Below are 56413 nucleotides of genomic sequence, written 5' to 3' on the forward strand. Positions count from 1 at the left end.
GTTCTGGGTCGCGTTGGAGGTGTCGCCGTAGTTCCAGCCGGAGTCCACGTTGAGCGCACCGTTGATGGTGACGTCGTCGGGGTTCTGGCCGAGACCGGCCACCGAGGTGTAGAAGCCGAGGTTGGCCCAGACCCGGTCGTAGGTGCCCGGCTTGAACAGGAAGGCGTAGCGCTGGTCGCCGAACTGGGCCGTGGGGCTGACGTTCTGGGCGTCGAAGGCCGCGTCGAAATCCTTCTGGATGGTGTCGGCCGACGTGGACGAGTCGTAGATCTTGACGTTCTCGCCGAAGTCCGGGGTGTCGGAGGTCGGGAGCGTGGCCTCGTCGGCCGCCGGCTCGGCGGCCGTCGCGGGCCCCATCGGGCCGAACGCGAAAAGTCCCGCGATCAGGGCCAGGACCGAACCGATCAGGATCGCCAGGATCTTACGGCCACGCGGACGCGAAACGGGGGGTGGCATTGCTGACTCCTCGGTGAGCTTGACGGGAGGCGGACGCACTGCGCCACCTGGTCATTCAGGGATTGCTCACCCCGGAGAATTGTCCCCTTCGCGACCGGCGGTCAAGGCGATCGGGGCCACTTGAGGTAACCATGACGGTCCGGCGAGACCGCCATGATGTAGCTAGGACTTAAGGCCCAGCCGGGCGACCCGCCGCGTTCCGGCGGTCAGGCGGTAGGACTCCTGGAGGAGTTCCGCCACTTCCTCCCAGTCACTGGCGGCCTCCAGGTCCAGGCCGATGTAGCCCGAAGGCCCCCGATAGGCGGGCACGAAGCACCGCGGGTCCTGCTCCAGCGCCGTCCGGGAGTCGGGGTCGGCCGGCACGAGCACCGCGTGGTCGTGCGGAACCCACTCCCCCGCCTCCCGCACCGATCCGCCGTAGTAGGCGAAGACCTTGGTCGTGCAGAAGGCGGGGCGCCCGTGCGAGATCTTCTCCGCCGCGTCCGGCAGCCCCAGCGCCAGCTCCCGCACCCGGGCCAGGAGCGGGTCACAGTCCTCGAACATCGTCGGATGCGCCACGCTCACCAGCATAGGAACGCCCACCCTCCGGCGGGAGCGGCAACCACCTTCCTGTGCGTGGCCACCGCTCCCGCCGACGGGTCACGGCCGGAAGCCCGCGATCTCGGTCAGCGCACCCGCGGCCCGCTGCACCGACTCCCCGAACAGCTGCGCCCCGGCCACGGCACTGGACCCCGTCGGGTCACCGATCACCCCCGAGCCGAAGTCGTCGCTCGTCCAGCCGAAACTCACCGGGTAACCGTTGAATCCGATGTACTTCAGGTCGGCCATCGACTCCGGCACGTTGCGCTCGGCCAGAGTCAGGTCGACCAGGTCCGGGCGCAGGTGCATCACCAGGGAGGTCTCCCCGAACCCGGCGTGGATACCCATGCCCAGTTCGTCGGGCTCCCCCTCGGTGCCCCGCCCGGCCCGCTGCACCCCGGCCGGCAGGCTGAACGTGGCCAGGCCGAACTGGCGGCGCAGCTCCCGCAGCGCCACCCCGAGCAGGGCGGTGTTCCCGCCGTGCCCGTTGACGAAAACGACCGTGCGCGCGGGTGTCGTGGCGATCGACCGGCCCAGGTCGATCAGCGTCGACCACAACGACTCCGCCGACAGCCACATCGTGCCGGGGGCCCAGGCGTGCTCGTCCGACTTGGTGTAGGTCAGGGTGGGCAGCAGCCACAGGTCCAGGCCCTGCGAGCGCCCTTCCACCACGGCCGCCTCCGCCACGCTCTCGGCGATCAGCGCGTCGGTCATCAGGGGCAGGTGCGCGCCGTGGTGCTCGATGGCGCCGGTCGGGAGCACCATGATGGACGAGGTGGTCAGCTCGGTCGCGACCGCGGGCCCGGAGAGCTCGGCGAGTTTGTAGCGGCCGCTCATGCCTGCCGCCCGGTGCGAACCGTGAGCTCCTGCTGGAGTTTCCCGGGATTGAGCAGGCCCCGCGGGTCGGTGGTGCGGGCCAGCTCAGCCGTGCGCTCGGGCTGGTAGTCCACGTACCACTGGTGGCAGTTGTGGAAGCCGACGCCGAGTTCGGTCAGCCGGTCGAACCCGGCGTAGACCTCGTCGGCGCTGGAGTAGATCCCGGCCAGCATGCCGATGGGGCGGCCCTTCTGGGCCTCGATGTGCAGCATCCCGCCGGCGTAGACCTGCTCCACCTCGGCGATCCGGTCGATCAGCGCGTCGCCGGCCACCTCGAGGTGGAAGTATTTGCCCGGGAAAGACTTCTGCAGCCACTCGATCGGGTGGTTGTAGGAGATCCGGCTCATCCTCAGCATCGCCTGGGTGCCCTCACGGATCAGCTCGACGCGTCCGCCGGCCTGTTCGACCAGGGCGGTGGCGGCCTCCAGCGAGGCCTGGTCGAGGATCGCGCGCAGGCTGGCCCGCCCGGCCGGGATCCCCTCGTCGGCCGGCAGGGCCTCGGCGAGCGTCACCGGGTCGGCCGAGACCAGCCGCGGGGTGGGCTCCAGGTCCGCGAACGACCGGATCACGCTCAGGGCCTGCTCGAAGGTGCCGAAGCTGGCGAACAGGCCCTTCCACGGCTGCAGCGGTTCCAGCGCGATCTTCGCCCGGGCGATGATCCCGGCCGTGCCGTAGTTGTGGATGTACGGCTCGGCCTCGGCCCCCTCGACGTGCACCAGCCCGGCGTCCTCCCGCGCGTGCACCACGTCGAGCGCGAGCGCGAAGTCCTGGTGCAGCATGCCGTGCCGGATCGAGCCGGTGCCGCCGGAGCCACCCGACAGGAAGCCCCCGATGCTGGAGTTCGCGGTCGAGGGGTACATGAGCACCTGCTGGCCGCGGGCGTTGGCCTCGTGCTCGATCTGGGCCATCGGCACGCCGGCCTCGACCACCACGTACCCGTCGCCGAACTCGACGACGGCTCGGGCCCGGGTGGTGTCCAGGACCAGACCTCCGGACATCGGGATGGCCTGGCCGTAGTTGCCGGTGCCCTTGCCACGCGGGGTGATCGGGACCTGATGACGTACGGCGGCCGCGACCGTCGCGGCGATCAGGTCGGCGCTGGTGGGCCAGGCGACGAGCTCCGCCCGGCCCAGGGGCAGTTGACCGGCGATGATCGGCGACAACCGCGCGCCGTCCACCGACGCGCGATCCAGGGCAGCGGCGTCCTCACTGACGTTCTCCTCGCCCAGCAGGACGCGCAGTTCGGCTGCGAGAGCAGCGACACCCATTACTTCAGCCCGATCGAGGAGTCGAGGAACTCGTTGGTGAACAGGTCGGCGGCCTTCAGGCCCTTCTTCGGGGCGGTGTTGCTCGCGGTGAAGATCGGGGTGTCGATGTCGATGATCTTCTGGATCCGCCCGGCGTCGAAGTCGCCGACGTAGTCGTTGTCACCATTGCTGACGATGCCGTCGGCCAGCAGCGTCCTGACCGAGTAGTCGGCCACGCCCTGGCTGTACACCCAGCCGTTGCTGAACTGCGTGACCAGGTCGAGCACGAGCTCGTTGGTGGTCGCGGGGTCGGCGAAGTAGTCCACCTCGGCCTGCTGCAGCACCGGCACCAGCTTCTTCAGGCAGGGGCTGTCCTTCTCCAGGTCGCCGGTGCGCACCGTCATCGCCGAGGAGTAGAACGGGTAGCCGGCGTCGTGCACCAGCTGGTACTTCACCGCCTTGCCCCAGGCCTTCACCTCGGTCTGGTAGATGTACGGCTCGGCGCTGGCGAAGCCCTGCTGGGCGTCCTTGCCCTGGGCCGCGGCGAACTTGGCCGGGGTGCCGTCGTAGGTGCCGTCGGTGACGCTCTTGTCGAGCTGGCCCGAGCTGATCAGGTACTCCATGTAGGCCGCGCCGCCGAAGTAGCGCGTCACCCCGCCGCTGCTCTTGAGGGCCTGGCCCAGCGAGGCGATGTCGGTGACGCCGGGATAGGTCGACGGGTCCCACATGATCATCTGCGGGCTCTTCTCCAGCGGCGCGAACACCGCGGTGATCGGGTTGTCCTTCGACATCCGCACCGCCTCGTCGGTGTTCACGTAGCCCAGCATGATGTCCTTGTCCTGGTACATCTGGCTGGTCACCGTGGAGTACCCGATCGCCGGACCGCCGGAGCGGATCTCGACGTTCACCCCGGTCGACTTCCCCTGGGACATCAGCGGTCCCGACACCGACTTCTTGTCCGCGTCCACCGTGTAGTCCTGCCCCAGCAGCTGGTACAGGTGGCCGTGCTCGGCCTCGGGGTTCCAGTCGGTCTGGAGCACGACGGTGGCCGGGCAGTCCGCCGACAGGTCCACCGCCCCCGCGGCGGCCGGGGCGGCGCTCGCGGTCGAGGACGACGAGCCGCCACAGGCGGCCAGGGCGAGAACGGCGGCGACGGACAGACCCGTGGCCAGAGGACGACGCACCATGTTTGTTTCCTTCGAAAGTTCGGGGGTTGGGGAGTTTTCAGGACTGGTCGGCCCATTTGCCGGTCACCAGCCGGCCCAGCAGACCGAAGAGCAGGAAGACGACGACGCCCAGCAGCGACGCGGTGATGATGGCCGCGAACGTGCCCGGGCCGTTGAGGCGCGAGTTGGACACCTGGATCAGCACACCCAGGCCGGGGGTGCCGCGCTGGAAGAACTGGTCACCGACGATGGCGCCGATCACCGCCAGCCCGGCCGCGGTGCGCAGCCCGACGAAGATCGCCGGCAGCGCCGCCGGCAACTGGAGCTTGAGCAGGGTGGTGAACCGGCCGGCGCCGTTGAGCCGGAACAGTTCCCACTGCGCGCGGTCCACCGAGGCCAGGCCGAACAGGGTGTTGGAGACCATCGGGAACAGCGAGATCATCACCGTCACGATCACCCGGGAGGTGAACTCGTAGCCGAAGATGGTGCCGATCAGGGGGACGATCGCCAGGATCGGGATGGTCTGCAGGATCACCGCGTACGGGTACAGCGAGTGCTCCAGCCAGCGGGCCTGCGACATCAGCACGGCCCAGCTCATCCCGATGACCGTGGCGATGAGCAGGCCGGTCGCGGTGATGACGACGGTCTGAAGAAGGTTCTCGAGCAGCTGCTGCCGGAACTGGCCGTCGGTCAGCGCCTCCTGGAGCACCAGGTGCGGGTAGGGCACGACGAACGCCAGTTCCTTGCTCTTGTCGTACCAGGCGGCGATCGCGTACCAGAGGGCGACGACCAGGCCGAACACGATGGTCGGCTGCCACCAGGGAATGCGCTTCATCGGTGTCCTTCCCGCAGGGCGTGGGAGATCTGGCCCACCAGGGCGGCGAACTCGGGGGTGAACCGGATGTCGGGGTCGCGGGGCATGTCGAACGGGACGTCGAAGCCGGCGACGATCGTGCCCGGGCGCCCCGACATCACCAGCACCCGGGTGGACAGGTACACGGCCTCGGCCACCGAGTGGGTGATGAACAGCCCGGCGAAGTTCTGCTGCACGAAAAGCTTGAGCAGCTCGTCGTTCAGGCGCTCGCGGGTGATCTCGTCCAGGGCCCCGAACGGCTCGTCGAACAGGAACAGCTCCGGGTCGAGGGTGAGCGAGCGGGCCAGGGAGGTGCGCATCCGCATACCGCCGGACAGCTGCCGGGGCAGGTGCTTCTCGAACCCGGTCAGGCCCACCAGGTCGATCGCGGCCGCGGCCCGGGCCGCGCGCTCGGCCCTGGGCACATGGTGCAGCTCGGCCAGTAGCTCCACGTTGCGCCGCACCGAGCGCCAGGCCAGCAGGGTGGCGTCCTGGAAGACGTACCCGATGCGCTGCGACGCCGTCGAGGCGGTGCCGCCCGAGACCTGTTCCAGGCCCGAGGCGATGCGCAGGAGTGTCGACTTGCCGCAGCCCGAGGGCCCCACCACCGAGACGAACTCGCCGCGGGAGACGGTCAGGTCGACGCCGGTGAGCGCTTCGGTGTCACCGAATCGCATGGACACGTCACGGAAGTCGAGGAGTACGGAGGTGTCCGCGGTCATGGTCATCCTTCGTTCGCGGATCAGAAGGCGCAATGGTGGACGACGGAGGAGCTCGCCACGAGGGCGCCCCGGTGAATCACCCGGCGCTGGGCGGGAGCCGCGGCGACCACCTCCCCGAGGCCGCCGCCCCGCACCGCCAGGAAGTCGGCGACCAGGCCGGGCCGCGCGCCGGCCGGGGGCAGGCCCAGCACCGCGCGGGCTCCGGCGGACACCGCGTGGTAGGCCTCGTCGAGATTCAGGTGCCCGGCGGTGACCAGTAGCGACGCGGTCTCCAGGGCGTCCCCGCGACCGACCGGGTTGAACGGGTCGCGCAGGTTGTCGGCGCCACCCGCGACCGGGACGCCGGCGTCCAGGAATGCCCGCAGGGCGGTCAGGCCGCGCGGGGTACCGGCCGGGTGCTCCCAGCCCTGGAGGTAGAGGTTGGTGATCGGCAGGCTGATCACGCCGATCCCGGACGCGAGCACGGCCTCGATCACCGGGACCAGGTCGGCCGCGCTCTGGGTGCCCTGGCGCACGCAGTGCCCGGCGGAGCGGACGCGGCCGGCGGGCCAGTCCCGCACGCTGTTCGCGTAGTGCAGGAGAGTCGGCTCCCGGTGCAGGTTCTCGTCGGTGTGCAGGTCGGCGCCGACACCCCGCTCGACGGCGATCGCCAGCAGCCGGTCCAGGTCGCGCAGCGGGTCGGGGGCCAGGTGGGGTGCTCCCCCGATCAGGTCGGCGCCCAGGTCCAGGGCCGCGTGTACGGTCGCGTCCGGGGTGGACGGGCCGGCCATCGCCACGATCTGGAGATCGACCAGGTGCCGCACCTGTTCGCGCAGGCCGGTCAGGGCCTCCACGCCCCGCAGCGGTTCCGGCCCGGGCAGCAGGTCGACGTGGGAGCGCACCGCCGTGGTGCCGGCCTGGAGCATCATCCGCAGCGCCGCGGTGGCCCGGGCGGCGATGCCCTGGGTGGTCATCGTGCTGCTGTGGGCCCGCCAGGAGTCGATGGCCAGACCGAGATCGCCCATCGGCGGTGAGATCTCGTCCCAGGACAGGGCCTTGTCGAGGTGGGCGTGCGGCTCGGCCGGGGCGGTCAGCAGTAGGTAGCCGGTCAGGTCGAGTTCCCCCGCCCCGGCCGCCGCCCCGGTGGACGGGGAGACCGCGGTGACCACGTCGTCCTCCATGTCGATGTCCACCACCCGCCCGTCGGGCAGGGTGGCGCCGATCAGGCGGCTGAGGTTCTGCTGAATCGCCGGCACGATGCTCCTGTCGTTCTCACGGCCGCTCAGGCCGTACGGCCCTTGCGTAGGATGACCGCGAAATGTTCCTGTGAGGAACATCGGCGAATCTAGGCACCTGTCGTTTCCGTCGTGTCACGCGCGACGTCGACGCTGTAAAGCTTCAGGGAGGCGATCACCGTCAGTGATTCAGCGGACACCAGCGATCCGGCCGCGGCCCTGGGGGCCCGGATCCGCCAGATCCGGCGCGCCCGCGGCCTGACCCTGATCCAGCTGGCCGACACGGCCGGGCTGACCCACGGATTCCTGAGCAAACTCGAGCGGGGATTGGCCAGCCCGAGCATGGCCTCGCTCGACCGGATCACCGTGGCGCTGGGTACCAGCCAGGTGGAACTCCTGGCCGGGCAGGGGAACGTGCAGGTCAGTGCCGTGCACCGGGCCGGCGAGGGCACCGCCGGCTCCTACGGGCTGGGCCGGGCGCGCCTGCTGACCACCGGGAACCGGCGCCTGCAGCCGATGCTGTACGCGGGCGACAACACCGACCCGGGCGAGTTCTACCAGCACGCCGAAGACGAGTTCATCCACGTCACGGACGGGAAGGTCCTCGTCGACCTGGGCCCCGACGGGATCGAGCCGCTGGGCCCCGGTGACTCGCTGTACCTGAGCGGCGGAACACCGCACCGCTGGAGCACGGGCGGCCCGGAGGTCTACCGGCTGTTCATCGTGAAGGAGAACCCGGACGCCCGCTGACTGCACCCCCGCGCCCTGGCCGCCGGCACGACCGTGTACCTGGAGGGTGGTCAGGAGAGCGCCTGACCCAGCCGCGCGACCAGCTCGCTCTCATCGGTACCGACGAGCCGGTAGTCCCGCACCACCACGCGTCCACCGACCACCACGTGCCGCGGGCGTCGTCCCGGACTGGCCCACAACAGCCCGGCCACCGGGTCGGCCACCGCGGCGTCCGCCACCCCGGACACGTCCCAGACGCACAGGTCCGCCGCCGCACCGGGCCGCAGGTGCCCCAGTTCCGGCCGGGCCAGCCCCGCCGCCGACCCCTGCGTGGTGGAGGCCAGCACCTCGCGGGCGCTCAGCGGACGTCCCACCAGAGCCGAGACCTGCATCGCCAGGCGGGCATCCGCGAGCAGGTGACCCGCGTCGTTGCTGCCCCCACCGCTCGTTCCCAGGCCCACCGGGATCCCGGCCTCCAGCAGCGCCGCGACCGGGGCGATCCCCCACCCCATCGGCACGTCACAGCCGGGGGCGTGCGTGGCGCTGACCCCGGCTGCCGCCAGACGCGCGATCTCGGCCGGGGTGACGTCACAGAGGTGGGCCACGGTCACGTCCGGCGCCAGCCACCCCCACTCCGCCAGCAGCTCCAGCGGACGGCGCCCGTACCGCTGCGCCGCGATCTCGACGTCCACCTGCTCGTTGGCCTGGGTGCGTCGGCGCAGCCCGAACCGGGCCGCCACCTCGGCGAGCGCCTCGAAGGTCTCCCGCCGGTCGCTGTGCACCCCGGCCGGCCCGACCGCCAGCTGGAGCATCCCGTCGTCGCCGATCCCGGTGCCGGTCCCGGGCAGCAGGGCCTCGACGATACGGGTGGCGGAGTCGGCGGCCTGCTGCGGATCGTCGCCGGCGCTGCCCCGCACGAACACCAGCCGCGCACCCAGGGCCCGGGCGGAAGCGGCCGTGGCCTGCGCCATCCCGACGTCGTCACACCCGTCCGGCCAGGTCAGATGGTGGTCGGCCACCGTGGTCACCCCGCTCAGCAGCGCCTCGGCCACCCCGACGGACGCGGCGGCCCCGGTCAGTTCCGGGGTGATACCGGCCGCACGGTACCCGGCCGCCATCACGCCGAGCCATTCGCGCATAGGGACCCCGCGGGTGCCCGGCAGCGTGCGGAACGCCGTCTGCAGCAGATGGTGATGAGCGTTGATCAGGCCGGGCGTGACCACCGCCCCCTGGGCATCCAGGGTCTCGCCACCGGTGACGGCCAGATCGGTGATCCACCCGTCCACGGCGGACAGATCCCCGGCGCTCTCGGTGGCCGGGTCGATGAGGATGCGGGTGGCGCCGGTGATCGTGAGCACGGCGGAGTTCTACCAGACGCTCCTACCCGCTCAGGTTTCGCGGTCCGGCGAGCGGTAGCCCGATCAGCCTCCGGCGATCTCCGGGGTACCGGTCAGGTGCACCCCGGCCGCGAACTCGATGATCGTCGCCGTGTCCCAGTCGAAGTTGTCCGGGAACTGGAAGATCAGCGTGTACTTGCCGGACGGAACCCACAGACGAGGATCACCGTCGAGGTACGTGTCCAAGGTCCCCGTCACATCACCGACCTTCACCGGCTTCCCCGCGTCCGACTTCGTCGAGAGCTCCGCCTCGTTCGCCACCATCACCAGGATCTTGCCGCCGAACTCGTTCGGGTCCCGGTTGCTGGCCCCCTCGTCGGCCAGCACGAGGCGACCGGCATCGGCAGCCAGCACGTCCCAGCCGACCGGGACCTTGTCGAGCGAGAAGCCCTTCGGCTGTTTCCCCTGGTAGGTGGTGAGGGCGACCGAGATGGTGGACGAGTGCGGCGCCGGGTTCCCAGTTCCGTCACCGATGCCGGCCACGGAGAAGGCGAGCACGGCAGCCACCCCGGCGGCCAGGCCGGCCGGGACCAGCGTGCGCCGGCGGGCCAGGCGGGCCCGGGCGCGGCGGCCGCGGCGGACATCAGCTTCGACCGCCAGGTCCGAAGGGCTCGCGACACCCGCAACCGCTTCTTTCATCAGATCGCGCAGATCATGCATCGTGAGCTCCGTGGGGTCCATGTACGGCGAATTGAGGAGACATCCGTTCGCGTAGCTTGTCGATTGCCCGTTTTGATTGACTTTTCACTGTTCCGGTCGAGCAGTTCATCGCTTCCGCGGTCTCTTCCACGCTCAGTTCCTGGAAGTAGCGCAGCACCAGAACGGCCCGCATCCGCACCGGAAGATCCCGAAGACCCGCGTAGAGAGCCTCGGTCCGCTCGTTCGACTCGCTCTGGTCGATCGGCATCAGGGTGCTGAGGACCAGGTTCTCGGGGATCTCGTCGGTGACCCGCTCCCGGCGCTGCCAGGGACGCCGCTTCTCGTCGATGAAGGCGTTCACGAGACAGCGCCGGGCGTAGGAGTTCTTGTGCTGGGCCAGGCGGAAGGCCGGCCATTTCACGTACAACGCGGTCAACGCGGTCTGGGTCAGGTCCTCGGCCAGGTGGTGGTCGCCGGCCGTCAGGAGGGTCGCCGTGCCCAGGAGACTGGCGCGCCGTTCCCGGACGAACGCCCGGAATTCGTCGTCATAGCCCGTCTTCATCGCGGCTCCAAATTACTCATACGTCTTTGACGGAACTCGTCGGATCGCCGGTTGCATTCACCGGCAACGAGTTTCCCTCGGCTGACCCGATCCTGCGGTCCGGTCACGCCGGTCTGTCACCCAAGCGCCCGATATTTCGGCCCCCGGGCCGGAGCCCGGAGGGCCGGTGTGACGGTCCACGTCACACCGGCCCACCGGCGGCCCACCGGGGAGAAGGCCGATCAGCCGGCGGCGATCTCCGGGGTGCCGGTCAGGTGCACACCGGCCGCGAACTCGACGATCGTCGCCGTGTCCCAGTCGAGGTTGTCCGGGAGCTGGAAGATCAGGGTGTACTTGCCGGACGGAACCCACAGACGGGGATCACCGTCGCTGAAGGTGTCCAGGCTCCCGGTCACGTCCCCGACCTTCACCGACTTCGCCGTCTTCGACTTCGTCGACAGTTCCGCCTCGTTCGCGACGGTCACCAGGATCTTGCCGGGGAACTCGTTCGGGTCCTGGTTGCTGGCCTTCTTGTCGGCCAGGACGAGCTTGCCCTGGTCGGCGGCCAGCGTGTCCCAGCCGACCGGGACCTTGTCGATGCTGAAGCCGTCGACGGCCTTGCCCTCGTACGAGGTGAGGGCGGCGGAGATGGTGGTGGTGGAGCGAGAGGGCGAGGCCACCACCGGCGAGCTGGAGCCCATCAGGGTGAAGGCGAGTGCGCCGGCGGCTACAGCGGCGGCGATCCCCGCGGGAACGAGGACGTTGCGGCGGGCAATGGTGTTGGTCATGCCCATTAGAACGGAATCCGCCTGGCGCCGGGTTGCATTCGGAACGAGCTTCCTCGGCCGAGGACATGTTGTCTGGAGATTCGCGTCCTCGGCCGAGGACCTCGTCCTCAGTGCGTCAGCCGGCTAGCCGACGCGGGCGAGCGCCACCGAGTAGGTGTGCGCCCCCTGCTTCACGGTGATCTTCTTCGGGGTCTCGCCCGCGGCCAGACCGGCGGGCAGGCTGAGCTTGTACGACAGGCCGTCCCAGGCCGGAGCGGCCAGGGACTTCTTCACGCCGTACTTGCGCACCGTGCCGTCGGCCCCGGTGACCGAGACCAGCGCGGTGCCCTTCTTGAGCAGGGTCACCGCGCGCAGTTCGGCCTGGGCCGTCTTCACCATCGCCTTGGCGTAGGGGAAGCGCTTGGCCTTGTCGGCGGACGAGCCCTTCACCCCCAGAAGCACACCGTAGATCGTGTACTTCTTACCGCCGACGGTGTCGGTGGCCGCGAAGAGCAGACAGGCACCGGCCGGTGAGGTGGTGCCGGTCTTGATCCCGATCACGTTGTCCGCACCGAGCAGCTTGTTGGTGTTGGTCAGCGAGTGCAGCGGGATCTTCACCGCCCGGGTGCTCACGATCTTGCGGAACGCCGCGCTCCTCATGGCCGCGGGGGCCAGGTCGAGCAGGTCCTCGGTACTGCTGGACGACTTCTTGTTCACCCCGTGCACATCCACGAAGGTGGTGTTGGTCATCCCCAGGGCCTTGGCGTTCTTGTTCATCCGGGCGACGAACTTGGCCTCGGTACCGGCGTCCCAGCGGGCCAGGGTGACGGCCAGGTTGGAACCCGATTCCAGGAGCAGGCCCTGCAGCAACTGCAGCTGGGTGAGGTTGACACCGGCCTTGACCTTGAGCACCGACGCACCGTCGGCCTTGAGCTGGTTGTAGGTGGTCACATCCTTCTTGGTGATCTTGATCGTTGGCCCCTTGGCCCCTGCGGCCAACGGGTGATCTTTCAGAATGGTGTATGCCGTCATCACTTTCGTGACACTGGCGATCGGCACCTGAGTAGCGCTGCTGTACTTCTGACCGATCGTGCCCAGGCCGGCCACCTCGAGGCGAGCTCGCCCCGCGCCCGGCCAATCGATCTCAGGAGCGCCTCCGGCCACCTTCTGGGTGGCCGACACCAGCAGCTTGGCCTTCGTGGCCTTCGACGCCATCGGCACGGCCGAGGCAATCTGTGGAGCCACCGGGGCAACCACGGTCACGGAGGCCACCAGGGCCGCGGCCCCGGTGATGTAGCGCTTCCGGATGGTGCTGCGACGAAAGTTCACCAGCGAAGAATACTGAAAGACGGGCTAAATGTTTCCAAACGCCAGATAAAGCGACTTGTTCCACCCAGCTGCTCGCTCCCTCTCCGGAAGGCGGTCAGCTTCTCCACCGAGGTCTCAGCATCGACCCGGACGCGGCCCGGCGGGCGGTGGGCCAGGCCGTCGAGCACCGGCACCCGGTCCACCAGCAGCTAGGGCGCCTCGCGCGAGGCCACGGCCGACCAGCTCCCGAGCAGGTGCAGAGCATCCTGCGAGGGCTGGTCGACGGCCGCGTAGGCGATCAGGATGAGGCCGCGATCGTTGGTGAGTTCCATTCCCTCACAGACAAGTTCGAGGTCGCCGACGACCGGGTGGTGAAAGCGGTTCACGCTGGCCCGGTGCTCACGGACGTTGTGCGCGGCCCACAGCTGCCGGAACTTCTCGCTACGGGTGGAGAGCTCCCCGACGAGGCCAGACAGGCGCCGGTCGTGCGGGACCCTTCCGGCTTCGGCGCGCAACAGGGAGACCGTCTGTGTCGCCGCCTCGTCCCAGTTGCGGTAAAACGCCTGCGCCCGGGGATCGAGGAAGACGAACCGGCCGAAGTTCACCGGTCGCTGCGGCTGCTCGAACAGGGGTGCGTACACCGCGGCGGCGAGATCGTTGGTGGCCACCACGTCGAGCCGGCCGTTCTGCACGAGCGCCGGGACATCGCGCATCCGGTCAAGAATGTGCTGCACGACCGGCCGGACCGGCCCGGGGTGCCCGGACTCACGTCGGCTCCGGGGGTGGGCGCCGCGATTCGCGAACCGGACCAGGTCGTGGAGGTGGTCGCGCTCGGCCTCGTCCAGCTGCAGCGCCCGGACGATCCCCTCCAGGATCGACTCGGACACCCCGCTCGCGTTGCCCCGCTCCAGGCGCACGTAGTACTCCACGCTCATCCCGGCCAGCAGCGCGACCTCCTCCCGGCGCAGGCCGGCCACGCGCCGGCGCCCACCGAAGTCCGGCAGCCCGGCCTGCTGCGGCGTGAGCCGGTTACGGCGCGAGATCAGGAACTCGCGGATCTCGTTCGGACCGTCCATACCGGCCAATCTACGGGCGCCCCGGCGATCGAGGGGGTCACCAGCATTAACCCTGTAGCCGGGGACTGCCTCGGTCTGCGGTGATCGCGAAGAGTGAACGGCGACAGCATTCCGCCCGTAGAACTCCGGGAGCACCCACACCGTGCACGTACACATCGTCAACGCCCACCTGACCTACCCGAACTGGTCGGAGGGCGCCCTCACCCGAACCATGGTCGAGGCCGCGCGAACGCACCTCCTCGACCTCGGGCACGAGATCACCCAGACCCGGATCGAGGACTCCTACGATCCCCAGATCGAGGTGCAGCGGCACCTGGACGCCCGGCTGGTGATCCTCCAGACCCCCGTCAACTGGTTCGGCGCCCCGTGGATCTACAAGCGCTACGTCGACGAGGTCTTCAACGCCGGTCTCCACAGCACCAGGTTTCTCGAGACCGACGGGCGCACCCGCTCCGACCCGTCCCGTCAGTACGGAACGGGAGGCCACCTGCACGGCCGGGGATTCCTGATCTCCTCCACCTGGAACGCTCCGAGGGACACGTTCAGCAATCCCGGCAGCGTGCTGTTCGGGGGCAAGAGCGTGGACGACCTGCTGCTCGGCCTCAGCACCAGCTACAAGTTCGTCGGCTACACCGTTCTCGAGAGCTACGGCCTGTACGACATCTTCCGCAACCCCTCCGACGTCGAGGTGGGCATCAAGGCCTACGGCGCCCACCTCGACCGGCAACTGGCGGCTCTCGACGCGCCGCCGTCGGCTACACCCGATCTGCCTTCGTGAAGGCGACCGCCCCCTTCGCCGCAACCGTGACACGCGCCTGACCCCGTGCGTCCACTGTTACCGTCGGGCCCGAACAGCGACCCTGGGTGACCGACCCACGGGTGACGTCGCAGTAGGTGCCCGCCGCCAGGCCGGTGCCGAACGTCTCGGTGTGGGGCACCTTGTCGTTGTTGAGCGCCACCCAGCCGGCCTTCCCGCGGCTGAAGGCGATCAGGTTGCCGCCGTTGTCCCACCAGTGGGTCACGGGCGCGCGGCCGACGTGGTTGTGGAAGGAGACCAGCCCGGTCACAGCCTTCTCGGCGTGCACGCAGACCCACGCCGGCGAGGCGCAGTCGGTGTCGGTGATGATGCCGTCGGCGGACGAGGGCGGCGAGGCGTCCGTGGCCTCCCAGGCGAAACTGCTGTAGACCTGCGGGGTTCCGTACCCGTAGGCGAGCAGGAACTGCTGGGCCAGCAGGTTCGTCGCGCCGTCCTTGTAGTTCAGGGAGTCACCGTTGCGCTCGGTGTCGTGGTTCTGCACGAACGTCAGGGTCCTGCCCGAGGCCGGCAGCCCCGCACCGAAGTCCCGCAACGTGGCCAGGCTGCCCGTGGCATCGGCCGGGTAACTCTTGAAGGCGTTCTTCAGCTGGATGTCCGCGTCCAGCCCGAGTACCGCGCCGGCCCCGGTGAAGGCCTCCGGCGACAGGGTTCCCGGTCCCCCGCCGAAGACCTCCAGCGCCACGTAGGGCTTGTCGCCGTCCAGCGTGCGGTTCAGCTTCTTCTGCAACGCGATCAGGTCGTCCTGGCCGACGTGCTTGGCCGCGTCCACCCGGAACCCCGAGACCCCGTAGCCGATCAGCCGGTTCAGGTAGGCCGCGAGCTCGTTGCGAACCTTCGGCTTGTCCGTGCGCAGGTCGGCCAGGCCCACCAGTTCGCACTTGCGCACCTGCTGGAGGTTGTTGAAGTCCTCGATCCCCCCGGTGGACGAGGGACAGTCGGTGCCCTTCTGGTGGAAGTCCGAGGCGTCGTACAGCCCGGCGTAGGCGAAGTGGCTGTACTTCGTACCGCCGTACGACACCGAGCCCTGCCCGGTCATGTGGTTGACCACCGCGTCGACGTAGACCTTCACCCCGGCCTTGCGGCAGGTCTTCACCATCGCCCGGAACTGCGCCTCGCTGCCCATCCGGCTGGTCAGCTCGTACGAGACCGGCTGGTAGATCTCCCACCACGGGTGCAGCACGGTGTCGCTGCCGTTGCCCAGCTCGGTGCGCCTGAGCGAGTCGGCCGGCTGCGAGACCTGCACCCCGGCGTACCCGGCCGGGCCCAGCACGTCGGTGCACTCCGAGGCCACCGAGGCCCAGTTCCACTCGAAGAGGTTCGCCATCACGTCGGTGCGGCCGGGACCGGCCTGCCCGGGTGCGGTGTCGGAGTGCTGCAGGGCCGCGATCCCGCCCAGGGGCAGTCCGATCGCCGCGAACACGGCGATGGCGGCCAGGGACGACGAGCGTGCGGACATACGGGTTCCCCCATCGGTCGACATTGACCTGACGTCATGACACGTTGCGACGCCAAGGTAACGGTGCGCGCACCGTCCCGGCCAGGCTTAGACCACACCTGATTGAGGACGCCGTGGTCGCCCCGGTTTCGCCCGTCCCGACAGCCGGTGGTCGGGATCCTGGGCGCGATGCCGCATCGTCGGCTGCCGGAACCTCCGCTCAGAGCCTGTTATCGCCAATCATGGGCGTCGGCTTCCCCGCCCGGGACCTGTGGACAACGGTTCGGAGCACGCCCGCGGGCCGGTGAGCGCGAGATACCCGCGTGCGGAGACCACGGACGTCCGCCGATGCCCCTTCGAGCCCCGAACCCGGCGGTTCGTGATCAGGCAATCCCCCGCCTTCGGCCGGGCGGTGCCCCCGCTTCCCCGAGGAAGCGGGACGCCTGATCGCGAACTCGAAGGTGACCAGCCTTCCTATTCCGCCAGGATGGATCGGGCCCGAACCACCTCGTCGCGCCCCTCCAGCACCAGACGGCGCAGCCAGGCGGGAGGCTGGGCCTGCGCCAGGTACTGTTCGGTCAGCGCGGGCAGGTCGGCCTGCGAGCGGGCCGGCGGGTAGGCGCCCCGGGCGAAGGTCTGCACGCGCTCGCTCGGCCAGACGTCGGCCACCTGTGTGAGCACGTCGAAGTAGGCCTGGGCCCACCCCTCGACCAGCTGCGTGTGCTCGGCCGCGAAGAACCCGTCCAGCGCCCACCGGAGCGTGTTCAGCGGCTGCTCACCAGCCACGAACTCCTGCCAGGCAGCTGTTTTCGCCTCCACCGAGGGAATGGCCGCCCAGCACGCCGCGGCCTGCTGACGGCCCTTGTCGGTCGGGTCGGCCGCCAGCTCGGCGTCGATGCGCTCCGGCCCCGCTCGGCCGGTCACGGCCAGGCGCAGCAGCAGGCTCCAGCGCAGGTCCGCGTCCACGACCACCCCGGACAGCAGACCCGTCCCCTCGTCCGACAGCAGTTCCTCGATCACCGACAGCTGCTCGTCCGACGACGCGGCCGTCACGAACGCCCGCACCAGGGCCAGCTGCTCGTGCGAACCGGGCTCGGCCGCCACGGCGTGCCCGAGCAGACCGTCGGCCAGCTCCTTCAGCGCCGCCGGGCGCTCGTCGGCGGGCACGTAGGCCTTCACCGCGAACACGGCCTGCGCCAGCAGCGTGCGCCGCACCGAGGCGTTGCTCACCGCGCCCACCCCGGCCATGACCACCTCGGCGTAGCGGGCGGGCGAGAGTTCGGCGTCGCGCACCAGGTCCCAGATGACGGTCCAGCTCACGGCCTGGGCCAGCGGGTCGCTGATGCGCCCGATCGAGCCGAGCACGGTGTCCAGCGACGCCTCGTCCAGCCGCACCTTGGCGTAGGTCAGGTCGTCGTCGTTGACCAGCACCAGATCGCCGCGGGCCTGGCCCAGCAGCGCCGGAACCTCGGTGCGCGGGCCCGCCACGTCGAGCTCCACCCGCCGGCGGCGCACGATCTCCCCGGCCCGGTCGTCGTACAGGCCGATCGCGATCCGGTGCGAGCGCAGCGTCGGGTGCCCCTCGGGTGCGCTCTGCACGATCGCGAAGCTGGAGAAGGCGCCGGACTCGTCGAGCCTGAAGTCGGCTCGCAGGGTGTTGGGGCCCGTGGTCTCCAGCCACTGCGCCGACCAGCCGCTCATGTCGCGGCCGGTCTCCTCGGTGAGGGCGGTCAGCAGGTCGCCGAGGGTGGCGGTGCCCCAGGCGTGACGGGCGAAGTAGCGGCGCAGCGCGGCCAGGAACGTCTCCTGCCCGATGGTCGCCACCAGCTGCTTCAGTACCGACGCGCCCTTCTGGTAGGTGATCGCGTCGAAGTTCACCTCCATCGAGCGGATGTCGGGGATGTCCGCGGCGATGGGGTGCGTGGTGGAGAGCTGGTCCTGGCGGTAGGCGCGGGCCTTCGCGCTGTCGGCGAAGGTGCCCCAGGCGTCGGTCCAGCGGGTGGCGCCGGTCTGCGAGAGGGCCGCCGCGTAGGTGGCGAACGACTCGTTGAGCCACAGGTCGTCCCACCACCGCATGGTGACCAGGTCGCCGAACCACATGTGCGCCATCTCGTGCAGGATCGTCGAGGCACGCCGCTCGTACTCGGCGTCGGTCACCCGCGAGCGGAACACATAGGTCTCGGTGAAGGTCACGCAGCCGGGGTTCTCCATCGCGCCGAGGTTGAACTCGGGCACGAAGGCCTGGTCGTACTTGCCGAACGGGTAGGCCATGCCGAACGCGGTCTGGTAGAAGTCGAAGCCGCGGCGGGTGACGTCGAGAATCTCGTCGGCGTCGAAGTGCGGCGCCAGCGACTGGCGGCACAGGGCGCGCAGCGGGATGACGATCTCGCCCGTGCCCAGGGGGTCGTTGCGGTACTCGCCGGTGGCCACGTGATACGGCCCGGCGACGATGACGGCCAGGTAGGTGGAGAGCACGTCGGTCGGCGCGAAGGTCCAGCGGCGGCCACCCTCCACCTCCTCGACCGAGGTGTGGGCCGAGTTGGAGACGACCTCCCAGTCGGCCGGGGCGGTGACGGTGAACTCGTACCGCGCCTTCAGGTCGGGCTGGTCGAAGCAGGCGAACATGCGCTGGGCGTCGGCCGTGGCGAACTGGCTGTGCAGGTACACGCGCCCGTCCACCGGGTCGGTGAAGCGGTGCAGGCCCTGCCCGGTGTGGGAGTAGTCGACGTCGGCGACGACCCGCAGCGTGTTCTCCCCCGCCAGGTCCGGCAGCGTGATGCGGCCGTCCTCCCCGGCGGGCAGGGCCACGCCGTTCAGCCCGGCCTCCAGCACGTTCGCGCCGAACAGCTCGGCGAACGTGGAGGCGCCCGGCCGGGAGGCGTCGAAGCGCACGACCGTGGCCGACCGGAACGTGTCCGGGCCGGTGGTGAGGTCGAGTTCGACGGCATATGTGTGCACGGTGAGCAGACGGCTACGCTCGGCAGCCTCATCTCGGGTCAGGTTCCCAGCCATGGGGCGAAGCCTATGCTTTCCCCTCGTGCCGGACTCCACCGCTCTTATCGCCGCCGCCCAGGCCGCCCCGGGCTTCATGCCCTCCCACGAGGGCCTGGCCCTCTACCGCGCGGCGCTGGCCGCGCCGCCGGTCGGCCCGCTGCTGGAGGTCGGGAGCTGGATGGGCAAGTCCGCCCTCTACCTGGCCGCGGCCGCTGCGGAATCAGGGACGCGGGTGGTCACCGTCGATCACCACCGCGGTTCGGAGGAGCACCAGCCCGGCTGGGAGTACCACGACCCCACCCTGATCGACCCCGCCACCGGGCTCGTCGACACCCTGCCCGCCTTCCGCCGCACGATCGCCCAGGCCGGCGCCGAGGACCTCGTGGTGGCCGTGATCGCCCGCGGCGAGACCCTGGCCCAGCTCTGGAACACCCCCCTGGCGTTCCTGTTCATCGACGGCAGCCACACCGACGACTCGGCCCAGCGCGACCTGCGCTCCTGGGCCCCCCACCTGGCTCCCGGCGGAACCCTGGCCATCCACGACGTCTTCCCCGACCCGGCCGACGGCGGCCAGGCCCCCTACCGGATGTACCGCACGGCCCTGGACAGCGGCGACTACGAGGAGCTGGACGGCACCGACTCCCTGAAACTCCTGCGCCGCCGCGACTGAGAGCGTTCACCGCCCCATTTGTACCCATTCGCGGGAAACTGGCAGCACACGAGGATCGCAGGAGTGGACGGCGCGGAGGGGACAGCGCCATCGCAGGGGTATTCGGCCTGGCCGCACCCAGTTCGGCCATCGCGGCGACCGGGCCGGAAGGTTTTCCCGTCGTGGCGGGTGCCTACATCGCCGACCACGTCGAGGGGGCCAAGAAGATCAAGGCGCCGTTGAGCCTTGCGTACGTCTGGCTGGACCGGGCACCGAAGTGGCGCGAAGGTCCCCTATGGACCTTCGGGAACGTCGACCTGGTGCTGCAACCCGACAGCAACCTGGCGATGTACCCCAAGGGTGACTACGCCGACGGGAATTACTCCCGGCACATCTGGGCCAGTAACACCACCGGGTCCGGTGCCACCCGGCTGCTCCTCCAGAGGGACGGGAACCTGGTGCTCTACACGGCGAACTATGCCCAGCACGTGTGGGCCAGCAACACCCAAAGCGCTTGTGTCGGAACGGGCCTCAATTATCCGGCCCTGTCCACCCAGGCCGACTCCAACCTGGTGATCTACTGTGCCGAGCCGTCGGTCTACTCCGACTGGAGCAAGCCCTGGGTCGCCAGCGCGCAATGGGCCACCAATACCGCGGGTTCCTGATCACAGCGGTACTGGACCGGTGCTGGGAGCCCGCAGGCTCCCAGCACCGGTTCAGCCGTCGACGGCCGGCTTGAGAACGTCGGCGCACCACTGCGCGAACGTGGTCGGGGTGCTGTTCCCGGCGGTGCGGGCGACGTTCAGGTCCAGGCCCTCGTTCTTGGCCAGAGCCATGTCCAACAGCCCCTGGGCGATGGCCTCGGAGTTGCCGAACTTCATCATGGTGGCCTTGAAATCCTCGCCCGGGATCTGCTGATACTCCACCGGGCGCCCCAGGACGTCGGAGGCGATCTGGGCCATCCCGGCGAAGGTCAGGTTCTCCGGGCCCAGGACCGGGCGCTCCTCGAAACCGGTCCAGGAGGAGTCCCGGAGCAGGTCCACGGCGACGGCGGCGATGTCCTGGGTGGCGACCGACGGCATCGCCAGGTCCGGAACGTAGGGGCCGAAATACGTTCCGGTGGACTTGATCGAGCCGGTGGCCCACAGCCAGTTGTCCATGAAGGACGGGTTGGTCAGGGCCCGGTAGGGCACCCCGGTGGCCGCGATCAGATCGTCCATCGCGAGCGTGGCGGTCACGTGCCCGGCCCGCCCGGCCACGGGCGTCCCGCGCCCGAGCGCCGAGATCCCGACCACCCGCGGGACCGGCCGGGTCGTGAGGGACTCGATGCCCGCCCGGGCGAAACCCGAGTAGGCCTCGTCCATCGACGTGGCGGCGTCATCGGCCGGGACGAGCCAGAACACGGCGTCCGCTCCCTCGAAGGCCCGGTCGACCACGTCCGCGTCGGCGTGGGAGCCGACCACGACGTCCACCCGCCCGGCGACCTGCGGGTCGAGCCGGGCCGGGTCACGGACGACGACGCGCACCTGCTCATCGTTCTCCAGCAACCCCCGCACCACGCCGGCGCCGATGTTCCCGGTCGGTGCAGTCACAACAATCATGGTTCGTCCCATCCGGAGAAGACTTTGCCCTCTCAGTGAAGGCCCAGGGGCGACCCGGAGGGAAAGACCTCTTACCTCTAGGCATATACCGTGCAGGTATGAACGACCTGGAGACCCGGCAGCTGAAGTACTTCGTGGCCGTCGCCGAGGAGAAGAACTTCAGCCGGGCCGCCGTCCGGCTGGGGATCGCGCAACCTCCTCTCTCCCGGGCCATCCGGGATCTCGAGCGTCAGCTCGGATCCCAGTTGCTGGTGCGGACCACCCGCCAGGTCACCCTCACTCCCGCCGGCGAGATGCTCCTGACCGAAGGCCGGCGGCTGATCGGGGAGGTCGAGGCGCTCGCCCGCCGCGTCCACGACGCCGGGAGGCTCGCGCGGCCCCTGCGACTGGCCCTCAAGGCCGACTACGACGGCGGGCTACTGCCGAGGATCGTCGACGCCTTCCACACCGTCCCCCTGGAACTCCTGCTCGGGGGCCGCGGCGAGCAGGTCACGGCCCTGAACAGCCATCAGGCCGACGTGGCGCTCCTGCCCACGCCGTACGACGAGACCGGCCTCGAACGCGAGGACCTGCTCACCGGGGCCCGCCTGATCGGCCTGTCCGCCGCCGACCCGCTCGCGGCCCGCACCAGCCTGCGCCTGTCCGACCTGGCCGGGCGCACCCTGCCCGACGGCACCGCCGCCGAGCTCGGCGGCCTCGAGATGCCGCCCGGCTACCGGCAGACCCGTGACCTGGCCCAGATCTTCAGCCTGGTCGAGGTCGGCCGCATCGTGTGGTTCGTGCCGGAATGGATCGCCGCCCGATTCCCCCGTCCGCACATCGCCTATCGGCCGGTCGAAGACCTGGAACCCGTGACCCTGACCGTCGCCTGGCGGGCCGGGTCACGCTCACCCGAGGTGGCCGCCTTCGTCCGTACTGTTCAGGAGGTGGCCGAGACGGCACTCCTCGATGGCCTACCCGGCGCTCGCCCGCCTGCGGCGACCGCCCTGGAAGATCTCCCGGAGCGAGCGGAACAGCTTCCGTAACAAGCCTATTGCTCCTCCGGCGGAACCCAGCCGGCCACCTGCGCGCTGACCTTCGCCAGGAGCCCGGCCAGGAGCGCGTCGTCGCCGTCCCCCAGGCCCGCCCGCAGGTGGTCGTCCAGGTGACGGAAACAACCACCAGCCGCGACGGCGACCTGGGCCAGGCCCGGTCCGAGATCGTCACCCTGGAGCAGGCCGGCGGTACGGTCTTCGCCCGGTACCCGGTCGCCACCGCGGAACAGGTGGACGAAGGCGTCGCCCGCAACGCCACCGGTCCCTGGTGGGAGCTCGGTGTCGCCGGACGCGCACGGCGCCTGCGCGCCTGGCGGCTGGAGATCGCCCGCGGGGGTGGGGAACTGGCCCGGAAGATCACCGCCGCCGCCCGGCGCGTCCACACCGGCAGTTCCGAGACCGACCAGATCGGCCCGATCCCGCTGCCCACCCAGCTCCGTTGATCCGTCAGCACATTGAGGACGCCCTGGCTCTCGGAGCGAGGGCCACGGTCAGTGGTCCCGTCCCCGGCGACAACCGCTACCTGCAACCGACGATCCTGGTCGACGTACCCAAGGACGCCCTGGTCGCCACCCAGGAGACCTTTGGTCCCGTCCTGGCCCTGGTCCGGGTCAAGGACACGGAAGAAGCCGTCGCACTGGTGAACTCGGCCCCGTACGGGCTGGGCAGCTCGGTGTTCAGCCGCGAGCGGGGACCGGCCATCGCCTCGAGACTGCGCGTCGGCATGACCAGCGTCAACGACGCCATCGCCACCTCCCGGGTGGCCGGGCTGCCCTTCGGCGGCCGTGGGCACAGTGGTTTCGGCCGCAAGCACGGGGACGAGGGCCTGCTCGAGTTCGCCTGCCCCCAGGCCATCACGGTCCGCACAGCCCCGGGCACGACCGGCTCATCCTTCGAGCGACCGGCCGGAGCCGTCGCCGCGACCCTGGCCGCGACCGTGGACCGTCTGTCCCAGAAAGGCTGACGAATTTTCTCCAGCGGCCGGCATCTGGCCTACCGGTCAGGTGCCGGCCGGGCTGTTCGGCGCCCGACCTGATTCGGCACTGGCACTCAGCGCCCAGAAGCCCGGCTCAGGACACCAGATCGTCCAGATCATCGAGGTTGTCGAGATCGTCCAGGTCGTCTGGGTTCGGCTCCCGGAGGTCCAGGTCCATCGTGCCGAACACCTGGGTCGTGGCTTTGCCGCCGTTGATCAGGTCGACCGCCAGCACCATGGCCGCTCCGGTCCAGGTGCTGTGCTCGACCGGCCAGTTCTTGCCGTCGGTGAGGACGAGGCCGGTCCAGTAGGAGCCGTCCGCCTCTCTCAGGTGCTGCATGGCCGCCACCTGCTCGGCCGCCCGCCGGGTATCGCCCATCACCGCCAGGGCCAGGGCCAGTTCGCAGGTTTCGGCTCCCGTCACCCAGGGGCGATCGGCCACGCAGCGGATGCCCTGGCCCGGCACCACGAACGTGTCCCAGCCGGCCGAGATCCGGTCCTGGGCCTGGTCACCACGCAGGGCGCCGCCCAGCACCGGGTAGTACCAGTCCATCGAGAACCGGGATTTCTCCACGAAGGCTCCCGGCCGGTGAACGATCGCCTCGCGCAGTCGGTGCGCCGACGCGTCCCACATTTTCGCGAGGTCGCCGGCCCTCAGCGTCTGGGCCAGCGTGACCCCGCACCGCAGCGCGTGATGGATGCTGGAGCAGCCGGTCAGCAGGGCCGCGGGGTCGGGGGATCCCTGCGGGGAGCGGGCCCAGCCCACGGTGCCGTCGGGGTTCTGCATCTGGAGCACGAAGGTCAGGGCATTACGCACCATCGGCCAGGCGCGCGCGACGAACTCGTCGTCACCGGTGCTCAGCCAGTGGTGCAGCACACCGACGGCCACGTAGGCGGCGTGGTTGGTCTCGGCCGTGGCCTCGACCACGATCTCCCCGCGGACCCGGCCGGGCCAGCTGCCGTCCGGGAGTTGCGTGCGCCGCAGCCAGTCGTACCCGGAGCGGGCCGCCTCGTGCAGGCCGGCGACGTCGAGGGCCATCAGGCATTCGACGTGGTCCCACGGGTCGGTCTCACCGCCCAGGAACCACGGCACCGCACCGGAGGTCTCCTGAGCTGCGGCGATACTCAGCGCGGTCGCGTGCACCTCGGCCGCGGTGGGGAACGTCAACCTGACCGCCGCTTGGGCCGGAGGCACGGGGTGACGTGCGGCTGGGGTCGAGCGGCAGCGGTGTCCATAAGCTGATGACAATATCCGGTTCGGCCCGAATCCCGGGCGCGCGGTTGGTGCGTGACGGCGTCGCGATGGATGGCGTCCGGGTCCACCCAGAGGTCCCCGTGACGAGTGCGGCCGGTCGCGCCGGAGACCTCTGCGTTGTGTACACCTGGTACATCCGGTACCGGATGTACCAGGTGTACACAACGCGACCGTGGCGGTCGCAGCACGAGCGGCGCCTCCGGGCTGGTGCGCCGGCCGACCGTGTTCGCCGGGACGAGCCGAAGGGTCGTGAGCGATCGCTGTGTGCATTCCGTGCGCCCTGACCGCGACGAACGCACACGGTCAGGGGAATCCGGGCGGAGACCGGTCAGGGTCAGGGTGCGCGGCCCGCCGCGCTAGGCGCTCTTGCGCAGGTACAGCACCACGCTCTTGCCGATGAGCGGGTTCAGGGCCCGCTCCAGCAGTTTCGTCGTGCGGGGCTTCTTCATGATGTCCCAGACCAGCAGGCGGTGGTAGGCGCGCACGATCGGGGTGTCTTCCATCCCGAAGAAGCACTTCAGCCACCAGTACACGCTGTGCAGGGCGTGGGCGTGGCCGGTACCGGTGTGCTCCAGCCCGGCGTCGTGGCAGAGCGCGGCCAGGTCGGAGGCCTTGTAGATGCGCACGTGCCCGCCCTCGTTGGCGTGGTACTCGTCCGACAGGGCCCAGCAGATCCGTTCGGGCAGCCAGCGCGGCACCGTGATCGCGGCCAGGCCACCGGGTTTGAGGACGCGGGCGATCTCGGCGATCGCGATGGCGTCGTCCTGGACGTGCTCGAGCACCTCCGAGGCGATCACCCGGTCGAACGACTCGTCGGGCAGGGGCAGCGAGCGCAGGTCACCGACCACCGGGGCGGTCCGGGCGCCGGTCGGGGTCTCCCCCGCCAGGTCCATGGCGCCGGTCCAGGTGCGGGTGGTGGCCAGGTCTTTCGCGCTCAGGTCGAGCGAGATGACGTCGGCCCCGCGCCGGTAGGCCTCGAAGGTGTGCCGGCCCTCCCCGCATCCCAGGTCGAGCAGAGTCGTTCCGGCCCGTACGTCGAGGCGGTCGTAGTCGAGCGTCAGCAAGTGCCCTCACTTTTCAGGTCGTCGATGGCGTCGCCGTACCACTGGGCCGTGCGGCTGGCCGTGAGCTGCCAGGTGAAGTGCTCGACCACCCGGGCGCGCCCGGCCGCGCCGAGGCGGGCGCGCAGGGGGGCGTCGTCCAGGAGGCGGCCGATCGAGTGGGCCAGGGCCTCGCTGTCACCGGCGGGTACGTGCAGGGCGGTGAGCCCGTCGGGGCCGGCGACCTCGGGCAGGGCCCCGGCGGTGGTGACGACCAGGGGCACGCCGCAGGCCATCGCCTCGACGGCGGGCAGGGAGAAGCCCTCGTAGCGGGAGGGCACCACGGCGACCTGGGCGCTGCGGAAGAGGTCGGCCAGGGCCTCGTCGCTGATGCCCTGCACGAACCGCACGATGCCGGTGAGACCAAGCCGGTGGATGGCCTGGTCGGCCGGGCCGCCGGGGCGGGCGGCGCCGACGACCACGAGCTCGACGGGCCGCTCGACGGCGACCTTGGCGACCGCCTCGATCAGGTCACCCAGCCCCTTGAGGGGAACGTCCGCACTGGCGACGGCGACCACGCGACCGGGCACCGCGGGCGTCCTCAATTCTGGGGTGAACGTTTCTTCGTCGACCCCTACCCCGATGACCCGCAAGCGTTCGGAGCGCACCCGGAAGGCCCGCACGATCTCGTCGCGCGAGGCCACCGAGACGGTGGTCAGCCACGGCAGCTGCCGGGCGACGCGTCCCTGCATGCGGCAGAACGCGTACCAGCGGCGCAGGGAGTAGCGGCGCTGGCGGTCGGTGGCGGCAGCCAGTTCCAGGTCGCGGTCGACCGTGATCGGGTGGTGGATGGTCGCGACCAGCGGGACGCCCCGGCGGCGCAGCTGCGCGCGCAGCCCGAGCAGCCCGTACCCCAGCGACTGGTTGTCGTGCACCACGTCGAACTCGCTCAGCCGGGAGCTGAGGTGGTGCCAGGCGCGCAGGGAGAAGGTGAGCGGCTCGGGGAACGCCGCCGTGCACATCAGGCCCCACTCCAGCACGTCGACCGGGGAGGTGAACTCGCGCAGCGCCGGGGTGCGGAACGGGTCGGGCTCGCGGTACAGATCGAGGTTGCGGATGTGGGTGAGCCGCACGCCCGGGTCGAGCTCGGGCAGCGGTGGGCTCGAGAACACCTCGACGTGGTGCCCGAGCGCCACCAGCTCCCGGGACAGGTGCCGCACGTAGATGCCCTGGCCACCGCTGTGCGGTTTGCTGCGGTACGACAACAGCGCGATGCGCAGTGCCCGGGGTGACCTGTCGATGTTCATGAACTGGTCACGATATCCGGTTCGGCGCAAATCCCAGATCTCAGGACCGGGCCGCCTGGACCTTCTGGTACGTCTGGAAAGCCTTCTGCCACAGCGGTGACAGGGTGAATTCCCACTCGCCCACGGTCTCCACGACGTGACCACCGGCACCCAGCTTGAACCGCAGCAGGCCGGCCAGCCGCTCGTTCTCGTCGAGGGTGTCGGCGATGCCCCGGAAGTCGTAGACCCAGTTGCCGCGGCCCAGGGCCGCCCGCATCGACGTCCACTGCATGGCCGTGGGAGCCTGGACCTCACGGTGGCGCGAGGTGGAGGCGCCGTAGGTGTACCAGCAGGTGCGGTCCACGTCGACGGTCAGGGCCGCTGCCAGCGGCTCCCCCTCGTACTCGCTGATCCACAGCCGCAGCACCGTCTCCGGGCCGGCGTTCAGGGCCCTCCACATCGTGGTGAAGTACCCGGCCGGGCGCGGGGTGAAGCCGTCACGCTCGCCGGTCTCGACGTAGAGGCGGTGGAAGATCGGCAGGTCGGCCAGGTCGCCCTGGCGCACGATGACGCCGGCCGCGGCCGACTTCTTCACGTTGCGGCGCCACTGCTGGTTCATGTTCTTCAGGAGCTGCTCGGGGGTGCGGTCGCGCATGTCCACGCGCACGCCCAGGCGCGGCTGCCCGGCGGTGAACTGCCCGGACTCGTCCTCCAGCGACACCCAGCCCAGGGCCTTGAGGGCCTGCTGGAGCGCGGCGCCGTCGGGGTAGGTCTCGTCCGGTGCGAGCTCCGAGAAGCGGGTGACGCCCTCGGCCGACAGGCCGCGCTTGGCCGTGGCGGTGCTCCAGTACCGGGTGGGCTGGGTCGGGCCCATCCGCACGGCGAACGCGTGCTGGCCACGCAGGTGGTCCAGGAACGGGCTGAGCCACCACGACGGTGCTTTGAGGACGCGGTCCCAGGGCAGGGTGGGCCCCTCGGGGATGTAGGCGAGACTGCGGCCGGTCCCGGGCACCGGCCGGTAGAGCACCAGGGCGGTGCCGATCACCTCGCCGTTCTCGATCCAGCCGAGGCTCTCGTTGCGCCAGGCCTTCTTCACCCCGCCCCAGGCCGGGGTCTGGGTGATGCTCGCCGAGTTCTTCACGGCGAAGCGCTCGTGATCGGCGGCCGAGATCGGCAGCACCGTCAGACCGGCATGCTGGGCCGGCCAGAGCGCCGTACCGGAGCGTGCGTCAGTTCCAGGCATGAGAAGGGAAGCCTCCGGGGCGGTCGCGCCAGGTCGGGCCGCAGGGGAGGCCTGCGACATTTATCGGGTGATTGTGACATCATCCCGCACCGGAGACCCACAGGTAACAAGCACCCGGGTGGATCAGGGTTGGGCCGGGCCGTCCCCGGTGAAGAGGCCGACCAGACCGTGAGGGGTATCGGCCCCGAAGATCAGGTCGAGGGTCTCGTGCGCGGCGACGGCCTCCTGTTCGGCGCGGGGGAACATGACCTCCTCGTAGGCGGCGAGGGCGGTCTCGAGGTCGCCCGGGTGCGCCGCGATCGCCTTCCCGAGCTCGGCCCCGTCGAGCATCGCGAGGTTGGCTCCCTCGCCCCCAGGCACGGTGACGTGCGCGGCGTCACCCAGGAGGGTCACCCCCGGGCGGCGTGACCACCGGTGGCGGTCGGGCAGCCGGTGGATGCTGCGCAGGACCGGAGCCACGTCGGCGTCGGCGATGAGGGAGACCAGTTCCGGCGCCCAGCCGTCGAACTCGGCCGCGATCGCGGCCTTCGCGGCGCGGGCGTCGGTGAAGTCGATGGCCTCGAACCACGCCGGTGGGCGTTCCAGGACCACATAGGTGTGGATGCGGTTGCCCGCCTCGCGGTGGGCCAGGAACCCGGTGCCGGGGGTCAGCACGTACAGGGCGCCGGCGCCGACCGCCTCGGCGGTGGCCGCGTGGCGTTCGTCCACGTCGTGCAGGAAGGTGTCGACGTAGCTCAGGCCGGCGTAGGTCGGCTCCTGCGGCGAGAGCAGCGCCCGGACCTTCGACCAGGTGCCGTCGGCACCCACGAGAACGTTCGTGGTGACGGTGCTTCCGTCCGCGAAGGTCAGCTCGTACCGGCCCGGGCCGGCCGGGGTCGCCTGGCGGAGCTTCTTGCCCCACCGCACGGTCCCGGCCGGCAGGGAGTCCAGCAGGATCCGGCGGATGTCGCCGCGCAGCGCCTCGGGGCGGGTCAGGGAACCGTCGTCGGGCAGTTCGGCCAGGACCGTGCCGTGCGGGTCCACGACGCGCTGGGCGCCACCGCCCCGGTGAATGATCGCCCGGTACTCCGGCGTCAGCCCGGCGATCTCGAGCGCGAGCTGACCGTTGTGCTCGTGCAGATCCAGCTGCCCGCCCTGGGTCCGGGCCTGCGCGCAGGCATCGGCGTCGTACACGGTGACCGGGACGCCGTGGCGATGCAGGACGCGGGCCAGGGTGAGCCCGCCGAGTCCGGCACCCACGACGACAACGGGACGAGCGGCAGCAGTGATGTCCATGGTGATCCCTCTTCGTCACATTGGACCACCGGTCCAATGGAGTGAGTGTTGGACCAGCGGTCCATCTCTGTCAAGCTGGTTCCCGTGACCAGCCCGGACCAGCGCAGCCCGCGCCGCAGCGACGCCCTCTCACGGGACCGGATCGTCGAGGCCAGCATCGAGATCCTCGACACCGCGGGCGAGAGCGGCCTGACCGTGCGGGCTGTCACCACCCACCTGGCGACCGGGCGGGGTGCGATCTACCACCACGTGACCGGCAAGGACGAGCTCCTGGCCGCCGCCGCCGCCGGCATCATCGACCACGTCGTGACCGGCACCGGCCCCGGCGACGAGCCCCGGAAGGCCCTGCGGGCCCTGGCCCTGAGGATCTTCGAGGCGATCGACGCGCACCCGTGGGTGGGCACGCAGCTGTCCCGCGACCCGTTCCAGCCCGCCGTCCTGCGGATCTGGTCGGGCGTCGGAGCCCACCTGCAGCGCCTGGGTGTGGACGGGCCGGCCCGCTCCGATGCCGGCGCCGCCCTGGTCAACTACGTGCTCGGGGCCGCCGCCCAGCACGCGGCGGGCGCCCGGCACGCCACCGACGACGCCGCCCGCCAGGCATTCCTGGACACCCTGGCCACCCGGTGGGCCCAGTTCGACGGCGAGGCGTCCGGATCGGCCTCACACCTGCGCGAACACGATGACCGGCAGCAGTTCCTGGCCGGGGTCGACATCTTCCTGGCCGGCCTCAGCCGTCCGGACTCCGACGCATCAGGGGACATCTGATCTTGCGGATCCGCCAGGAGGCGGTGGACTGATTGTCGCAAGGAGGTTTCGCCCGGGTTTCGAACGGATGACCCGAAACCGCGCCACCCACCTGCCGCTTGGAGGCATACATCGTGAGCACGTCCAGCAACTGGGACCCGTGGAACTACCGCGCCGAGGCCGGGGTCGGCACCGGACGCGACCTGACCGGCCTGTCCGTGCAGGCCACGGACGGCCACATCGGCAAGGTCGACGAGGCCACCTACGACACCGACAGCAGCTACATCGTGGTCGACACCGGCCCGTGGATCTTCGGTAAGAAGGTGCTGCTCCCGGCCGCCGTGATCCGCTCGGTGGACGTGGAGAAGAAGGACCTGTACGTCGACCTGACGAAGGACCAGATCAAGGAATCGCCGAAGTTCGAGGAGGGCTCCACCTCTTCGGACACGGCGCACCGCGACGACGTCGGCACGTACTACGGCAAGTACCACAACGGTCTGTAGCCCGGCGGTTCCATGACAGTTCCGCGGTAACGGCGGAACCGGTGAACGGCCCCCTGTTAGCCTGAACACGGCTATCCCCCAGGGCCGTCATTGGTTCCGCCGCATCCACGTCCCCAGGAGCAGCCGGTGTCCTACAGATTCGCCGACCGCATGGAGCGGGTCCACCCCTCGGCCATCCGCGAGCTGCTGAAGTTCGGGGACGACCCGGGCATCACCTCGTTCGGCGGCGGCTACCCCGACCCGGCCCTGTTCCCCCTCGACGAGCTGCGGTCCGTGTTCGACGAGGTGCTCCAGGAGGGCAACCGGTCGGCACTGCAGTACACCACCTCGATCGGCCTGCCCGGCCTGCGTTCCCTCATCGCCGAGCGGATGACGGCCGACGGCTCGGCCTGCGGCCCCGATGACGTCCTGGTGCTCCAGGGGGCCCAGCAGGGGCTGGATCTGGTCGCCAGGCTGCTGATCAACACCGGCGATGTGATCGTCACCGAGAACCCCACCTTCCTCGGGGCACTCATCGCCTTCAACCCGTGCCGGCCCCGCTACGCGACGGTCGACGTCGACGAGGCCGGGATGAAGACCGAGGAGCTGGAAGCGGTTCTGCGCTCCACCCCCGAGGCCCGGTTCATCTACGTCATCCCCGACTTCCAGAATCCCTCGGGTGCGACGCTCAGCCTGCAGCGGCGGGTGCGCCTGCTCGAACTGGCCTCCCGGTACGACGTTCTCGTCCTGGAAGACACGCCCTACCGCGAACTGCGCTACGCCGGAGAGCAACTGCCCACCCTGCGGTCGCTGGACACCGAGAACCGGGTGATCCACCTCGGCAGCTTCTCCAAGACACTGGCCCCGGGACTACGCATGGGGTGGGCGGTGGCCGCCCCCGGGATCCTGGAGAAGCTCGGCCTGCTGAAGCTGGCCGCCGACACCCAGAGCAGCACCCTGAACATGGCGGTCACGGCCCGGTTCCTGCAGAGGTTCGACCTGGACCAGCACATCCGTGGCGCCCGGGAGGTCTACCGGGCCAAGCGCGACCTGATGCTCGCCACCCTGGACGAGCACTTCCCCGCGCGGGTGAGCTTCACCCGCCCCGACGGCGGCCTTTTCACCTGGGTCGAGTTCCCCGGGGAGTTCGACAGCGCCCGCTTCATGAGCGAGCAGGCGCTCCCCCACGCCAAGGTCGCCTACGTCCCCGGCGCCACCTTCTTCCCCCTCGTCGAGCGCCCGAACTTCGCCCGGTTCAGCTACTCCGGGCAGTCCGACCAGGCCATGGTCGACGGGCTCGTGCGGCTCGGCCATCTTCTGCACGAGACGCTCTGACCGCCGGCCACGGCCATCGGTCACCGCACCACGGGTGAATCCAGGGGGCCGGGCCGACCGGCGTACGGGGCGGGAACGATCCCCGCAGCTATCCCCCGGTTGATGGCGTCGATCCGGGAGACCGCCCCCAGCTTGCCGAAGACGTTCCGGAGATGGCGTTTCACCGTCCCTTCGGTCGTGCCCAGCCGGCCGGCGATCTGCACGTTGCTGAGAGCCTGGGCCGCCAGGCCCAGCACCTCGGCCTCCCGTTGCGAGAGTCGCTGCACCCGAATAACTTCCCCCGGCGGCGCGAAGAGACGGTCGGCGCCGTCGGCTGAGATGGATACCGTGACGTGCCCGGGACGGGAAGCGGCCCGCACCACGGCCACGAGCTCATGGCGGCTGGTGCTCTTGTGCAGGAATCCCCGCACGTGGCGGCGCGCCAGGGCCCGGACGAAGTCTGGGTCGTCCGACATGGACAGCACCACAACGCCAATGCCGGGAGCAATGTCGGCTATCTGACCGACCAGCTCGGGCACGTCGGCACCGGGCACCCCGACATCGAGGAGCACGACGTCCGGGCGGGTCAGCCGGACCAGATCGGGAACGGCAACGACCTCGTCGGCCTCACCGACCACCTGCATATCGGTCTGGGCCTCAAGAATCTTCCGAAGACCCTCACGAAAGAGCGGATGATCATCCGCCAGGACGATCCGAATGGCAGCCGGTTCCCCCTCCCGGACTCCCTTCACCGGACTCTGACCACGACATCTAACCGAAGACCCAGCAAGGGACTGCTCCGATCCGGAATCAGGGATTCAGCACCGGCACCCCCATTGGCACCAAGGAGCCACAGAATACATATCGCCCGGACCCTGTGCTCGCTCCTCGCCACCGGGCAACAGCACGGTGTGATCACCGACCGCCGCGCACCCGTCGGCCCCCACCCGGCCCGGACCCCTAGGTCCCGGCACCGAGATGGCCGACGACATGCGGCGTTGCCGAACCGGCAGCCGCCCCGGCCAAGCGCTACGGTCACCGTTCGGCAGGTACTCACCACGCCCGCCCCGGCATCGTCAAGAGCAGTCCGCCCGGGAGCCCATGAAGAATGTCACAGAACGTACCGGTATGTCCGTTCGTTGGTCATGCCCTCGATCGTCCGCTCCGGCTCCTCGGCGACACCCCGGATCCGCGGCCTCCCACCAGCGTCTCCTGTCCAGGAGGAGAACCCGGCGGACCGCAGGGAGTAGGGACGTATGTTCCCCCGGGCGGACCCGGCGTACCTCTTCCGGGGTGACACGGCGACCTTTCCGTCGTTCGAAGGATCCGCCCCCAGCGACCTTCCGATGCCCGGAACGCCCGCAGCATGGGGAGCGAGCGGTCAGCGACGACCGGGTCCGTGCATCGACCTCGAGAGGGAACGTCGTGACCTTGACCGAGACGACAGCTCGCCCTGGCGACCAGAGCCCCCAGATCGTCGGATTCTTCCCCGGGCTGGGCAGCCGAAGCCACCACCGCGATCTCGACCGCGACCACCTGGACGCGAACGACGCCGTCACGAACGACATCTACCGTTCCGCCGCAACAGTTCTCGGCTTCCCGGCGACACCCGAGCGGCTCCTGCTGCGCGCCGGGGACCTCCCACCGACCCGGCTGGCCCAGCAGAGCCTCATCGGGGCGGGCGTGCTCGTGCACGGCCTGGTGCTGCGAGCGCGGCTGATCGGCCAGGCCCGCCACCAGGGTCTGCCCGCCCAGTTCGTCGCCTACACCGGGGAGAGCTTCGGCATGCTCACCGCGGCGGTCGCGGCCGGGGCGCTGAGCGTCACCGACGGGGTCCGCACGGCCGCCGCGTTCACGCCACTGCTGCTGATGGCGGCCGAAGGTGCCCAGCCCGAGGACGATTTCACCGAGCGCCTCGCCCGCTACCGGCCCGGGCCGGCCGGGTCGGGCCTGGTGGCCGAACCGCATCACGTGATCGGGCTCCGGGGCGCCCCGGAGGTCCTGGAGCACGTCCTGGAGCAGGCCCGGGCCGAGTTCGGTCCCGACGTCGAACTGCACAAGGCCTACTCGTGGCGGCAGGTCAACGTCTACGTGCCGGTCCCGGCCCGCGACGCCTTCGACCGGTTCACCGGACGTTTCCCGGAGCTACAGGTCACCGATCTGAAGCCGCCCACCCGGTTCCTGGCCCACTCAGCGCGAATGCGCCCGGCGCGAGCGGCGTTCGAGCGATTCCTGAATGAAGAGGGCATCACGCTCTCGGCCCCCTCGGTGCCGCTCGTCCCCAACCACGGCACCGGCCTGATCCGGACCGCGGACGAGGTCAGGGAGGCGCTGGGGGCCATGGTCGACCAGGTGATGGACTCCCGCTCGACCGTGGAGATGCTCCAGCAGATCGGCCCGGACCTGGTCGTGGAGTTCGGCCCCGGCGCGCGTTCGCTGCACCTGCTGGCCGACAACCACGTACCGTTCCCGTCGACGGCCTACACCGGGGCCGCCGAGGAGACAGCGGAACTGCTCGAGGGGCTGGAACTCTCGGCGATCCTGCGGCGGGAGCTGAGGCACCGCGCCGGGCCCGGGCCGCTGGATCCGGTCCGGCGGCTCTTCCGGGCCACCGCACGATCTGCGTTCCTCGATGGCTGGGTGCGCCACACGGTGAACCAGGTCGTCGCGGACGAGCTGCTCACCGATGCGCACGCCCCGCTGCCCGGCACGGTGGATCACCGGCTGCTGGCCGTCCTCCAGCACACGCTGGCCTACCGGGACGTGGTCGATCTGCGCCGGGGCGAGATCGTTCTGCAGGCCCGGCTGAAGCGGGACGTCTTCGGCCAGATCCACGGCGTCGGCCGCCCGTACTCGGAATTGCAGGTGAGCCTGCCCGACGGTGAGACCGAGTTGCGGACGACCTCGCGTGTGCTTCATCCCGAGGTGGTCGTCCATCTCCTGGACGCGCCGGGGCACCGCGCCGGCGACGGTCACCTCCTCGGCTCCGTGCTCCGGCAGGAACCCCCCGCCCGTGAGCAGGTCCACGCCGTGCTCGCCGCCGCCGGCCTGAACGACGACGTGCTGCACGCGGGCGGGGCGAGGGCCGGGGCCGCGCGGCGCCTGCTGCTGCCCCTGGCCCTGTTCAGGACGCTGGGGCGGCATCGCCCGGCCTTGCTGGCCCAGACCGACCACTACCTGGCCGCGCTCGGCCGGGAGGGATGGCTGGCCGCCCTGGTCCTGGCCGGGTCGGCGGACAGCGCCTCCGCTCTGGCCGTGACCGCGGGCGCGGACGTCGAGGCGTTCGTCGCCGGTCTGGGCGACGCCCAGACCCCGCTGCTCGCGCCGAGCGGTACCCCGGTGCGCTCAGGCCGTGACCTCCGGGCGGTGACCCGCGGCATCCTGCGGCCGGAGGGCGGGAACAGCGGCCCGCTGCCTGTGCGTCTCAACGGCGACTGCCTGGTGATCTCGCTGGGACACCCGATCACCCCCGAGGACGTGGACGCCCGGCCCTTCCGCGGGCAGACGCTCGCGGTCACCGACCCGCACGACATCGCCCGGCGGGGGACCTGCCCGGACCTGGACGACTTCGAGAACCGGGTCCTGCGGTCGGTGACCGCCGAGAGCCGCAGCGTGCTGCGCGAGGCCCGCCAGCGCCGGGTGCTGATCAGTTCGGTGAACACGTTCCTGGCACCGGGCGAGAGTGTGCTGGGGTTCGGGGACGGGGGGAGCGAGTCCCTGACCATCTTCCTGGAACGGCCCGGCGAGAAGGACACCGTGGTCCGGAAGATCCTCAGCCCGGCGCTGATCACGGCCCGCTGGGAGGACGACGGCACCGGGGTGATGCTGCCCCCGTTCGCCAAGGCCCGCAAGCAGGCCGAGTTCCTGCAGGCGCTGCCCGAACCGGTGCGCTCGCGGTTCCCCCGCGTGACCCACGCCCAGGAGCGGGTGGTGCCGGTGCCGGAGCACCTGCGGGAGGGCCGCCCGGACACCTTCACCGAGATGGTCTACGAGATGAGCTACGTGCCCGGGGTGGAGGTGAGCCGGTACGTGGCCCGGGAGACACCGCCGCCGGCGGTCGTGGCCCGCCTCTACGAGGTGATCTTCTCGACCCTGCACCGGGAGACGCACACGGTCGGGCGGGTGCCGGCGCCGGGTTCCACCCTGGAGACCTCGTACTTCCGCAAGATCGAGGACCGGCTGAACCTGTGCCGCCGGACCGCTCCCCTCACCTTCTCGCCGGATCTGCTCGACACCGAGCACATCGTCATCAATGGCCGCCGCTACCTGAATCACGGGCCGCTGCTGCGCCGCTTCCGCCAGAACGCCGTGTTCCGCAGAGTGCTGGAGCCCCGCTGGCACGCCCTGGTGATGGGTGACACCAACACCGAGAACATCAAGATGGCGCAGGTCGAACCATTGCGCCGGGCCGCCCGGCTGATCGCCGACCAGGCATCACCGGCCCGGATCGCCGCCGCCCTGCACGACATCACCGCCGGGTCGATCGGGCTGATGTTCCTTGATCCGCGCGCCATCGGTTTCGACTCCGACGGGGCGGTCACCCGGGACGACCCGATGTACGACAACAAGCCGTGGCACAACTCGATCGGGCACTACGACGAGATGCACCACGAGCACTTCGATCTCGTCGTGGACGCCGGGCCGGGCCGGACCCCCTCGATCGACGTCGCGTTCCACGACGACAACCCCTACCGGCGTTCCTACCGGGTCCGGGACGTGGCGGTCACCGGGGCGCCGGTGCATCCGCACGCGCCGGAGGGGATGGAGGACCACTTCGCCGCCGTCATGACCTCGGCCCACGGCCTGGATCGCCCGGGTTCTTCGTACCTGCGTGAGGACCCGCACTGGCTGGTGCGTTTCGTCTTCATGATGGGTACGCACTTCACCGCCATGCCGCCCTTCCACTTCTCGTCCGAGCCGGACGGCTCGCTCTCGGACTCCCCGCAGAGCCAGCGTCGGCCCGTCGCCATCTACGGCGAGGGCGTCCAGTGGCTCAACTGGGCCCTGGAACTGCTGGAAGGAACCCGTACGCAGTTCCTGGGGGTGTGTCCCGCGGCCCTGCCGGGTGAGACCGGCCACCTCGCCGACCCCGCCGCAGCCTGAGCCGAAACATCCTCCAGGACAGGAGAGTCACATGGTTCGGCAAACTTCCGCGGCCGCCGGCCCGCGGCCGGGGACACCGACCGCGATCGGTCCCCTGACGGCCGAGCGGCGCCTGATCGCCACTCCGTGGAGCCGCATGGTGCGGGCCCTGGGACTCGGCCAGGACCCGACCGGACCGGACCCGCAGACCGGGCAGTTCGTCCGTGAGACCTTCGCCGCCCTGGTGAGGCGGGTCGGCGGCGGCAACCCGTACACCGTCTTCTGCGCCGGCCTGGCCGATCTGGTGCTGGAGGCCACCGCACCCGGAGGGCCCGCCGGACAGGAGGCCGGGCGGCGGCTGCCCGGCCTCCTGGCCGCCGCCGGGGCGGAACCGAACGCCTACTACCGGCTGACAGCGCTCTGTCTGCTGGCGGAGTCCTGGGTCAAGTGCGGGCTGGACTCCAGGGCGCTCACCCAGGGCGGTCCGGACCTCCCGGGGCTGATCCTGGCCACCCTGGACCAGATCCGCCCCGATCAGATCCAGGACGAGAACCGCGGCCGTCACGGGCAGTACGAGCGGCTGTCGGCCAGCACCTCGGCCTTCCTGGCCGTCGGGCACCTGGGGGTCGCGCACCGCCTGGTGCAGGATCAGCGTGACCGGGTGCGCGAGGCGCTGGGCCTGCTCGAGCAGATCCCGGCACCGTTCTTCCGGGGTCGCGGCGGATCGATGCTGATGTCGGTGACCGCTGCGCTCGGCCGCCCAGACCTGGTGAACGGGCAGGACCCGGACGGTGGCCCCGACCATCTGCGCGCCACGCTGGACTACCTCGACCGGGCCGGCGAGATCAACCTCCCGCCGGCCTTCCCCAGCCCGATGACCCCCGCCTTCGGGCAGATCTACCCGCTCCTGACCATGCTCAACGCGGTGGCCGCGGTGGGCCGGCCGCAGATCCTCGACGAGGGCCGCGACCGCCTGGCCCAGGCCGACGAGCTGTACCGGCGGCTGGCTCCCGCCGAGCGCACACACATGGGCCTGTACCTCCTGATCGCACTGCACAACCTGGGCCGTCTCGCCGAGCGCCGACCGGAATGGGAGGACGAGGTGACCGCCCTGGTCGGGCAGTGGCGGGAGGGCGACCCGGGCGCCGACTACTTCCTGCACGGCATCTCCTACCCGTACCTGATCGAGACGGCCCGCCTGACCGGGCGCACCGACCTCCTGCCCGAGGCGATGCTCGTCCGCCTGGCGGGCGCCTCCATCGGCCTGGAGCGATCGGCGGAACACCGGGCCAACCGGCCCTACCCGTTCAGCTACGCCGTCTCCACCCTCGGGGCCCTGAACCGGCTGGACCTGCTGAGCACCCCGGACCGGCGGTACGACGGGCAGAGCGCGACCTCCTGGGTGATCGACCGGCTCTCACCGGGCGGCCGGGCCGAGGGCAACCGCCTCTACATGCTCGACCACGCCCTGGTGCACCTGGCCCTGCGTCAGCGCGACCCCGCCCGGGCCGAGCCGGCCCTGTTCGCGGGGTTCCGGTTCGCCGCCGATCGGTAACGCCCGTGTAACCAAGCGTGATTAGGCTACTTGCAGCGGTAGCCCGCGTGCGGAATAGTTTCAGACGTCAGACATTCTTTCCTCAGCCTGGAAGGTCTCCTCATGCCTATCGGCCTTTTCGCCCTGGCCCTCGGGGGGTTCGGCATCGGCCTCACGGAGTTCGGGATCGTCGGCCTGCTCCCGGAAGTGGCTGCCGACACCGGAGTCTCGGAGTCGGTCGCCGGCTATCTCGTCTCCGGCTACGCCCTCAGCGTCGCCTTCGGGGCCGTCGCCCTGAGCGCCGCGGTGATCCGGATGGACCGCAAGAAGGTCCTGGTCGGACTCATGCTCCTGTTCATCCTGGGCAACTTGATCTCCGCCGTGGCCCCCGGGTACGGCATCCTGCTGGCCGGGCGGATCGTGGCCGCGCTGTGCCACGGTGCCTTCTTCGGGATCGGCGCCGTGGTCGCCGCCGACATGGTCGAGCAGAGCCGTAAGGGTGGGGCGATCGCCCTGATGTTCGGCGGGCTGACCCTCTCGAACGTGCTCGGTGTCCCGTTCGGCACCCTGCTGGGCCAGCAGCTGGGCTGGCGCGCCACCTTCTGGGTGATCACCGCCCTCGGCGTCGTCACGATGATCGGCATCCAGGCTCTTGTCCCCGCCACCCCGGCCCCGCAGGACACCCATCTGCAGCGCGAACTGGCCGCCTTCCGGCGTCCCCAGGCATGGGTGTCCCTCGCCGTCAGCACCCTGGCCTTCGCCGCCGTCATCGGCCCCTTCACCTACATCGCCTTCACCCTGACCGAGGAGACCGGCTTCGCGACGTCCACCCTGCCGTGGCTGCTGGTCCTCTTCGGGGTCGGCACCTTCATCGGCAACTACGTCGGGGGCCGCGCGGCAGACCGCAACCTGGACCGGACCCTGCTGACCGCCCTGGCCGTCCTGACGGTGGTTCTCGGCGTCTTCGCCCTTCTGGTGGACAGCAAGCCCGCCGCCGTCGTCCTCCTGCTCCTCATGGGCGCGGTGGGCCTGTCCGCCGCTCCCGGCCTGCAGGTGCGCATCATGGTTTACGCCCCGGACGCACCGACGGTTGCCAGCGGCGCGAACATCGCCGCCTTCAACATCGGCAACGCGATCGGCGCCTGGATCGGGGGCCTGACGATCGCCGCCGGCCTGGGCTTCGCCTCTCCCCTGTGGGTCGGCGCCGCGCTGGCCGTGGGTGGCGTGGGGGCTCTGCTCGTCGGGGCGGCGCTCCCCCGCGAGGCCACGGCCGGCGAGGCCGCCACCGTGGAGGAGCCCCTCCCGGCTCTGGCCCGCCAGCCCGAATCCGCAGGCTGAGCCGACACCGCCCGGAAACTACCCGCGTCGTCCGTTCGTTGACGACGCGGGTAGTTTCACTGGGAGAACGACGCGTCCGCCCCGAGGACGTCCGTGGACGAGGAGGCTCACACCATGTCGCTGCCTGACGAGAAGGTCGAGGCGCTGGTTCACGGCTGGCGCCAGCTCGCCGTCCTTCACACCCGGATCGCGGCACGCCTGGAGCAGGTCCTGCAGGGGCAGTTCGAGCTGAGCGTCAACGAGTACGGCGTGCTGGAACTGCTGTCCCGGCAGGAAGAACACCACCTGCGCATGGGTCAGCTGGCCACCGCCATGGCGATGAGCCAGGCCGCGACCACCCGGCTGGTCACCCGCCTCGAAGACCGGGGCCTGCTCCGGCGCTGCCTGTGCCCGGACGACCGGCGGGGCATCTACAGCGAAGCCACCGGCGAGGGCGCGGCCCTGCTCGCCCACGCGCGCCAGGAGCACAACGCCGCCCTGGAGAAGGCTCTGTGCGAGGCCCGGGAGGCCAACCCGGACATGGCTCATCTGATCGAGGCCATCGGGACCGCCGAGCGGCAGCCGGTGCTGGTCAGCTGATCCGGGCGCGGATGGCTCCGTCCCGCCCGGCCGGGGTCTCCAGCCAGGACAGCCATTTGCGCCGCACCGCGAGCTCGGGGTCGATCCCGTGGTGGTGGGCCAGGATCAGCACGTGCGCCAGCACGTCGGCCAGTTCGTCCTCCAGGCCTTCGCGCAACTGCCCGGGAGTCTTGTCCCGCGAGCGGTTCTGCCCGCTCACGGCCAGGTACGCCTGGGTGAGCTCGCCCAGTTCCTCCTGCAGTTTCAGGAGGAACCAGGCCGCGTCGCGCTCGATCCCGAAGCGCTGCGCGTAACCCTGCGAGACCTGCTCGAGCGATGCGGTCAGGCTGCGCAGATCGCCGCCCCCGGCCGTCCCTGAATCGTTCGTCATCGTGGTCCGGACCCCTGCCTCGGCGGCTGCGAGCGCACCACTGTGCCAGATCGGCCCGCACCGCCCGCTTCACCCCGGCCCCGGATCTGTCGATGGCCTGGCCATCGGGGAGTTCGAGGGGGCTGGTGTGCCAGGGTCGCGCGGCTGGCAGTGGTACACGTCGGTGTGCGGGGTGGTCGTGCTCGGCTATCTCGCCACGCCGTCGGAGCCGGCCCAGGCGCTGATCGCCGGGCTGGTGTACCTCTCGGCGACGGTCGCGATCCTCGGGGGCGTCCGGCGACGCCGGCCGCGGACCCGCTGGGCCTGGTACCTGCTGGCGGTGAAGGTCGCCCTGTTCGGGGCCGCGGAGGTCGCCTACTGGGTGCAGAGCCTGACGACCCACCGCGATGCCTTCCCCTCGGTGGCCGACGCCCTGTACCTGCCCTCGTCCCTGCTGCTGATCGTGGTCCTGATCGCCTTCACGCTGGCGCGTCACCGTGAGTGGGACCAGGCCGGGCTGCTGGACGCGGCGGTGCTCTCGATCGGGGCCGGGATGCTGGCCTGGTTGTACCTGATCTCGCCGACCGCGGACACCGGGAACCTGTCGGTGCTGGGCCGGACGGCCTCCCTGGCCTATCCGATCCTCGATCTGCTGGCCCTGGCCGTGCTGCTCCGGCTCACCATCGGCTCGGGCCGAAAACCCGCGGCCTACGGGCTCCTCGTGGGCGGCGTCATCACGCTCCTGGTCACCGACGCGGTCTACACGCTGCTCGAGCTGGCCGGGGCCTACCAGGCCGGTGGGGTCCTGGACTCCGGCTGGCTGGTGTCGCACATCCTGTTCGCGTCCGCCGCACTGCACCCGTCCATGCCCGAGCTCTCCCAGCCCAGCCCGCCGGTCCCCGAGGGCGTCATCGGCCGGCGCCGGCTGTACGCCCTGGCCGTGGCCAGCCTGATGGCCCCGCTGGTCCTGATCATCGAGTGGCTGCGCCACGAGGCCATCGACGCCCCGGTCATCGCGGGCGGCTCCATCGGCTTGTACCTGCTGGTCCTGGCCCGCCTGCACGGTGTCGTGCAGCAGCTGGCCTCCTCGCTGGACACCGCACAGTCCCAGGCCCACACCGACCTGCTCACCGGCCTGGCCAACCGCCGGCTGTTCTACTCCCGGTGGACCCGGTCGCTGGCCGAGGCCCCCGGCCCGACCGCCCTGCTGTACATGGACCTGGACGGTTTCAAGGCGGTCAACGACACCCTGGGCCACGAGACCGGTGACGCCGTCCTGCAGATGGTGGCCGACCGCATCCGGCAGGTCGTGCGCAGCGGTGACGTGATCGCGCGCCTGGGCGGTGACGAGTTCGCGATCATGCTGCCGGGGGCCACCGACGAGCACGCGGGCGACATCGCCGCCCGCATCGTCGCGGCCGTCTCGGTGCCGATGACGATCCAGGCAGCGCCGGTGCGGGTCGGGGCGAGCATCGGCGTCATCCTGGCTCCCCCGGGAGCCGACCCCGACGCCGAGATCAAGCGCGCCGACACCGCCATGTACGGGGCCAAGTCCGCGGGACGAGGCCGGGTCGTCCGGGCCTGAGCCGCAACGATCACCCCCTTCCCCAGGAGACGGAGGGCTTCTGCGCTGAGCGGCGCGCACGCCGTTGTCGTCATCGGGCCCGCCGACCACACCCGTGGGGAGGTCCGGTGGACGCCGGACCCCTCGCGGACCGTCGTCGGTCGCCTCAGATCGCCCGCAAGCGGGGGACGACGTTCTCGACCAGGCCGGTGGCCCAGGGAACCGGGTTCTCGTACGGCGGGGGCGTCAGGGCAACCAGGCTGATGCCCAGCGCCTTGAACTCCTCCATCTGGGACAGGAACGTGTCCACGTCCCCCAGGACCTCGCCGCGGAAGAGCATCGTCTTCTCGATCGCGTCGTAGTCGGTGCCCAGGCGCTCGCAGTGCCCGCGCAGCACCTCGAGCTTGTGCCGGATGGTCTCCAGGCCCTCGGCGCCCGGCGCCGCGAACAGGTTGCAGGCCTGCCCGTACTCCGCGACCAGCCGCAGGGTCTTCTGCTCCCCGCCGCCACCGATCATCACCGGAACGCTTCCCCGGCGCGGCTGCGGAAGGTTGATCGTCTCCTCGAGCTGGTAGTGCCGGCCGTGGTAGGCGCCGTCGTTGTCCGACCACATCTGCCGGCAGATCTGCAGCGTCTCCTCCAGCCGCTCGAACCGCTCGGCGGTGGACGGGAACGGCACGCCCAGACCGGCGTGCTCCCGGTCGTACCAGGCCGCCCCCAGACCGAGCATCGCGCGCTCGCGCGAGAGGACGTCCACCGTCGAGACGATCTTGGCCAGCAGACCCGGGTGCCGGTAGGTCACCCCGGTGACCAGCAGGCTCAACCGGACGTTCCTGGTGACGCCGGCCAGGTAGCCCAGCGAGGTGTACCCCTCCAGCATCGGCTCGAAGGGCCCGCCCGCGTGGAGCATCTGGAACCAGTGGTCCATCACTGTCAGCAGACTCACGCCACCCTGGTCGGCGACCAGCGCCGTCTCGGTGAAGCGGTCGGTCAGGGTCGTCTCCCACTCGGGGTGGGTGAACGTGAAGTAGTGAATGCCGAGATCCATGAAAAGCCCTCTTCCTTGCCACCACGGTTGTGCCACCGGCCGTACCCGGCCGATCAGGACGGTCACCACCCTAACCGCAGAAACGGAGGATCATCCGGATTTGCCGCTCACCGACATCTCCTGGTCACCGTGTCGGGCCGGCGTTACGGTTTTCGAACCGGTTCGACGGAGAAAAGGTGCGCATGGGTCCGACCATTGCCGATGTGGCCCGGGTCGCGGGGGTCTCCCGCAGCACGGTCTCGTACGCCTTGTCCGGCAAGCGCAGCATCTCCGGGGAGACCCGGCAGCGGATCTTCGACGCCATCCGGGATCTGGGGTTCACGGCCAACGCCGGCGCCCGGGCCCTGGCCACCCGGCGCACGATGGTGCTCGGCCTGCTGATGCAGTTCGAACCGGACGAGTTCGCCCCGGCCATGCTCCAGTACGTCATGGCCGTCACCGAGACCGCCCGCCGGAAGGGCTACGACATCCTGCTGGTGACCGACCACGACGGGCCGGCCGCGCTCCGGCGGATCACCGACTCCGGCATGGTCGACGGGGTGGTGCTGCTCGACGTGCTGCACGACGACCCCCGGCTGCCGGTCCTGCGGGAGGCCCACCGGCCCGCGGCAACGGTCGGGCTGCCCGCGGACACCGAGGGGCTGGACGTCTACGACCTCGACTTCGGCGCGGCCGCCCGCCAGATCGTCGACCACCTGCGCGATCTCGGTCATCCGGAGATCGTCCTGATCACCCCGCCCCGGCCGGTGTTCTCCCGGGGCGGCGCCTACAGCTGGCGTTTTCGCGACGCGGCGGTGGAGCAGGCGGCCCGGCGCGGCGTGCGGCTGACGGCCCACTACGGCGAGGCCGACCCGTCCCGGATCCCCGCCACCGTCGGCGCCGTTCTGGATGCCCACCCTCAGGCCACCGCCCTGATCGTGCACAACGACGCGACGGCGGCCATGCTCCCCGCGGTGCTCGGGGCCCGCGGGGTCGCGGTCCCCGGTGACCTGTCCGTGATCAGCCTCTACTCGGCGGATTTCGCCCGGACGTTCTCCCTGCCCTACACCTTCGTCGAGTCCGCTCCCGGCCTCCTCGGCCGGTCGGCGGTCGAGGCACTGGTGCACCGCCTCGATCACCCCGGTGGGCCGGACCGACCGGTCACCCGGCTCGTCGCCCCGCACCTGATCGACCGGGGATCCACCCGCTGACCCCGGCGCTCCCTTCGACGCACCCAAGTTCGTGTGGATCCCCCTCCTGAAGGAGTTCCCATGCCGAAAAAAGCTGCTCCGCGAAGGCGTCCGTTGCTCTTCGTCGTTCTCGTCCTGATCGCCGGCCTGTTCGCGGTGATCCGCCCGGCCGGGCCGGCCGCGGCCGCCGTCGACGGGATGACCGTCGACATGTCCACCTACGGTGGCACTCCCACCTACCGGGCCAGCGGCTTCATCTACGGCCTGTCGCAGAACGGGACCACGCCGGCCCAGAGCCTCCAGAGCCAGATCAAAGTGACTGAACTACGGGCCGGCGGTTCGCAGATCGGCTGCCCCAACGGCGGTTACGTCAACGGGGCCTACACCGCCCGCTGGACCACCGAGAAGGCCTACTACGCCCGGGCCAAGGCTCTGGGGGCACACTTCGAGATGATCCTGGCCGGGCTGTGGGGCGCGGACGGCGTCTGCACCGTTCCGCGCTGGCCCGGCAACGGCGGCAGCTGGACCGAGTACAACGCCTTCTTCGACCAGGTCGTCGCCGACGTCAAGGCGGCGGGCATGACCGGGTCGGACGTGCGCTGGGACCTGTGGAACGAGCCGAACATCTTCTTCTGGGGCGCCACCCAGGCCCAGTACCTGGAGATGGTCAAACGCGGCACCCAGCGCATCCGGGCCGCCCTGCCGAACGCGGTGATCGAGGGCCCGAGCTGCGCCTGCAACCCCACGGACGCGTGGTTCACCACCTACCTGGACTACGTCAAGGCCAATAACGTAGTTCCCAACATCCTCAGCTGGCATGCCCTTCCCGGCGACCCCGCTGTGGACGCCGCCAATGCCCGCACCGCTCTCAGCACCCGTGGCCTGACCGTCTCCGGTCTGGACGTCAACGAGTACGGCGCCTACGGGGCAGAGCAGCAGCCGGGCCCCTCGGCCTGGTACATCGCGCGCCTGGAACGGGGCAACGTCGACGGCGCCCGCGCGAACTGGGGCATGGTCGGCCAGACCCCCTCACTCTACGACACGATGGGCTGGCTGGTCACGGCCGGCGCCAACCAGCCGATGGGCCAGTGGTGGGTCTACCGGCGCTACGCCGAGCAGACCGGGCAGCGCACCCGGATCACCCCCGGAGCCTCGGACGCTCACGACGGCACCGTGTTCCAGAACTCCAGCACCCACACCACGATCGGCGTCTACGGGGCGACCCCCTCGGCCGCCACCGGCTCGGTGGGGGTGACCTACGCCAACATCCCGTCCTGGCAGCAGACGAACAGCACCGTTCACGTCAAGGTGGAGAGGATGCCGTCGACGAACGCCGCCGTCTCCGCCCCCACCGTGGTGTCCGACGCCCGGGTGAGCGTCACCGGTAATGCCGTCACGGTCAATCTCGACTGGACGAACAACCTCGACGCCTACGTGGTCACCCTGACCGCCTGACCGCCTGACCGCCGTTTCCCGGCGCGGTTCCTCACCGGACCGCGTCGGGAAATCCGGGGCCCGGTTCAGCGACGACGCGCCTGCGGGGTGAGTTCGGCTGCACCGTAGCTGTTGTCGTCGGGATTCAGGGTCACGCCGGGGGCCACCAGCTCGTCGATCCGGTCGAGCACGGCCTCGCTGAGCGTGATGCCGGCCGCCGGGAGCTGCGACTCCAGCTGCTCCATGGTCCGCGGGCCGATGATCGCCGACGTCACGCCCGGGTGGTTGATCGCGAAGGCCAGGGCCAGCTCGATCAGGGTGATGCCCTCCTTCTCGGCCAGCAGGGCGAGTTCCTCGACGACGTCGAGCTTGCGCTGGTTGGCCGGGCTGGACATGTCGAACCGGGCGCTCGGGCGGGCGGCCGAGGTCGGCCGGCCGGCCGCGTCCTTACGCCAGCGGCCGGACAGCCAGCCCCCGGACAGCGGGCTGTAGACCAGGGTGCCCATGCCGTGCCGCAGGGTGGTCGGCAGGACATCCTCCTCGATCCCGCGCACCAGGATCGAGTACGGCGGCTGCTCACTGACGAACCGCTCCAGATGTCGCTCCCGCGAGGCCCACTGAGCCTCCACGATCTGCGCACCGGAGTACGAGGAGGACCCGATGTAGCGGACCTTGCCCTGCCGCACCAGGTCGGTCAGGGCCCCCAGGGTCTCCTCGACGTCCATCACCGCACTGGGGCGGTGCACCTGGTACAGGTCGATGTAGTCGGTCCCCAGCCGGCGCAGGGAGTTCTCGACCTCCTGCACGATCCACTTGCGCGACCCGCCGGCGTGATTGGGCGCCTCGTCCATCGGCATGAAGAACTTCGTCGCCAGGACGATCTGGTCGCGACGGCCCTTCAGGGCCTTCCCGACGATCTCCTCCGACACCCCTCCGGAGTACACGTCGGCCGTGTCGACGAAATTGACGCCGGCGTCCAGGGCCCGGTGAATGATCCGGATCGAGTCGTCGTGGTCGTCGTTGCCCCAGGGGCCGAACATCATCGTGCCCAGGCACAGCGGGCTGACGGACAACCCGGTGCGCCCCAGAAGGCGGTATTCCATGATCTTCCTTTCGTGGAGGCAGATATCAGTCACGCGCGGGCAGCAGAACCACCAGCACGATCAGCAGGGCCAGGGCCAGCATCACGCTGCTGCCGGTGATCGCATCATGGAACTGGGCGGCCACGGCCCCGGGCGAGGTGCTGCCGGACCCGGCACGCGTCGAGATAGCCACCAGTACAGCCAGTCCCAGGGCCATGCCGAGCTGGTGGGCGGTGTTGAGCAGACCGGAGGCGGCCCCGGCGTCGGATTGCCGTACCCCGGCGATCCCGGAGCTGGTCAGGGGAGCGAACACCAGCCCCTGGCCGGCGCCCACCAGCACCATCGGCAGGGCGACGGCGGTCACGTAGGCGCCGCCGACCCCGGCCTGGCCCAGCCAGAACATCCCAGCCAGGGTCAGGGCGGTGCCGCCGGTCAGCAGCACGGCCCCCGGGATGCGGGCACCCAGGCGCGGCGCGGCCATGGCCACCCCGAAGTTCACCATCGTCATCGGCAGGAAACCCAGCCCGGCCTGCAACGGGGTGAATCCGTACGAGTTCTGCAGGAACTGGGTGGTGAAGAAGAAAAAGCCCATCATGGCGCCCAGATAGAGCAACCGCACCCCGTAGGCCCCGCTGCGCTCCCGGCTGCGGAACAGCCGCAGCGGCATGATCGGCTGCTCGGCCCGGCCCTCATGAAGCACCAGGACGATCAGGAGGACGATTCCCGCGGCCAGCGAGCCCAGGACCCGCGACGAACCCCAGCCCGCGGCGGAGGACTCGATGAAGCCGAACACCAGGGCCCCGATTCCCGCGGTCGCGCAGATGGCGCCGATCAGGTCGAATCGCCCGTCCCGGCGCGGAGTCTCGGTGAGCACGCGACGGGTGGCGACGATCATGACCAGGGCGATCGGCACGTTCACCAGGAAGGCCGCCCGCCAGGAGATCCACTCGGTGAGGGCGCCACCCACGAGCATGCCCAGGCTCGCCCCGATCCCGGCCGTGGCCGCGTAGGCGGCGACCGCGCGGCGGCGGGCCTCGCCCTCGAAGTAGACGGTGATCAGCGCCAGGGAGGTCGGGGCCACCACCGCGGCGCCGATGCCCTGCACCGCGCGCCCGGCGATCATCCACCAGCCGGTCTGGGCCAGCCCGATGAACAGGGAGGCCAGGCCGAACACGGCCAGGCCGGCCACGAACAGGCGCACCCGGCCGACGAGATCCCCGGCCCGGGCCCCGAGCAGCAGCAGACCCCCGAAGACCAGGGTGTAGCCGTCCTGCACCCACGACAGCGACGCCGGGGACAGATCCAGACTGTCGCGGATGGTGGGCAGCCCGGTGAAGATGACCGAGTTGTCCATCAGGATCATGAAGTAGCTGACCAGGATGACGGCCAGGACCGCCCCCGACCGGGCGGGAGTTCCCGTTCCGGCCGCCGGGGTGGTCACGGCCGGCGCGGGAGGTGCTGTATCTCGCATGCCACCAGTGAACGGGCCCGGCCGTGACCTGGGGAGATCCTGTCGTGGCCGGTACTGGCATTACCTCCCTGGAGATCCGGCCGGCGGGCTGATCCGTCCGGGGAGGTAATGCCAGTACCTGGCCCAGCAGGATCTCCCTCTCCGCTGCGGTATCCCCTTTCCTGGGTGAGGAGGCAGCGGATGTCCGGCCTCCACTCAAAGCCCCTTCGGAAGGAACCACCACAGGTGCGAGCCACATTCATGTACGGCGCCGGTGACGTCCGTGTCGAGCAGACAGCCGACGCCGTCATCCGGCAGCCGACCGACGCCGTCGTGCGGATCGTCCGTTCCTGCGTGTGCGGGTCGGACCTGCACCCCTTCGGCAGCATGCCCGCGGGCACCGACGGCGCCGCCATGGGCCACGAGTTCATCGGCGTCGTGGAGGAGATCGGTTCCGCCGTCACGAACCTGGTCCGGGGTGACTTCGTCATCTCCCCCTTCGCCTACTGCGACAACACCTGCGACATCTGCAAGGACGGCTTCCAGACCGCCTGCGTCAACGGCGGCTGGTACGGCCTCGGCGACGTCGGTGGCGCCCAGGCCGAGGCCGTGCGCGTCCCACAGGCTTCCGGCACCCTGGTCAAGGTCCCGGCCGGGGTCGACGAGGCGCTCTACCCGTCGCTGCTGGCCCTGTCCGACGTCTACCTCACCGGCTACCACGCCGCGTTCATGGGCAAGGTCCAGCCCGGCAGGACCGTCACGGTCATCGGTGACGGCGCGGTCGGCCTGTCGGCGGTGCTGTCGGCCCGGCAGATGGGCGCGGAGCACATCATCCTGATGGGCCGTCACACCGACCGCACCGACCTCGGCCGGACGTTCGGCGCCACCCACGTCGTCGCCGAGCGTGGCGAGGAGGGCGTGGCCCAGGTCATGGAACTGACCGGTGGTCAGGGCTCGCACATCGTCCTGGAGGCCGTCGGCCACCTGCCGGCCTACGAGCAGGCCTACGGCATCGTTCGCGCCGGTGGCGTGATCAGCCGGGTCGGCGTGCCCCAGTACGAGGACGCACCGGTGGGTTTCGGCTCGCTCTTCGGCAAGAACGTCACCCTCAACGGCGGCCCCGCCCCGGTCCGCGCCTACATCGAGGAGGTCCTTCCCGACGTCCTCGAAGGGCGCATCGACCCGGGCCAGGTCTTCGACCGCACGCTCACCCTAGACGAGGTCCCCGCCGCCTACCGGGCCATGGCCGACCGCGACGCACTCAAGGTGCAGCTGATCCCCTGATCGAAAGGCAACATCATCATGACGCCGGGCGACACCGACGCACTCTTCCCCGGGCCGATGTCCGGTCTGAGCACCACCGACCCCGAACTCGTGGATTACTTCGGTCATTTCGCGTTCGACGAGGTACTGCGGTCCGGGGAGCTGGACCCGCACACCCGCCTGATCGTGCAGCTGTCCGCCCTGATCGGGAGCGGGTCCCTGCGGGAGTTCCGGGTGCTCCTGGGTGGTGCACTCACGAGCGGGGTCACCCCGGTGCAGGTCAAGGAGATCGTTTACCAGTCGGTCGCCTACGTCGGGATGGGCCGGGCGATCGACTTCGTGCACGCCACGAACGACGTCCTGAACGACCGCGGGATCGATCTGCCCCTGCCCGGCCAGTCGACCACCACCCCGCAGACCCGCGCCGAGAAGGGCCTGGCGGTACAGAAACAGATCGTCGGGGCCGATGCTGTCGACGCGATGTACGCCAACGCCCCCGCCGACGAGCAGCACATCCAGGAACTGCTGTCGGCCAACTGCTTCGGCGACCACTACACCCGCACCGGGCTCGACCTCCAGACCCGCGAACTGGTCACCCTCGCCGTCCTGATCGGCCTGGGCGGCTGCGATCCACAGGTCAAGGGGCACGTCGTGGCCAACCTGAATGTCGGCCACGACCGGGCGCTCCTGCTCACCGTCATCACCCAGCTGCTGCCATTCGTCGGTTACCCCCGCACGCTGAACGCCCTGCGGGCGCTCGACGACGTCGCACCGTCAGACAGGACATCATGAACATCGAACCGGCCGTCCCCACGTCCAAGAACCCGCCCGAGCAGTTCGCCGGTGACGTCTGGCTCGACCCGATCGCGCTGCCGCACGAGGGCGACCAGCGGATGATCGTGGCCACCGTCCGCTTCGCGCCCGGCGCCCGCACCGCCTGGCACTCCCACGCCCGCGGCCAGTACCTGCGCGTCACCCAGGGCGTGGCCCGGTTCGGCGGCCGCGACGGGCAGATCTTCGAGGTCCACGCCGGCCAGACCCTCTACACCCCGCCCGGCCAGGAGCACTGGCACGCCGCTGCGCCCGGCTGCTTCATGGAGCACATCGCCATGATCGAGAACGCCGACGACCCGGCCGCGACCACGCAGTGGCTCGAGCACATCACCGATGACGAGTACAACGGCGTCTGAGGAATTACCGCACACCCCGGGCCGTCAGCGCATCGCCCAGCGCATCGGCGTGTTTGAGCGCGACGACCAGGAACGGCATCGCGAAGTGCCGCAGGCCCGGCGGGGCGCCGCGAGCACGCTGGGCCTCACGGACGTCGTGGGCCAGACGGGCGAGCACGGGCAGCATGGTGATGGTCACGATGAGCAGCAGGGCCACGCGCTGCCGGTCGACGCCGAGGTGGTCCAGCGGTTTCAGGCCGCGCTCGAGGGCGTCCAGCAGGGCGCCGACGGGGGTGGTCAGGGCGAGCAGGGCGCTGATCACCAGGGCCGCGCCCACCCGGGTGGTGTTCGCGGCCGCCGGTCCCGGTCCGAGGAACACCAGCTGCCCGGCTGCGGTGACCCCGATCGCCCAGCGCACGGCGACCAGCTGACGGCGCAGTTCCCGCAGGCCGATCCCGGGCACCGCGTAGCAGCCGACGGCGATGGCAGCTGCTACCGCGGGGCCCGGCCAGCTCACCGGCAGCAGGCTCACCCCGAGCACGATCACTATGAGCAGCAGCGCTTTCGGGCCGGCCGCCAGCCGGTGCCAGGGGCTGTAACCGGCGCGGTAGAGGCTCAGCACGCGAGGTGCGCCTCGTAGGCGGCGACGACCGGGGCGGGGTCGCCGATCGCGGCGATCGTCCCGTCCTGGATGAAGACCACCTGGTCACAGCGCTTCGCCAGGTCGAGGTCGTGGGTCACCAGCAGCAGCCGGTGCGAGCCCTTCCCGAGAAGGTGACCGGTGACCCGGCGGGCGTTGCGGGCGTCCAGGTACGCGGTGGGCTCGTCGGCAATCACCAGGTCGGGCTCCCGCACGAAAGCTCCGCACAGGGCGAGCAGCTGTTTCTGCCCGCCCGAGAGGTCGTGGGCCGAACGGTCGGCGATCCCGTCCAGGCCGAACCGCTCCAGCGCGGCCCGGACCCGACGCCGTTTCTCCTCCCGCGGAAGCTTGTCCGAGCGCAGGGAGAACGCGACGTCCTCGGCGACGGTCGGCATGATGATCTGCGCGTCGGGGTTGCTGAACACCATGGCCACCCGGCGCCGGAGCCGGGCCGCGTCCCGCGCCGGGTCCAGACCCAGCACGCGAACCGTGCCGCGGGTGGCCGGGGTGAGCCCGCCGACGATCCGGGCGAACGTGGACTTACCCGAACCGTTCTCGCCGATGACAGCGATCGTGCGGGCGTCCAGCGCACAGGTGACGTCGCGCAGCACCACCACGTCCCCCCACCGCACGCTGACCTCGTCCAGAAGCAACGCACTCACCGGACCACCTCGACGACCGCCGCGACCCCCATACCGCCACCGACGGACGCGGCCGCCACCCCGAGCGTTCCCGCCGGGGCACCCGCGCGGACCAGACGGCTGAACAGCCGGACCAGGCTGACCGCACCGCTGGCACCCCAGGGGTGACCCAGCGCGAGAGCGCCACCGTCGGCGCAGACCCGGGGATCGTCGTCCTCCAATCCCAGCCGGGAGAGGACGGCGAGAGACTGCGCCGCAAAGGCTTCCACGATCTCAAAGGCGGCGACGCCGGCGATCGACGCACCGGCGCTCGCGAGCGCGGCCTGTACGGCCGGGGCGGCGCCGATGCCGGGAAGGGCCGGGTCGCAGCCGACCACGGCCTGCCCCCGCACCACGAGACCGGGTGCCCGGCCTCGCATCGGTCGAGGGATCACGGCGACCACCGCCGCGCCGTCACTGATCCGGGTCGAGGTTCCCGCCGTGACCGTGCCCTCCGGGAATTGAGGACGCAGTCGGGCCAGCAGGCGTTCGTCCCACCTGATCGAGTCGTCGGCGAATACACCACTCAAAGTTACGATTTCGTGGTCGAAGCGGCCGGCGTCGTGGGCTGCGCGGGCTCGCCGGTGACTGCGGGCGGCGTGGGCGTCCTGGCGTTCGCGGGTGATCCCGTCGGCGTGGGCCAGGGCCTGGGCGGCCTCCAGCATGTCCGGGTCCGGCCAGCCGGAAGGTGCGAAGGGCGCTCGCTCGTAGATCTTTCCGCCGATCGACCGGGTCGGTGCGGTCGAGGCGCTCTCGACCCCACCGGCCAGGCGCGGACGGTCGTCGCCCGCCTGGATGGCCCGGACCGCGTCGAGGACGGCGGCCAGGCCACTGCCGCACTGCCGGTCGATGGTCGCACCCGGCACGTCCACGCCGAGCCCGGCCGCGAGCGCGGCGATCCGGGCCGGATTACCCCCGGGTCCCCGACAGTTTCCCAGCACGACGTCGGCCGGGACGAGGGTGGAACCGATGGCGGCCTCCGCGTCGGACAGCGCGCGGCGCAGGACGGGTGCGGCCAGGTCTTCGAGGCCGAGCCGGGCGAAGGCCCGGCTGCGGGTGGCGATCGGGGTGCGCCGGGCACTGACGATGACCACATCAGGGGTCCGTACCCGGTCAGGCAAGACGAGGCACCTCACCGGTGAGGGCCCGGCGCCGGGCCTCGGCGCGGGCGGGTTTTCCGGAGGCCGTGCGGGGCAGTTCCCCCACGAACCAGACGCGCGGACGATGAGCGGTGGCGAGCCCGGCCTCCACCGTGGTGCGCAGACGGCCGGCGGTCAGGGCCGGGCCGTCCGGTTCGACCAGGGCCGCGACGATCTCACCGATCCCCGGTGCCGGGATGCCGAAGACCACCGCGTCGCGGACCCCGGCGATCGTCCTCACCTGGGTTTCCACCTCGTCGGGGACGACGGTGGCCGAGGCGGTGAGGATGGCGCTGTCCGCGCGTCCGTGCAGCGTGAGCACGCCCTGGTCGAGGGACGCGAGATCGCCGACGGTGCTCCTGGCCCCGTCCGTACGCAGGGGGCCCGTCCCGCCCAGGTAGCCGAGCGCCGCGTACGGCGTGCGCACCCACAGTTCGCCGTCGCGCACGTCCAGGTCCACCCCGGGGAACGCCCGCAGTCCCGTTCCGTCGTCGAGGGCGACGAACGACAGTTCGGCCGCCCCGTAGTACGAAATGACCCGGATTCCGCGTGCTTCGGCGGCGGTCCGCAGGGACGGGTCGAGGTGGGAACCGCCCACGAGGGCGACGCGGAGCCGGGGGTGGGTGTCGAGGACGGTACGCAGGGCGTGCGGTGTTCCGTGGAACGAGGTGGCGTCCTGACTGTCGGCCACGGGCGCCGGGCCGCCGTCGAGAGCGTGGGCCAGTGAGAACAGCGTCAGGGACGAGGCCGGTGGCGCCGGGAGCAGAACCGGGCCGGTGAGGATCGTCGAGATCGCGGCGAAGGAACGCTGCCACGACGCCGCGGTGCGCAGGACGATGCGCGGTCTCCCACTGGTACCGGACGTCAGGGTCGCCCAGGCCGCTTCGCCGGGCACCGGGGCGCCGGCCACCAGGTCATGCACCGCCGACCAGTGCGCCGACGGCCAGCGCTCGTCCCCGACCAGCGGGACGTCTCCCCGGCGGCGCACCTCGCGCAGCCGGTCGAGCAGGTCGAGCAGGTCGCCGGGGAAACCCCGCAGCACGACGATCCGGGACGTCATCACGTCGCTTCCGGGCGGGAGACCTCGCGCTGCCGGGACGAGCCCCAGGTGCGGCGGAACGCGCGGGGGTAGGCCCGCAGCAGGGTGCCGACGGTGGTGGTCGCGATCGCCGCCTTGATCAGGTCGCCGGGGATGAACGCGAGACTGAGGACGACGGTGTGCCCCAGCGGCAGTCGGGTCACCAGGCTCTGGACGGGGATCCCGATCGCGTAGACCACGAGGATCCCGCCGATCAGGAGGCCGAGCGCCGTCCGGGCCAGCGTGGGCCGGCGGGACGTGGAATGCACGACGAGCCCGGTGACGAACGCCCCGGCGACCCACCCGAAGAGGTAGCCCGCGGACGGCCCGGTGAACACCCCGATGCCGCCCCGACCGCCGGCCAGCAGCGGGAGCCCGGCCGCGACGAGGACGAGCAGGACGATCATCGCCAGGGCGCCGAGCCGGGGACCGAGGATCGCCCCCGCCAGCATGACCCCGAGGGTCTGTGCGGTGATGGGTACCCCGCCGAACGCGCTGAAGCTGCCCGGCAGCCCGAGCGCCACCGTCAGCGCCGCGAAGACCGCCACGCGCGCCAGATCCGTCGCATCGATCGGCCTGACCGTTGAACCGTGCCCTTTTGCCATCGCCTCGCCCTCCTGAACGGCGTTCACCTGAACAGCGTTCATGACCATAATGGGCCGATGACCGGTTCGGGAAGCCCACCCAGACGAACACGGGACGACGTGGCCGACATGGCCCTGTACCTGCTGGACGAGCGCGGGCTGCCCGACCTGACGATGCGTCACCTGGCCACTGCCCTCGGCGTTCAGCCCAGCGCCCTGTACTGGCACTTCCCGAACAAGCAGGCTCTCCTAGCCGCGGTCAGCGAACGGATCCTCGCGCCGGTGGGCGAGGTCACGGTCGAGAACCTGTCCGTGCCCGCGGCCGTGCTCGTGGTGGGCGCCCGGATGCACGCGAGCCTGCTCGCCCACCGGGACGCCTCCGAACTGGTGTCGAGCTCACTGGCCCTCGGGCTCGTGGACTCCCCCGTGCGTCTTCCGCTACTGACCGTCGGGCGCGCCCAGGGCGTGCCCGACACCCTGTCCGAGGTGGCGGCCGAGGCGGTCATGCACTTCGTCGTCGGCTTCACGTTCCACGAACAGCAGCGCCTCGTCGCGGATGCGCTCGGGCTGCTGGAGACCGACGAAATCTCAAGCGGCCATGACACCTTCACCGACGCGCTGACGATGATTGCCCAAGGCCTCGCGGCGTCCCTGGACCGGCACCAGGGCCCGCCCGCCCCAACGGGAGAAAGCCAGGCTCCCTAGCCGGCTCGGGTTGCCCACGCCTCAGCCGAGCTGGTCGGCGGGACGCAGGAGCACCTCGTTGATCACCAGGTGCCGCGGGCGGGCCAGGACGAAGGCGATGATCTCGGCGACCTCCGCCGGGCTGACCCTGGCCACGTCGTACATCTGCTGCACCGCGTCGCGGGTGGCATCGTGCGTGATGTGGCCGGGCAGCTCGGTGTCCACCACGCCCGGCTCGATCAGGGTGACGCGCACGTCCGGCAGGACCTCCTGACGCAGCGACTCCGACCAGCCGTTCAGTCCCCACTTGGTGGCGGCGTAGACGCCGTTACCGGCCCGGGCCGTGCGCCCGGCTACCGAGGAGATGTTGACGATGTCACCGCCGCCGTCCTTGAGCTGGTCCAGGAAGACCTCGGTGGTCGTGATGGTGCCGAGCAGGTTGCTCTCGATCATCCGGCGGTAGTCCTCGCGCTGGTCCGACGAGAACGGCCCGAGCAGCATGATTCCGGCGTTGTTGACCAGCACGTCGGCGGGGCCGAGTTCGCGGGCTATCTGCTGCGCCGCGGCCAGGAGCGAGTCCCGGTCGGTGACATCGGCCTGGACCGCGAGCGCACCCTCCCCCAGCTCGGCGGCGAGGGCCTCGATCCGGTCGGCCCGGCGGGCCAGCAGCGCCACCTGGTAGCCCTCGGCGACCAGAGCGCGGGCGGTGGCCGCGCCGATCCCGGAGGAGGCGCCGGTGATGACTGCGACGCGAGCGTTCTTGATACTCATGATGTTTCCTTCAGTGGTTGTCATGGTTTGTCGGCCATTAGTTGAGTCCAGCTGCGGTGAG

At 70.6% G+C, this 56413-nt stretch carries 54 protein-coding genes and 1 pseudogene (1 of these 55 cut by a window edge); 21 read left to right on the forward strand and 34 right to left on the reverse strand.

The window, feature by feature from the left end; all coding sequences use genetic code 11:
* The 8 genes and pseudogenes from LR393_RS22755 to LR393_RS22790 all read right to left on the reverse strand — a co-directional run.
* Window positions 1-456: pseudogene (locus tag LR393_RS22755) on the reverse strand (hypothetical protein); the annotation flags it as partial.
* A gap of 162 nt (window positions 457-618) precedes the next feature.
* Window positions 619-1014: an MmcQ/YjbR family DNA-binding protein gene (locus LR393_RS22760; RefSeq protein ID WP_231486178.1), complete on the reverse strand. Its 396-nt coding sequence runs from the start codon at window positions 1012-1014 to the stop codon at window positions 619-621.
* An 81-nt stretch (window positions 1015-1095) separates the two neighbouring features.
* On the reverse strand, window positions 1096-1872 hold the full coding sequence (locus LR393_RS22765; RefSeq protein ID WP_231486179.1) for a creatininase family protein: 777 nt from the start codon (window positions 1870-1872) through the stop codon (window positions 1096-1098).
* The gene (locus tag LR393_RS22770) at window positions 1869-3179 is read right to left on the reverse strand and encodes an FAD-binding oxidoreductase (protein ID WP_231486180.1); all 1311 of its coding nucleotides are present in this window, start codon (window positions 3177-3179) and stop codon (window positions 1869-1871) included. Before LR393_RS22770 ends, LR393_RS22765 begins: the two co-directional genes overlap by 4 nt.
* On the reverse strand, window positions 3179-4345 hold the full coding sequence (locus tag LR393_RS22775) for a substrate-binding domain-containing protein (RefSeq protein WP_231486181.1): 1167 nt from the start codon (window positions 4343-4345) through the stop codon (window positions 3179-3181). Before LR393_RS22775 ends, LR393_RS22770 begins: the two co-directional genes overlap by 1 nt.
* Window positions 4346-4382: 37 nt before the next feature.
* Window positions 4383-5159 carry an ABC transporter permease gene (locus LR393_RS22780; protein ID WP_231486182.1) on the reverse strand — a complete coding sequence of 259 codons (777 nt, stop codon included), beginning with the start codon at window positions 5157-5159 and terminating at the stop codon, window positions 4383-4385.
* Entirely contained in the window at window positions 5156-5905 is a 750-nt protein-coding gene (locus LR393_RS22785) for an ABC transporter ATP-binding protein (protein ID WP_345718613.1), read from the reverse strand. Before LR393_RS22785 ends, LR393_RS22780 begins: the two co-directional genes overlap by 4 nt.
* A 14-nt stretch (window positions 5906-5919) precedes the next feature.
* Window positions 5920-7134 carry an amidohydrolase family protein gene (locus LR393_RS22790; RefSeq protein ID WP_231486184.1) on the reverse strand — a complete coding sequence of 405 codons (1215 nt, stop codon included), beginning with the start codon at window positions 7132-7134 and terminating at the stop codon, window positions 5920-5922.
* 198 nt (window positions 7135-7332) lie between these two features.
* Between LR393_RS22790 and LR393_RS22795 the strand changes: the two genes are divergently transcribed.
* Complete coding sequence (locus LR393_RS22795; protein ID WP_269327743.1) at window positions 7333-7863, forward strand: helix-turn-helix domain-containing protein; 531 nt, start codon at window positions 7333-7335, stop codon at window positions 7861-7863.
* Between the two features lie 50 nt (window positions 7864-7913).
* Here LR393_RS22795 and LR393_RS22800 read toward each other — a convergent pair whose 3' ends face one another.
* The 6 genes from LR393_RS22800 to LR393_RS22825 form a co-directional block, all read right to left on the reverse strand.
* A complete protein-coding gene (locus LR393_RS22800) occupies window positions 7914-9200 on the reverse strand; it encodes an amidohydrolase family protein (protein ID WP_231486185.1) in 1287 nt (428 codons plus the stop codon).
* A gap of 63 nt (window positions 9201-9263) precedes the next feature.
* Window positions 9264-9899 carry a hypothetical protein gene (locus LR393_RS22805; protein ID WP_231486186.1) on the reverse strand — a complete coding sequence of 212 codons (636 nt, stop codon included), beginning with the start codon at window positions 9897-9899 and terminating at the stop codon, window positions 9264-9266.
* Window positions 9892-10440: a SigE family RNA polymerase sigma factor gene (locus LR393_RS22810; protein WP_231486187.1), complete on the reverse strand. Its 549-nt coding sequence runs from the start codon at window positions 10438-10440 to the stop codon at window positions 9892-9894. Before LR393_RS22810 ends, LR393_RS22805 begins: the two co-directional genes overlap by 8 nt.
* 221 nt (window positions 10441-10661) lie before the next feature.
* A complete protein-coding gene (locus LR393_RS22815; protein ID WP_231486188.1) occupies window positions 10662-11207 on the reverse strand; it encodes a hypothetical protein in 546 nt (181 codons plus the stop codon).
* Window positions 11208-11330: 123 nt separating this feature from the next.
* On the reverse strand, window positions 11331-12515 hold the full coding sequence (locus LR393_RS22820; protein ID WP_231486189.1) for a D-alanyl-D-alanine carboxypeptidase family protein: 1185 nt from the start codon (window positions 12513-12515) through the stop codon (window positions 11331-11333).
* A gap of 188 nt (window positions 12516-12703) precedes the next feature.
* On the reverse strand, window positions 12704-13570 hold the full coding sequence (locus LR393_RS22825; RefSeq protein ID WP_231486190.1) for a helix-turn-helix transcriptional regulator: 867 nt from the start codon (window positions 13568-13570) through the stop codon (window positions 12704-12706).
* A gap of 142 nt (window positions 13571-13712) precedes the next feature.
* Between LR393_RS22825 and LR393_RS22830 the strand changes: the two genes are divergently transcribed.
* A complete protein-coding gene (locus LR393_RS22830; RefSeq protein ID WP_231486191.1) occupies window positions 13713-14348 on the forward strand; it encodes an NAD(P)H-dependent oxidoreductase in 636 nt (211 codons plus the stop codon).
* Here the strand turns inward: LR393_RS22830 and LR393_RS22835 are convergent.
* Window positions 14326-15843, reverse strand: a complete 1518-nt coding sequence (locus LR393_RS22835; RefSeq protein WP_231486192.1) for an alpha-amylase — start codon at window positions 15841-15843, stop codon at window positions 14326-14328. The genes LR393_RS22830 and LR393_RS22835 overlap by 23 nt on opposite strands.
* Before the next feature lie 453 nt (window positions 15844-16296).
* Window positions 16297-18834 (reverse strand): aminopeptidase N, encoded by a 2538-nt coding sequence (gene pepN, locus LR393_RS22840; RefSeq protein WP_231486193.1) that lies wholly within the window; start codon window positions 18832-18834, stop codon window positions 16297-16299.
* Between pepN and LR393_RS22845 the strand changes: the two genes are divergently transcribed.
* Window positions 18833-19486, forward strand: coding sequence for a class I SAM-dependent methyltransferase (locus LR393_RS22845; RefSeq protein ID WP_345718614.1), 654 nt, complete (start codon window positions 18833-18835; stop codon window positions 19484-19486). The genes pepN and LR393_RS22845 overlap by 2 nt on opposite strands.
* 161 nt (window positions 19487-19647) lie before the next feature.
* Window positions 19648-20130 (forward strand): hypothetical protein, encoded by a 483-nt coding sequence (locus LR393_RS22850; RefSeq protein ID WP_231486195.1) that lies wholly within the window; start codon window positions 19648-19650, stop codon window positions 20128-20130.
* 51 nt (window positions 20131-20181) lie between these two features.
* Here the strand turns inward: LR393_RS22850 and LR393_RS22855 are convergent, their stop codons facing one another.
* Window positions 20182-21066 (reverse strand): NAD(P)H-binding protein, encoded by an 885-nt coding sequence (locus tag LR393_RS22855; protein WP_269327730.1) that lies wholly within the window; start codon window positions 21064-21066, stop codon window positions 20182-20184.
* A gap of 98 nt (window positions 21067-21164) precedes the next feature.
* On the opposite strand from LR393_RS22855, the gene LR393_RS22860 reads away from it, so the two are divergent.
* The 3 genes from LR393_RS22860 to LR393_RS22870 all read left to right on the forward strand — a co-directional run bounded on the left by LR393_RS22860 (window position 21165) and on the right by LR393_RS22870 (window position 23064).
* Entirely contained in the window at window positions 21165-22091 is a 927-nt protein-coding gene (locus LR393_RS22860; protein ID WP_231486197.1) for a LysR family transcriptional regulator, read from the forward strand.
* Window positions 22092-22210: 119 nt separating this feature from the next.
* Window positions 22211-22543 (forward strand): hypothetical protein, encoded by a 333-nt coding sequence (locus tag LR393_RS22865; RefSeq protein WP_231486198.1) that lies wholly within the window; start codon window positions 22211-22213, stop codon window positions 22541-22543.
* Window positions 22540-23064 (forward strand): aldehyde dehydrogenase family protein, encoded by a 525-nt coding sequence (locus LR393_RS22870; protein WP_231486199.1) that lies wholly within the window; start codon window positions 22540-22542, stop codon window positions 23062-23064. Before LR393_RS22865 ends, LR393_RS22870 begins: the two co-directional genes overlap by 4 nt.
* Window positions 23065-23170: 106 nt before the next feature.
* Here the strand turns inward: LR393_RS22870 and LR393_RS22875 are convergent, their stop codons facing one another.
* From LR393_RS22875 to LR393_RS22895, 5 genes are all read right to left on the reverse strand, one after another.
* Window positions 23171-24244: a glucosidase family protein gene (locus LR393_RS22875; RefSeq protein WP_231486200.1), complete on the reverse strand. Its 1074-nt coding sequence runs from the start codon at window positions 24242-24244 to the stop codon at window positions 23171-23173.
* Between the two features lie 443 nt (window positions 24245-24687).
* Window positions 24688-25395 (reverse strand): class I SAM-dependent methyltransferase, encoded by a 708-nt coding sequence (locus LR393_RS22880; RefSeq protein ID WP_231486201.1) that lies wholly within the window; start codon window positions 25393-25395, stop codon window positions 24688-24690.
* Window positions 25389-26678, reverse strand: coding sequence for a glycosyltransferase family 4 protein (locus tag LR393_RS22885; protein ID WP_231486202.1), 1290 nt, complete (start codon window positions 26676-26678; stop codon window positions 25389-25391). Before LR393_RS22885 ends, LR393_RS22880 begins: the two co-directional genes overlap by 7 nt.
* Window positions 26679-26718: 40 nt before the next feature.
* The gene (locus LR393_RS22890) at window positions 26719-27900 is read right to left on the reverse strand and encodes a lipid II:glycine glycyltransferase FemX (RefSeq protein ID WP_231486203.1); all 1182 of its coding nucleotides are present in this window, start codon (window positions 27898-27900) and stop codon (window positions 26719-26721) included.
* A gap of 123 nt (window positions 27901-28023) precedes the next feature.
* Window positions 28024-29175: an FAD-dependent oxidoreductase gene (locus LR393_RS22895; protein WP_231486204.1), complete on the reverse strand. Its 1152-nt coding sequence runs from the start codon at window positions 29173-29175 to the stop codon at window positions 28024-28026.
* 84 nt (window positions 29176-29259) lie between these two features.
* On the opposite strand from LR393_RS22895, the gene LR393_RS22900 reads away from it, so the two are divergent.
* The 3 genes from LR393_RS22900 (at window position 29260) to LR393_RS22910 (ending at window position 31736) form a co-directional block, all read left to right on the forward strand.
* The gene (locus LR393_RS22900) at window positions 29260-29940 is read left to right on the forward strand and encodes a TetR/AcrR family transcriptional regulator (RefSeq protein ID WP_231486205.1); all 681 of its coding nucleotides are present in this window, start codon (window positions 29260-29262) and stop codon (window positions 29938-29940) included.
* A 113-nt stretch (window positions 29941-30053) separates the two neighbouring features.
* Window positions 30054-30422, forward strand: a complete 369-nt coding sequence (locus LR393_RS22905) for a PRC-barrel domain-containing protein (protein WP_231486206.1) — start codon at window positions 30054-30056, stop codon at window positions 30420-30422.
* Window positions 30423-30548: 126 nt separating this feature from the next.
* Window positions 30549-31736 carry an aminotransferase-like domain-containing protein gene (locus LR393_RS22910; protein ID WP_231486207.1) on the forward strand — a complete coding sequence of 396 codons (1188 nt, stop codon included), beginning with the start codon at window positions 30549-30551 and terminating at the stop codon, window positions 31734-31736.
* Between the two features lie 20 nt (window positions 31737-31756).
* Here LR393_RS22910 and LR393_RS22915 read toward each other — a convergent pair whose 3' ends face one another.
* Window positions 31757-32467 (reverse strand): response regulator transcription factor, encoded by a 711-nt coding sequence (locus tag LR393_RS22915; RefSeq protein ID WP_231486208.1) that lies wholly within the window; start codon window positions 32465-32467, stop codon window positions 31757-31759.
* Window positions 32468-33140: 673 nt separating this feature from the next.
* Here LR393_RS22915 and LR393_RS22920 point away from each other — a divergent pair.
* From LR393_RS22920 to LR393_RS22935, 4 genes are all read left to right on the forward strand, one after another.
* Complete coding sequence (locus LR393_RS22920) at window positions 33141-36818, forward strand: hypothetical protein (RefSeq protein ID WP_231486209.1); 3678 nt, start codon at window positions 33141-33143, stop codon at window positions 36816-36818.
* 31 nt (window positions 36819-36849) lie between these two features.
* Window positions 36850-38352 (forward strand): hypothetical protein, encoded by a 1503-nt coding sequence (locus LR393_RS22925; RefSeq protein WP_231486210.1) that lies wholly within the window; start codon window positions 36850-36852, stop codon window positions 38350-38352.
* A 102-nt stretch (window positions 38353-38454) separates the two neighbouring features.
* Window positions 38455-39669 carry an MFS transporter gene (locus LR393_RS22930; protein ID WP_231486211.1) on the forward strand — a complete coding sequence of 405 codons (1215 nt, stop codon included), beginning with the start codon at window positions 38455-38457 and terminating at the stop codon, window positions 39667-39669.
* Window positions 39670-39783: 114 nt separating this feature from the next.
* Window positions 39784-40248, forward strand: a complete 465-nt coding sequence (locus tag LR393_RS22935) for a MarR family winged helix-turn-helix transcriptional regulator (protein WP_231486212.1) — start codon at window positions 39784-39786, stop codon at window positions 40246-40248.
* Here the strand turns inward: LR393_RS22935 and LR393_RS22940 are convergent.
* On the reverse strand, window positions 40241-40618 hold the full coding sequence (locus LR393_RS22940; RefSeq protein WP_231486213.1) for a pyrophosphohydrolase domain-containing protein: 378 nt from the start codon (window positions 40616-40618) through the stop codon (window positions 40241-40243). The two genes, LR393_RS22935 and LR393_RS22940, sit on opposite strands and share 8 nt — an antisense overlap.
* A gap of 127 nt (window positions 40619-40745) precedes the next feature.
* Here LR393_RS22940 and LR393_RS36585 point away from each other — a divergent pair, with 127 nt between their 5' ends.
* On the forward strand, window positions 40746-42182 hold the full coding sequence (locus LR393_RS36585; RefSeq protein ID WP_331282973.1) for a GGDEF domain-containing protein: 1437 nt from the start codon (window positions 40746-40748) through the stop codon (window positions 42180-42182).
* 145 nt (window positions 42183-42327) lie between these two features.
* On the opposite strand, the gene LR393_RS22950 is transcribed toward LR393_RS36585, so the two are convergent.
* Window positions 42328-43209: an LLM class F420-dependent oxidoreductase gene (locus LR393_RS22950; RefSeq protein ID WP_231486214.1), complete on the reverse strand. Its 882-nt coding sequence runs from the start codon at window positions 43207-43209 to the stop codon at window positions 42328-42330.
* Between the two features lie 182 nt (window positions 43210-43391).
* Here LR393_RS22950 and LR393_RS22955 point away from each other — a divergent pair, with 182 nt between their 5' ends.
* A complete protein-coding gene (locus LR393_RS22955) occupies window positions 43392-44399 on the forward strand; it encodes a LacI family DNA-binding transcriptional regulator (protein WP_231486215.1) in 1008 nt (335 codons plus the stop codon).
* 60 nt (window positions 44400-44459) lie between these two features.
* Window positions 44460-45833, forward strand: a complete 1374-nt coding sequence (locus LR393_RS22960; protein ID WP_231486216.1) for a GH39 family glycosyl hydrolase — start codon at window positions 44460-44462, stop codon at window positions 45831-45833.
* A 65-nt stretch (window positions 45834-45898) separates the two neighbouring features.
* Here the strand turns inward: LR393_RS22960 and LR393_RS22965 are convergent, their stop codons facing one another.
* Window positions 45899-46915, reverse strand: a complete 1017-nt coding sequence (locus LR393_RS22965) for an aldo/keto reductase (RefSeq protein ID WP_231486217.1) — start codon at window positions 46913-46915, stop codon at window positions 45899-45901.
* A gap of 25 nt (window positions 46916-46940) precedes the next feature.
* The gene (locus tag LR393_RS22970; RefSeq protein ID WP_231486218.1) at window positions 46941-48365 is read right to left on the reverse strand and encodes an MFS transporter; all 1425 of its coding nucleotides are present in this window, start codon (window positions 48363-48365) and stop codon (window positions 46941-46943) included.
* A 240-nt stretch (window positions 48366-48605) separates the two neighbouring features.
* Between LR393_RS22970 and LR393_RS22975 the strand changes: the two genes are divergently transcribed.
* The 3 genes from LR393_RS22975 to LR393_RS22985 are packed head-to-tail and all read left to right on the forward strand — an operon-like array spanning window position 48606 to window position 50797.
* Window positions 48606-49628 carry a zinc-binding dehydrogenase gene (locus LR393_RS22975; RefSeq protein WP_269327749.1) on the forward strand — a complete coding sequence of 341 codons (1023 nt, stop codon included), beginning with the start codon at window positions 48606-48608 and terminating at the stop codon, window positions 49626-49628.
* 18 nt (window positions 49629-49646) lie between these two features.
* Window positions 49647-50399 (forward strand): carboxymuconolactone decarboxylase family protein, encoded by a 753-nt coding sequence (locus tag LR393_RS22980; RefSeq protein WP_231486220.1) that lies wholly within the window; start codon window positions 49647-49649, stop codon window positions 50397-50399.
* Window positions 50396-50797, forward strand: coding sequence for a (R)-mandelonitrile lyase (locus tag LR393_RS22985; RefSeq protein WP_231486221.1), 402 nt, complete (start codon window positions 50396-50398; stop codon window positions 50795-50797). The genes LR393_RS22980 and LR393_RS22985 overlap by 4 nt, the downstream gene beginning before the upstream one ends.
* Window positions 50798-50801: 4 nt before the next feature.
* Here the strand turns inward: LR393_RS22985 and LR393_RS22990 are convergent, their stop codons facing one another.
* Genes LR393_RS22990 through LR393_RS23010 form a run of 5 tightly spaced genes read right to left on the reverse strand, consistent with a single transcriptional unit; the run spans window position 50802 to window position 54918 of the window.
* Window positions 50802-51398: an energy-coupling factor transporter transmembrane component T family protein gene (locus LR393_RS22990; protein ID WP_231486222.1), complete on the reverse strand. Its 597-nt coding sequence runs from the start codon at window positions 51396-51398 to the stop codon at window positions 50802-50804.
* Window positions 51392-52078 carry an energy-coupling factor ABC transporter ATP-binding protein gene (locus LR393_RS22995; RefSeq protein WP_231486223.1) on the reverse strand — a complete coding sequence of 229 codons (687 nt, stop codon included), beginning with the start codon at window positions 52076-52078 and terminating at the stop codon, window positions 51392-51394. Before LR393_RS22995 ends, LR393_RS22990 begins: the two co-directional genes overlap by 7 nt.
* Window positions 52075-53217 carry a thiolase family protein gene (locus LR393_RS23000; protein ID WP_231486224.1) on the reverse strand — a complete coding sequence of 381 codons (1143 nt, stop codon included), beginning with the start codon at window positions 53215-53217 and terminating at the stop codon, window positions 52075-52077. The genes LR393_RS22995 and LR393_RS23000 overlap by 4 nt, the downstream gene beginning before the upstream one ends.
* Window positions 53210-54295 carry an AMP-binding enzyme gene (locus LR393_RS23005; RefSeq protein WP_231486225.1) on the reverse strand — a complete coding sequence of 362 codons (1086 nt, stop codon included), beginning with the start codon at window positions 54293-54295 and terminating at the stop codon, window positions 53210-53212. Before LR393_RS23005 ends, LR393_RS23000 begins: the two co-directional genes overlap by 8 nt.
* Window positions 54295-54918 carry a biotin transporter BioY gene (locus LR393_RS23010; protein WP_345718647.1) on the reverse strand — a complete coding sequence of 208 codons (624 nt, stop codon included), beginning with the start codon at window positions 54916-54918 and terminating at the stop codon, window positions 54295-54297. Before LR393_RS23010 ends, LR393_RS23005 begins: the two co-directional genes overlap by 1 nt.
* A gap of 57 nt (window positions 54919-54975) precedes the next feature.
* On the opposite strand from LR393_RS23010, the gene LR393_RS35615 reads away from it, so the two are divergent.
* Entirely contained in the window at window positions 54976-55602 is a 627-nt protein-coding gene (locus tag LR393_RS35615; protein ID WP_269327733.1) for a TetR/AcrR family transcriptional regulator, read from the forward strand.
* Window positions 55603-55623: 21 nt separating this feature from the next.
* Here LR393_RS35615 and LR393_RS23020 read toward each other — a convergent pair whose 3' ends face one another.
* Both LR393_RS23020 and LR393_RS23025 read right to left on the reverse strand, forming a co-directional pair.
* Entirely contained in the window at window positions 55624-56352 is a 729-nt protein-coding gene (locus tag LR393_RS23020) for an SDR family oxidoreductase (RefSeq protein WP_231486227.1), read from the reverse strand.
* A gap of 37 nt (window positions 56353-56389) precedes the next feature.
* Window positions 56390-56413, reverse strand: the final stretch of a protein-coding gene (locus LR393_RS23025) for an NADPH-dependent FMN reductase family protein (RefSeq protein ID WP_231486228.1). 186 nt of this gene lie beyond the right edge of the window; the window shows 24 of its 210 coding nt (coding positions 187-210); its start codon lies off the right edge, out of view — the gene reads right to left on this strand; the stop codon is at window positions 56390-56392.

This window comes from Kineosporia mesophila, from assembly GCF_021129235.1.
Classification (GTDB): Bacteria; Actinomycetota; Actinomycetes; order Actinomycetales; family Kineosporiaceae; genus Kineosporia; species Kineosporia mesophila.

Excerpts from the sequence above, each read along its gene's own strand:
- LR393_RS22835 (WP_231486192.1), bottom strand. The coding sequence starts at position 15,843 with ATGTCCGCACGCTCGTCGTCCCTGGCCGCCATCGCCGTGTTCGCGGCG.
- LR393_RS23005 (WP_231486225.1), bottom strand. The coding sequence starts at position 54,295 with ATGACGTCCCGGATCGTCGTGCTGCGGGGTTTCCCCGGCGACCTGCTC.
- LR393_RS22985 (WP_231486221.1), top strand. The coding sequence starts at position 50,396 with ATGAACATCGAACCGGCCGTCCCCACGTCCAAGAACCCGCCCGAGCAG.
- LR393_RS22940 (WP_231486213.1), bottom strand. The coding sequence starts at position 40,618 with ATGACGAACGATTCAGGGACGGCCGGGGGCGGCGATCTGCGCAGCCTG.
- LR393_RS22970 (WP_231486218.1), bottom strand. The coding sequence starts at position 48,365 with ATGCGAGATACAGCACCTCCCGCGCCGGCCGTGACCACCCCGGCGGCC.
- LR393_RS35615 (WP_269327733.1), top strand. The coding sequence starts at position 54,976 with ATGACCGGTTCGGGAAGCCCACCCAGACGAACACGGGACGACGTGGCC.
- LR393_RS22815 (WP_231486188.1), bottom strand. The coding sequence starts at position 11,207 with ATGACCAACACCATTGCCCGCCGCAACGTCCTCGTTCCCGCGGGGATC.
- LR393_RS22980 (WP_231486220.1), top strand. The coding sequence starts at position 49,647 with ATGACGCCGGGCGACACCGACGCACTCTTCCCCGGGCCGATGTCCGGT.
- LR393_RS22845 (WP_345718614.1), top strand. The coding sequence starts at position 18,833 with ATGGGGCGAAGCCTATGCTTTCCCCTCGTGCCGGACTCCACCGCTCTT.
- LR393_RS22930 (WP_231486211.1), top strand. The coding sequence starts at position 38,455 with ATGCCTATCGGCCTTTTCGCCCTGGCCCTCGGGGGGTTCGGCATCGGC.
- LR393_RS22855 (WP_269327730.1), bottom strand. The coding sequence starts at position 21,066 with ATGATTGTTGTGACTGCACCGACCGGGAACATCGGCGCCGGCGTGGTG.
- LR393_RS22890 (WP_231486203.1), bottom strand. The coding sequence starts at position 27,900 with ATGCCTGGAACTGACGCACGCTCCGGTACGGCGCTCTGGCCGGCCCAG.
- LR393_RS22775 (WP_231486181.1), bottom strand. The coding sequence starts at position 4,345 with ATGGTGCGTCGTCCTCTGGCCACGGGTCTGTCCGTCGCCGCCGTTCTC.
- LR393_RS22950 (WP_231486214.1), bottom strand. The coding sequence starts at position 43,209 with ATGGATCTCGGCATTCACTACTTCACGTTCACCCACCCCGAGTGGGAG.
- LR393_RS22860 (WP_231486197.1), top strand. The coding sequence starts at position 21,165 with ATGAACGACCTGGAGACCCGGCAGCTGAAGTACTTCGTGGCCGTCGCC.
- LR393_RS22780 (WP_231486182.1), bottom strand. The coding sequence starts at position 5,159 with ATGAAGCGCATTCCCTGGTGGCAGCCGACCATCGTGTTCGGCCTGGTC.
- LR393_RS22785 (WP_345718613.1), bottom strand. The coding sequence starts at position 5,905 with ATGACCATGACCGCGGACACCTCCGTACTCCTCGACTTCCGTGACGTG.
- LR393_RS22825 (WP_231486190.1), bottom strand. The coding sequence starts at position 13,570 with ATGGACGGTCCGAACGAGATCCGCGAGTTCCTGATCTCGCGCCGTAAC.
- LR393_RS22965 (WP_231486217.1), bottom strand. The coding sequence starts at position 46,915 with ATGGAATACCGCCTTCTGGGGCGCACCGGGTTGTCCGTCAGCCCGCTG.
- LR393_RS22810 (WP_231486187.1), bottom strand. The coding sequence starts at position 10,440 with ATGAAGACGGGCTATGACGACGAATTCCGGGCGTTCGTCCGGGAACGG.
- LR393_RS22960 (WP_231486216.1), top strand. The coding sequence starts at position 44,460 with ATGCCGAAAAAAGCTGCTCCGCGAAGGCGTCCGTTGCTCTTCGTCGTT.
- LR393_RS22955 (WP_231486215.1), top strand. The coding sequence starts at position 43,392 with ATGGGTCCGACCATTGCCGATGTGGCCCGGGTCGCGGGGGTCTCCCGC.
- LR393_RS22895 (WP_231486204.1), bottom strand. The coding sequence starts at position 29,175 with ATGGACATCACTGCTGCCGCTCGTCCCGTTGTCGTCGTGGGTGCCGGA.
- LR393_RS22975 (WP_269327749.1), top strand. The coding sequence starts at position 48,606 with ATGTACGGCGCCGGTGACGTCCGTGTCGAGCAGACAGCCGACGCCGTC.
- LR393_RS22925 (WP_231486210.1), top strand. The coding sequence starts at position 36,850 with ATGGTTCGGCAAACTTCCGCGGCCGCCGGCCCGCGGCCGGGGACACCG.
- LR393_RS22885 (WP_231486202.1), bottom strand. The coding sequence starts at position 26,678 with ATGAACATCGACAGGTCACCCCGGGCACTGCGCATCGCGCTGTTGTCG.
- LR393_RS23020 (WP_231486227.1), bottom strand. The coding sequence starts at position 56,352 with ATGAGTATCAAGAACGCTCGCGTCGCAGTCATCACCGGCGCCTCCTCC.
- LR393_RS22935 (WP_231486212.1), top strand. The coding sequence starts at position 39,784 with ATGTCGCTGCCTGACGAGAAGGTCGAGGCGCTGGTTCACGGCTGGCGC.
- pepN (WP_231486193.1), bottom strand. The coding sequence starts at position 18,834 with ATGGCTGGGAACCTGACCCGAGATGAGGCTGCCGAGCGTAGCCGTCTG.
- LR393_RS23010 (WP_345718647.1), bottom strand. The coding sequence starts at position 54,918 with ATGGCAAAAGGGCACGGTTCAACGGTCAGGCCGATCGATGCGACGGAT.
- LR393_RS22770 (WP_231486180.1), bottom strand. The coding sequence starts at position 3,179 with ATGGGTGTCGCTGCTCTCGCAGCCGAACTGCGCGTCCTGCTGGGCGAG.
- LR393_RS22765 (WP_231486179.1), bottom strand. The coding sequence starts at position 1,872 with ATGAGCGGCCGCTACAAACTCGCCGAGCTCTCCGGGCCCGCGGTCGCG.
- LR393_RS22805 (WP_231486186.1), bottom strand. The coding sequence starts at position 9,899 with ATGCATGATCTGCGCGATCTGATGAAAGAAGCGGTTGCGGGTGTCGCG.